Consider the following 56,480-nt stretch of genomic DNA (forward strand, 5'->3'; position numbering starts at 1 on the left):
GGTGCACATGACGCGATTTCCAAAATGCGCGCAGGCCGTACCCGCGCCGTCATCAATACCCATGAACAACCGACCGGCCCGTTTGCCAAGAATCCTGACTGGCAATTCCCGCTGGAGTCAGTTGAACACCTGATTTCTGAATCAGTCGGTGGCAATGTTGATTTCATCAATGCCACCAAACTGGCAACCGCCTTGATGGGCGACTCCATTGCCACCAATCTGTTCATGCTCGGTTTTGCTTATCAGAAAGGTGCAATACCCGTATCTGAAACAGCCTTGCTGCGCGCTATTGAACTGAATGGCGTGGCGATTGAGGCCAACAAGAAAGCCTTCCTCTGGGGCCGCCGTGCTGCTGTGGATTTTGCCCGCGTGGAAAAAATCGCCATCCCTGGCCAGCCTGTCGTCATCCAAATGCCGCAAAGCCTGGAGGCCCTCGTCAAGCGCCGTATTGCAGTACTGACCGATTACCAGAACGCCGGCTATGCCCAGCAATATGCTGACTTGGTCGATAAAGTCCGCAAGGCTGAATCTGTATTGAATGCTGGTAACAAATTCAGCATGGCAGTCGCCAAGTATGCGTTCAAACTCATGGCCTACAAGGATGAGTATGAAGTCGCACGTTTGTATACCAATGGCGATTTCACAGCAAAACTGAAGCAACAGTTTGAGGGCGACTTCAGCCTGAAATTCAATCTGGCTCCCCCTATCTTCTCAAAGAAAGACGGACAGGGTCATCTGGTCAAGGCCCAATATGGCTCCTGGGTCTGGCAGGCATTCAAGCTGCTGGCCAAACTCAAGGGCTTGCGTGGTACGGCACTGGATATTTTTGGCCGCACAGAAGAACGCAAGGCAGAGCGCGCACTCATTGTTGAATACACTGCCTTGATGGAAAAGCTGGCTGCTGGTTTGAATACAGACAACCTGGAACAGGCCGTCGCCTTGGCTAGCCTGCCTGAAAAGATACGCGGTTATGGCCATGTCAAAGAAAAGGCCATGCAGGCGTATCATGCAGAGAAAGCAGTTTTACTGAAGCCTCAAAATACAACAGTGATCAAGGAAGTGTCGCGCGTAGCGTAATTTCCTGATGGCAATCTGCAATCTGGCAAGTCGGGCGGGAAGCCTGGCTTGCCAGCCTGGCGTCTGTAGTCTTGTGTTGATAATTGTATGAATGGTTGACATTTTATTAAAGCTCAATGTTTATGAAGCTTTCCAGAGATTTTATCGCCATAAGCCACGCCCAGCCTGAGGTTGCCGTTTTACATTTTCATGTTGACGTTTACGTTAACGTCATATAACTTAGCCTAACCCAAACATAGTGAGAATTTGCTAAATAGCAATAGTCATTGTGATAAAACAAGACCGATGAGGAAGACATGACTGACCTGTCCGTTGCCCAGAACCTGACTGAATACAAACCTGCCAACAAAGTGCGCTTTGTTACCGCCGCTTCCCTGTTCGATGGCCATGATGCCTCGATCAATATCATGCGCCGCATTTTGATGGCGAATGGTGCAGAAGTGATCCATCTTGGCCATAACCGCTCGGTAGAAGAAATCGTCACTGCTGCTTTGCAGGAAGATGCCCAGGGTATTGCCATTTCCAGCTATCAGGGTGGCCATGTCGAATACTTCAAATACATGATAGACCTGCTCAAGCAACGCGGCGGTGCGCATATCAAGGTATTTGGCGGTGGCGGTGGTGTCATCGTGCCGGAAGAAATAGCCGACCTGCATGCCTATGGCGTGACCCGTATTTTCAGCCCTGAAGATGGCCAGCGCATGGGTCTGGTGGGCATGATTTTGTCGATGATACAGGCTTGCGACAGCGACCTGTCCGGCTATGCGCCAACGACGTTGGCAGTATTGCAGCAAGGCGATATCGCCGACAAGCACCGCCCGCTGGCACAATTGATTACCGCGCTGGAAAACGACAAGGTCGCGCCAGAATTGCGCACGCAATTGATGGATGCGGCCAAAGCCAGCAAGACACCAACCCTGGGTATCACGGGTACTGGTGGTGCCGGTAAATCTTCACTGACAGATGAGCTGATACGCCGCATACGCCTGGACCAGGATGATCACCTGAACATCGCCCTGATTTCCATAGACCCGTCGCGCCGCAAATCTGGCGGTGCCTTGCTGGGTGACCGCATACGCATGAATGCCATCAACCCCTGGAAGGGCAAGCTCAAGGTTTTCATGCGTTCGCTGGCAACCCGTGAAGCAGGTTCAGAAATTTCACAAGCCTTGCCAGATGTGATTGCGGCCTGCAAGGTCGCCGGTTTTGACCTGGTCATTGTCGAGACTTCTGGCATAGGCCAGGGTGATGCCGCGATTGTGCCGCATGTTGATGTCTCCATGTATGTGATGACACCAGAATTTGGTGCTGCATCGCAACTGGAAAAAATCGACATGCTGGACTTTGCCGATTTTGTCGCCATCAACAAATTCGACCGCAAAGGTGCACAGGATGCCCTGCGCGATGTCGCCAAACAATACCAGCGCAACCGCGAACTGTGGACGCAAAAGCCGGATGAAATGCCCGTCTACGGTACGCAAGCTTCGCGCTTCAATGACGATGGTGTGACTGCCCTGTACCAGGGTATTTTGCCAGCGCTGGTGCAACGTGGTTTGCTGGCCAAGCCCAGCAAACTGGCAGCGATCGGCGTCAAATATTCCAGTGCTAAAAACGTGATTGTGCCACCGGCCCGCAGCCGTTACCTGGCTGAGATTGCAGACACGGTACGTGCCTATCACAAGAATACTGGCAAGCAGGTCTTGATTGCCCGTGAGCGCCAGCAACTGCAAGAAAGCAAGCGCATGCTGTCGGCAGTCGGCAAGTCGGCTGATTTTGATGACTTGATTACCGAGCGTGAAAATCGCCTGGATGCTGAATCCAAAAAGCTCATTACCATGTGGCCAGATATGCAGGCTGCGTATGCGGGCGATGAATATGTCGTCAAGATCCGCGACAAAGAGATACGCACCCGCCTGGTACAGCAATCCCTGTCTGGCACCAAGATACGCAAGGTGGCTTTGCCACGCTTTGTTGATCACGGTGAAATCCTGCGCTGGCTGATGCTTGAAAACGTGCCTGGTTCTTTCCCCTTCACCGCCGGTGTGTTCGCCTTCAAACGCGAGGGTGAAGACCCTACCCGCATGTTCGCCGGTGAAGGCGATCCTTTCCGCACCAACCGTCGCTTCAAGCTGGTATCGCAAGGCATGGATGCCAAACGTCTGTCGACTGCTTTTGACTCTGTGACACTGTACGGCGCAGATCCGGCAATACGTCCTGATATCTACGGCAAGGTCGGCAATTCCGGCGTGTCAGTCGCGACGCTGGAAGACATGAAAGTCTTGTATGATGGCTTTGATCTGTGTGATCCGGCCACATCGGTATCCATGACCATCAATGGCCCGGCACCGACCATATTGGCTTTCTTCATGAACACTGCGATTGATCAGCAGATGGAAAAATTCCGCGTCGATAACAAACGCGAACCGACTGCCGATGAATCCGCCAAGATACGCGCCTGGGTATTGCAGAACGTGCGCGGCACCGTGCAGGCAGATATCCTGAAGGAAGACCAGGGCCAGAACACCTGCATCTTCTCGACAGAATTCTCGCTGAAGGTCATGGGCGATATACAGGAATATTTTGTCCATCATCAGGTACGTAATTTCTATTCTGTCTCAATCTCTGGTTACCATATTGCCGAAGCAGGTGCGAACCCAATTTCACAACTTGCGTTCACGTTGTCGAATGGCTTCACCTTTGTTGAAGCCTATCTGGCACGCGGCATGCACATTGATGATTTTGCGGCCAACCTGTCCTTCTTCTTTAGCAACGGCATGGACCCTGAATACACAGTACTGGGCCGCGTGGCCCGCCGTATCTGGGCAGTGGCCATGCGTGACAAATATGGTGCGAATGACCGCAGTCAGAAACTGAAATACCATATCCAGACCAGTGGTCGTTCCCTGCATGCGCAAGAGATCGATTTCAACGACATCCGCACCACACTGCAAGCCCTGATTGCGATCTACGACAACTGCAACAGCCTGCACACCAATGCCTATGACGAGGCCATCACCACGCCTACTGATGAATCAGTGCGCCGTGCTTTAGCAATCCAGCTCATCATCAACCGTGAATGGGGCCTGGCGAAAAACGAGAACCCTATCCAGGGCAGCTTCATCATCGAAGAACTGACCGACATGGTAGAAGAAGCCGTCATGCAAGAGTTCGAGCGCATCGCTGAACGCGGTGGTGTCCTCGGTGCCATGGAAACCGGCTACCAGCGCGGCAAGATCCAAGAAGAATCCATGCATTATGAACACCTGAAACATGACGGCACTTTGCCCATCATCGGTGTAAATACTTTCCGTAATCCAAAAGCCAATGACACGCCGCAAAAGATAGAACTGGCGCGTTCTACCGAAGAAGAAAAGCAATCGCAATTGCAACGCCTGGCGGATTTCCATGGTCGTCATGCGGATGTGGCACCGAAGGCACTGGCGGCTTTGCAGCAGGCGGCGATCAATAATGAGAATGTGTTTGCCAAACTGATGGAGGCGGCACGTGTCTGTTCGCTGGGGCAGATTACTACTGCGTTGTTCGAAGTTGGGGGGCAGTACAGACGCAATATGTAGCTGAGCCACGCGGATAAAGTGTCACGCTGATAAATCCAATTAGCGGGCGCATAGCTGCGTTGCAAATGCTCGCAATACCGACGTATTGCTGTGCTTTGCGCCTTGCTCTGCATCCCGCGAATTGAATTTTTCAGCGTGCCACGGGTACGGCTTGCTTGTGGGCGACGCTGCGCGCGCCTGAATAAATCTTGAGGCCAAATTATCTCTTGATGTCTCATGGAGTTCAGAGAAATTTCATTCGTTTAAAATGCGAAATTTTGAGGATCAATCTATGGACTTCGAATCAGTTTTCAAAACGTGGTTGGGATTATCTCTAGCAGAAGCGACTTCGCTCGAAATCAAAGCATACTCATTTAATTTGTTTGAAAATGCTAAAAATCAGAATTCAAAATTTGGCATTGAATTGATTGGTGCTGGTAGTTTTGATTCTGCTGACACCGACTGGGCTTGCGATGAAGTGTGGCAGCCAGAAACAAGGGCAATTGATATACCTTTTTCTTTTTCAGGTCCAGAATGGGAAACCTGTTTATCCAGGATTGAAATTCTTATCAGCGCTTATCTCACGGACGAGATGGAAGCTAAAGTCTTGTTGGATAGTCGAGCTGTAGGTGTTGGTTTTGTAGATGGTGACCTATCGCTTTTGTGGCAGTCTCAATAATTCTTACTCGCGAGCGCTAAATGCTATCAGCGACAAACAATACGTGTGATTCATCAAAGCCCGGAACTTTCCGGGCTTCTTTGTTTTTTGTTCAGCGCTATTTATTGCTAGAATACCTATCTACATTTAATCTGGTCGTGGCTGCGGTCTGCGGCTTTCAGGAGTATTTCATGCGTACCATTCTCGTTTTAGCTTGTATCTCTGTTCTCGCTGCCTGCAACAAACCACCAGAACCCAAGGTGGAGCCCAGTGCTTCGGCTAATTTTCTTTCCGAGCAGAAAGCACAGCTGGATAAGGCGAAAGAGGCGGCGCAGTTGATGCAGCAGAAGGCGGATGAACAAAGAGCGATTGTTGAGGTCCAAACTGGTGGGGTTGCTGCCAAGCCTGCCAAGAGTGACGCTGGTAAGTAGTGGCTCTTGGTCGGGCCCGGGTAGCAGAATATTCTTTCCAATAGGAGCCATTCATGTTGATTTCTTGTCGTCGTCTCGCCTTAGTTGTATCTCTTAGCCTGCCCTTGCTTGCTTACGCGCAATTACCTGTGCAGGCAAATCCTGATCATGAGGCCATGCTTGCCAGTGCAGATGCACGTCTGGCTGCCAACAAACGTCTGGTGTATGACTTTTGGCGTGAAGTATTTGAAGGTGGTCACATGGAGTTGGCAGATAAATACCTGGCGGAATCCTATATGCAGCACAATCCCAATGTAGCGACCGGGCGCGCGGCTTTTGTTGAGGTCTTCAGTAAATTCGTCAAGCCAAAGGAAATACAGGCCAGAGTCAAGGCGCCATTGGTGGCGATTACTGCCGAAGGTGATAAAGTGATTTTAAGCTTTGTCAGTACCGTGCCAGATGCCAAAGATGCCAGTAAGAAATACACAACAACCTGGTTTGATATGTTCCGCATAGAAAATGGAAAGATTGCAGAACACTGGGACCCGGCTTTAAAAGACAGTCATTGAGAGGATTGCACCTGGATGTTGCATAAGAATTTGATTTCCGAGGCGGCTTCATTGCCGATCGCCTGGCGTTCCACGATACTGGGCAAGGCTGGCGGTGCGCAAGTCAAGGTCTTGCGCATGGATGAATGCGACTATCCTGATGAAACCCATGATTTCACTGAAGCTCTGCTGGTGCTGGACGGGCAAATGAATCTGGATATCCACGGTGAGATTGTCGCCGTCAAGGCGGGCGAGTTGTATCTGGTGCCTGCGCATACACCGCATGCTGTTGCGGCTGGCAGCAGGGGGACTTTGATCATCATTGATCAATAAAGCAGCGATGCAGAATTAAGTGTTGGCTGTAGCTTGTAAATCCTCTTGAATCTATATTTATAATGGAGACGGCATCATGCAAAAAATCACACCTACCCTCTGGTTTGATCATCAGGCCGAAGAAGCAGTACATTTTTACGTCGACATCTTCAAGGATGCAAAAGTCCTGGATGTAGTCCGATATGGCGAAGGTGCCCCCCTGCCCAAGGACACGGTGTTGACGATCAAGTTCAGCATGGCCGGGCAAGAATTCGTCGCCCTGAATGGCGGGCCTGCGTATAGTTTTACTCCTGCCATTTCCTTCGTTATCGATTGTGAAACGCAGGAGGAGGTGGATTATTACTGGGATAAATTATTGGCGGGCGGTGGTCAGGAAAGCCAGTGTGCCTGGCTCACTGACAAATATGGCCTGTCCTGGCAAGTCGTACCGCAAGCATTGATCCGTTATCTCGGTGATGCCGACCCGGCCAAGGCGCAGAGAGTGATGATGGCTATGTTTCAGATGAAAAAAATTATTATTGCTGATCTGGACAAGGCCTATACAGGTTCGTGATTTTGTAACTTGTGTAAATATTTTTGCCAGCTGTAAACGTCCTGCTCTATTTATGTAAAAGTATCAGTCATGTCAGTTTCAGTGAATTTTTACTGATGCTGTTTTTCTGAATTTTATACAACCATCATGCATACAAAGGTACATCAAATTGAAATTCTTAACATCATCGATAGCGGCGCTTTTTCTCTGCGCCATTGCGGGGTTTAGCATGGCGCAAACTGCTGTTGTTAACCCTTACGGTAAATTCCTCGAAGGCGAGGATGTAGAAATCGAAGTGGCGCATTTTGCTGCAAAAAATGCCAATGGCCTATATGATGTCTTGCTGAAGATGCGTGGCGCGGCGGCTTTCAATGCAGGTATAGATGGCAAGACCATCAAATACAATGCGGTACCTGGTGGCTCAGGAGTTGATTACCAATTCAACGGAAAAACCCGCATGACCATGCGCCAGAATAACGGCACTTCTCAATATCAGGTGTTCCTCGATGGCAGGGGGATTTTCATTGGCGAAGTCAGAACGCGCTCCCAGGAAGTGCGGCCTCTGCATTTGCTGACGGCGTCGAATGAAGGTGGAAAATAAGTTGTTGAAAAAAGCCTGTCTCTAAGACAGGCTTTTTTTATCTCTATTTATTTACCCATTTGCTATACCTCTCTGAAGTTCAACATGCGGTCAAATTAATGGCTAAAATACTCGCATGAATGCGGTAGAAAACGCTCATAGCCAGTTGAATTTTTTCAGAGGTATTATGCAAACTAGGAAGCTTTTATTGAAGTTGTTTGAATACAAGGGATGGGCGAATGCTGATTTGTATACCTTGATGCATAGCCTGAAGTCAGACCTACATGCGCGTGAATTGCATGATGCCATACGCATACTCAATCATATCTATGTCGTGGATCAAATTTTTGTTGCTAACCTGCAGGGGAAACGACATGGTTACACATCCCTGAATACCAAAGAAACGCCCGCACTGAGAGACTTGCAGTTAGGGGTGCAAGTTGTGGATGAATGGTATGTTGCTTATGTCGCTGCACAAACAGAGATTGGCTTTGCTGAGGATATAGACTTCACTTTCGTCGATGGCAAACCAGGCCGTATGTCACGTGGCGAAATGCTCTTGCATGTGGCTACTCATGGTAACTACCATCGTGGAGCCGTTGGCCGTATCCTGTTCCAGGCAGGCATACAGCCACCAAAAGATACCTTGACGGTATTCATGGGTCAGCAAGCGGCATACCTACCTTGATCATCATACGAAAAGCATGTGCTCAGGATGCCAGTGTACTGCAAACCATTTACCGCAGATGCGTTATCGAAGCAGGATGGCGACAACCTACAGCAGGGGTGAGCGAAGATTTTGCTGATGTGACGAAAGGCGAAACCATCTGGATCGCTGTTGATGCACAAGATCAGGCATTGGCTGTTCTGGCGGTGCAGGAAGGCGATGCCTATATCCATCATTTGTATGTGGATCCGCAAGCTCAGGGGCAAGGACTGGGCAGGGCGCTCTTACAGCACCTTCAAAGTCGCTTGGCATTTCCCTGGCGCTTGAAATGTGTGGCGCAAAATCACGACGCCCTGAAATTTTATGCCCGCATGGGATGGCATGAAATTGAGCAGGGCCTGGGTGAGGATGGCCTGTATTACTTGCTGGAACATGCCGGGCCGCTGTTACCTACTATTTCCATTGAATAAAGCGCCGTATGAAGAATAAGACAATACTTGTAGCCTGCTTGCTGGCAGTGTCTGGCTCTGCCTGCGCCGATGTTGATGTCAATATTAAATATCTACATTCACAGGCATTGGAGCTGAGTTATCAATTGCCACCCGCGTGTACACAACTGGTCTTTAAGAAGCATGGTAGTGATGCAGCAAAAATACGTAGCACCTGGCAATCACTTGATGCTTGCGCCAAGGCGGATGGTGAACATGCGAGTAGCCAGCAGGCGGTGTGTACACAATTGCGTTTTCAGGTGCCTGTGAGCGTAAATAAAGTACGGGGTTATCCTGCGGCCTTTCCTGTAGGAGATGCGATTTACGTCCATACCAGCAATTTCGCTGTGGATGCCACTTGCGGCAAGGTGAACTACAGTTTTAGTGCGCCGGGCATTGCCATGAATGCTCAGGTGTATGCAGACAATGCGAAGGCGGCTGATGGAAAAGGTGGTGATATGGCTGCCTTGTTATTGCCAAAACCATTGAAGCTGGAGGGTAATTTCATCGGCTATTTTGATACCGCAATGGGGGAAACCAATATCCGCAATATACGCAAGACAGGTGATGAAAGCATCGCATTCTTGCGCGAGGTTTTGCCTAAAGCAAAATTCGAGATGCCCATAGTTGCCATCTCCAGAGTATCAGGCCCTGGTCGGGCCAGGCCAGATGGCGATGCCGCTGACGTCATGCGTTTGGGCTTTGTCAATTGGCCATTGCAGCCGGATGCTGAGGCAGAACGCACGATGACATTGTTTGTGACGCATGAGTTTAGTCATCGCTTTCAGATGCGCGATGCAACTGATGCCTATGCAGATGCTCGTTTGATCCACGAAGGTGGTGCCGAATTCTTGCGTTGGTTGATGGGGGTACGCAAAGGGTGGCTGACAAATGCGCAGGCAGCGGAAGACTTGAACATGGCCCTGGGCGAGTGTTTGCTCCATGTACGCCACGCAAGTTGGGGTAATCTGACCGCAGACCAAAAACGTGGCGGGCTACTTGATTATCGTTGTGGCTTGGCAACCTATATCTATGGATTGGCCGCCCGTCAGGGTAAGGCAGGGCCTTTTGAGCGTTTTGATGGGTTTTATGAAAAACTCAGACTGGTAAGAACGCAAGAGTCGCTGCCAGACTTTGCCCATGCATTGGAATGTGGCGACGAAGTCGGATGCAAGAGTCAATGGCTGTCACGTCTGCTTGGCAAGGAAGAAGGCATGTTAGCTGTCTGGGAAGACTTTTTCCGGCAGACAGGATTTGCTCATCCAGTTGTTGCCAACCAGCAGCAAAAAAATGCCATGCTCAATCAAGCCATACAGGCGTTGATGATCGAGGATTGCGGGAGTTCCAGCGTGTTTCCACAAGCTGACAAAATCAGCATCGACGACGTTAAAGGCTGCAAAATGCTACGTGGTGGCATGAGCATCACCAAGGCAGAACACTTGCCTCTGTTTAATCATCCTGACACTCTTTCTGCCACCATTGCAGCTTGCAAGCAGCGTTCTCAAGTCAGCTTGACCATGGAGTCTGGTCTGCAACTGGATATGCCCTGTAAAACCGCATATCAGCCAGTTGAGCTGTTTTATTCAGTTGACATGGAGAAACTGTTGGCTCACCTGAACCGCTGAGTGTATCAATTTCTACCTAGCCAGATTTGGCGCTTGTAGTCTCTGCCGGTTTGATGAATACTGGAAACTTAATAGGGAGTCTATTTCCTCCATCTTCAACTCAATCAGGGCTGCCCATGCCAGGCAAAATTGAAGTGTCCAGAGTTGCCCTATACCGCGCTATGGTAGAACAGGCTCTGGATGCCTTGCTGGTATTGGAAGATGGCATTTTCATTGATTGCAATCCCAGTGCCGAAAAAATGTTTGGCTTATCAAGAGAGCAATTACTTGCCAGTGCGCCTGTACATTTGTCTGCTCCCTTTCAATTCGATGGCCAGGATTCCCTGACTGCCGCAAACAGTTATATAGAGCTGACCAAGGCTGGTCAGCCCCAGCGTTTTGAATGGGCTTCACGCAGGGCAGATGGCAGCCTGTTCATATCCGAAGTTGCTCTGAGTTTGCTGGAAGATGGTGGCCGTCTATGCATCATTGCTGTGGTACGTGATATTTCCGAGCGCAAGCAGGTAGAGCTTGCCGCACGCAAAAAAAATGAGAAGCTGCGTGTTTTGCTGGAAAATTTTCCCGGCGGCGTTTCATTGATCGATGAAAATCTGCGCGTAGTTGCCTGGAACAGCGAACTGTTGCGCATGCTGGATTTGCCGCCAGCTCTGTTTCAGGGCCTGCCACCGCTGGCCCGCGCGGTGTTTGAAGCGAATATCAAACGCGGTGAATATGGTGAATTCAGCAGCGCCAGTGAGGAAGAAAAACTGGCTAAACTCATGGCTATCATACAAAGTGATACTCCCTATACTTACGAACGCCTGCGTTCTGATGGCAGCATCATAGAAGTGCGTGGCGTGCCGGTAGAGGGCGGTGGTTTTGTCACTACCTGTATGGATGTGACCGCCAAACGCCGCATAGAAATAGAGTTTCGCAAGCAATCCCTGTTTTTGAAAGCCGTGCTGGCGCATATGCCTCAGGGATTAAGTGTGTTCGATGATCAATTGAAACTGTATCTGTGGAATCAGGGTTTTCTCGATGTGCTTGGTTATCAAGCTGATACGATTTACCAGGGCGTGCCATTTGAAGATTTATTACGCATCATGGCAGAGCGCGGGGAGTATGGTGAAGGTGATATCGAAGAGCTCATCAGCACGCGCTTGAAGCTGGCCAGGCAGTTTCAGGCACACGAATTTGAACGCACCCGTCCCAATGCCCATACCCATCTGGTGCAGGGCAAGCCAATTCATGAAAATGGCAAGCTGCAAGGTTTTGTCACTACCTATACCGATATCACTGAACTTAAAAAAGTACAGACGGCCTTTTCAAAAGCCAATGCTTTGCTGGAGCAGAGTATCGTCGAGCGAACCACAGAACTGCGTCATACCCAGGATGACTTGATGCGCAGTGAAAAACTGGCTGCCCTGGGCTCACTGGTGGCGGGTGTTGCACATGAACTCAATACACCTATCGGTAACAGCTTGTTGACGGCCGGCACCCTGCATGCCAAGACCCAGGAGTTCGCCCAGAAGGTCGTTGACGGTAATATCCGCCGCTCAGACCTGACTGCCTATCTGCAGGCAGCACAACATGCCAGTGAATTGATAGAGCATGGTTTGAACAATGCCGCCGACCTGGTAGCCAGTTTCAAGCAAGTGGCAGTAGATCAGGCCAGTTCCAAGCGTCGCCGCTTCCACCTTGGCAAGGTTTGTCATGACGTGATCGCCACCATGATGGCCAAGATACGTCAGGCAGGTTTGCAGATCAGTCTTGATATTCCTGTCCAGATAGAACTGGATAGTTTTCCGGGACCATTGGACCAGGTAATCTGCAATCTGGTCGACAATGCCATCCTGCATGCCTTTGAGGGTCAGTCTGACGGACAAATCTGCATCCGCGCCATCATGCAAGGGCAAGACAAGGTAGAACTGCGCTTTGACGATAATGGCGTGGGCATACCCAGCGAAAACCTGGTCCGGGTATTCGACCCCTTCTTTACGACCAAACTGGGACAAGGCGGTACCGGGCTGGGCATGAATATCGTCTATAACATAGTCACCAGTTTGCTGGGTGGTGATATCCGCATAGAAAGCGAAGAGGGTGCCGGCACCAGCTTCATCATACAAATCCCCCTTGTTGCTACTGTCGTTGATACCGAGTGATATGCTCGGGTATTCATGACCTGAGAGGGTGGTCGGCTATACTGTATGTCTTTTCGCATCAAGAAAGCCCCACATGTCTCAATTCCCCGCCTGCCCAGTCTGCTCCTTGGAAAACACTTATCCGGATGGCGACAATTATATATGTGCCGATTGCGCACATGAATGGCCCATGCAGGCAGCCACAGCGGCTGATGATAGCGATGAGCGCATCGTCAGAGATTCGAACGGCAATGTGCTGGCTGATGGAGATGCCGTCGTCATCATCAAGGACTTGAAAGTCAAGGGTTCATCCACCACGCTGAAGATGGGCACCAAAGTAAAAAGCATACGTCTGGTTGGTGGCGATCATGAGGTAGACTGTAAAATGGATGCAGGCAATTTCATGTTGAAAGCCTGTTACCTGAAAAAAGTCTGATAGGGAGTAATGCATGCGGCACATCCTGGTCTACGGTGATTCCATGTCCTGGGGCCTGATCCCGACAACACGCAAACGTCTGAACTTTGAAGAACGCTGGCCAGGCGTGCTGGAGATTGGCCTGAATAGTGCCGATCAGCATGTACGAGTGGTCGAGGATTGCCTGAATGGCCGCCGCACAGTCTGGGAAGACCCCTTCAAGCCTGGGCGCAATGGATCACAGGGCCTGGCGCAACGCATAGAAACCCTGACCCCGCTGTCACTGGTGATAGTCATGCTGGGTATCAATGATTTCCAGTCCATGCATCAGAACGATGCATGGTTATCGTCCCAAGGGCTGGCCGTGATTATCAACACCATACGCCAGGCACCGATAGAACCGGGCATGCAGGTCCCGCCCATACTCATCGTTGCACCGCCACTACCTGGCATACCCAGAGGGGCGATCGCACCCAAATTTGCCGGCTGCGAAGGAAAATGTATCGGCCTTGCAGATGCTTATAAAGAAGTCGCTGCCGCTGCTGGTTGTCACTTCTTTGATGCTGGCAGCGTCGTCACTTCCAGCGAATATGATGGCGTGCATCTGGATGCAGACCAGCATTTGATACTGGGTTGGGAACTGGTCGGTGTGGTATCTGCGGTCTTGAAATAAGCCAGCTTCAAGCTGGCTTATTTCAGATACATTTCAGACTAAATTCATTACGTTGGCCTAGACTCAGGCAAACTGAATTTGTCCGTCTGCAATACCTATCAATGCAATTGCAGCGGCGATATCTGTCGCAGTGACTGCAGAAGCAATCGCAATACCATTCGTGATGGAAGCCTCTGGTGTCAGATAATTCAGGCCCCATTCGACGGCAAACTGATTGGCGACCTTGATTTTATTGTCGAGTAAATTGACGACCCAACCCCAGGTTGCATCATTCTTGAAGGCACGTGCACCTGCCAGTACGGCTCCGACCATGGAGCCACGGCTGTGTATGCCAGTCTCCAGTTCATTGAGCCAGTATTTCATGCCCGCAGCATCTGCACCATCGGTCCTGCCCATGGCATTTTTGTAAATGATATTGATGAAATCAGTATTGCTGAGGCTGGCGCTGTAACCGGTTTGTGCCGGGAATTGCGCTGCAGCGACAAAAAACGCATCACCGATCTGTTTGAATGTCATGCCTGCCTTGAACTGATTAATCCAGTAATCCAGCCCATCAGCATCCGGTACGCGATTGAAATACGCAACATACAACTCTTCCAGCGACTGCAATTCTGTCGTCTTGATGCTGCGGGCATTGTCATACACCGTAGTGTTGACGATATAGTCAGAAAACTGGATTTTTTCTACATTATGGGTAGCCCAGTAAGCCGCATTCTGATTCCCCAGCAACATGGTATTGCTACCGATTTCATTGACGAAATAGCTGCCACCACCTTTGCCCAGCTTGGCACTGATCACCAGGGTATCAATACCGCTACCGCCATCAATATAGTCATAGCGCACAGTTTCAGGAGCACTCAGGCCGATCAGATTATTGCTCGCATCAAATTGGTAAATACTATTGTTGGCATTCAGGCTGCTGCTGGCACCACTGACATTGATAATGGTTTTGTCCAGCGTCGTATTTTCGACTTGCTGCGTGGTGCTCAGGTTTTTGCGTATGTAACCCGTATTATCAACAGTCGTCAGGCTCAGGCTGGCACCGGATTTGTAGGCACCCGAAGCATAGGCGTCAAAATAGACTTTATCGTTACTATTAACCGTATTGCCATTAATTTTCCAGGTAAAGGACAGCAAGCTGCTGTCAGGTGTCTCTGGCTGGTATATGCCAGGGATGCTGGAATACAGGTTAAGATAATCTCCTATGGCCGCATAATATTTCAGGGCAAAGGCTTCTTTTTCAGGTGCACTGAATGCCACGCCCAAATGATTCATCTTGGAATCCTGGGTTGCCCTCCAGATGCCAGTGTTACGGTAATAACCACCTTCATAGGTGCCGACGACGCCAAGATCGCCATCCTTGTAACCCAGCCAGGCTGACCAGGGTATGCGGCTAAGCGAATCGGTGACATGGGCGCTATTCTGAAAGCCCTGATCAGCAATCGGGTAATTGCTGGAGATAGCGGTATCCACATATTCATCCTGCAAGTTAGCAAAGCTGTGGCCAATTTCATGCAGCACCACTTCGGCGGAGGAAATGTTCCCGGCAGAGGCCCAGGCGATAGAGCCACCAGCACCACCGTACAGCGAGGTATTGACCAGCACGATGACCAGCTCTTGCGCATTACTCGCGACTGCACTGTTGACGACAGTACCTACTTTGGAAAAATCGCCATATAGCAAACGGCCGTCACTGCCGTGCTGGGTAGCATCGAAATAGGTATTGACGCTGATACTCTTGTTCGGCTGGTCTGTACCTGATTGCGCAGAGGCGACAAAAACGGCATTGGCATTAAACAGTTTCTTATACGGTGAAAATGGCGCATTCAGTTTGGCATTGGCATCGCCCAGCATATTATCGAGAAATTTTTGCGCATCGGCCAGGAATTTGGCGCGTTCGTCAGCCGTATAACCCTCAGCGACAAAGACAATATCAACGCGATTTTTGCTGTTGCCAGTATTTAATATGGTGGTGACGTCTGCCATGGTGGATGAGCCTTGTAGATAGTAACTAATTTGTCAGCAACACTGACTTCGCGGTTGCCAAGTTAAAAATAAGCCTCGTAAATATATTAAGGAAACGGGCAAACGCTATCGTACAACAATGTCTATGAAAAAAGACATGAATTTCATGTAGGGAAATGCAACAAGTGTTGCAAAATTGAACTGCGGTACTGGCGACTCATTTCCTGGCAATCATCTTTTGATGAGAGTAGGTATCCTGCACTTAGTAGACATCACGTCGGTACAGCCCCAATTCTGCCATGCTTTCCAGTTTATCCAGACCCAGCAGATTACTCAAGGTCTGGTGTACATCTTCTGCCATGCCCTGCAGGCTGCCACAGATGAGTATGGCTGCGCCTTGTTCGACCCATGCCCGTATGTCAGCCCCTTGCTCTTGCAGAGCATGTTGCACATAGCGGCGTTCAGCCTGGTCACGCGAGAAACACAAATGCAATTTGCTGATTGCTCCGTGAGTTTGCCATGCCAGAATTTCTTCTCGGTGGAAAAAATCATGAGCCGCATTTCTTTCGCCAAAAAACAACCAGTTGCGTAAATGTCCACTTGACGCGCGCGTTTTGAGATGCGCGCGCAAGCCTGCCAGCCCTGTGCCATTACCTATCAATATCAGCGGGCAGTCGTGCGCAGGGGTGTGAAAATTGCGGTTTTCGCGTATCCGCAGATTGATGGACTGCCCAATTTCTGCATAGGCTGTCAGCCAGCCCGAGCCTATGCCCAGGCTGCCATCGGGCCTGTGCATCTGCCGTACCAGCAATTCCAGCTTGCCATCAGCAGGTAAGGATGAAATGGAATATTCGCGATGTGGCAGGGCCGGGCGCCCCACCATATTATTTACTGGATTTGTCGCAGGTGGATAATCAGGCCCAATTTCAGCGATATCGCCAGCTTGCCATGCATAGTCAGCGACGCTTGCATTTTTGGGCGGAATACAGGCGATGCGATAGACTGGCCCACCCAGACTGCCGGGATTGAGCAATTCTCTTTCTGTCAAGATCCATTCCTGGTAACCAGGTTTGCTCCAGTCTGCCATTTCGGTATGGCCGCTCAGCAATCCCAGATAATGCTGCCAATGACGAAGTGCACCTTCATCACCATTGTCAACTTCTATCATGTCAAACAGGCTATGTGCATGTTGGTGTTTAAGCCAATGATCCAGTCTGTGGGCAAAGGCGCAAAATTGCTGATAGTGCCGGTCACCCAGGGCCAGTACGGCGAAATGCAAATGTGATAAATCGATTTTCTGGCTCATCAGCAAGCGAGTAAAAGCTGCTGCGTTGTCGGGCGCATCGCCCTCTCCGGTGGTACTGACAATAAATAATATGCGGCTGGTCTTGCTCAGGGTTTCTGGCTTGATGGTGGCCATACTGTTGATGGCGACTGTCATCCCGGCATCTTGCAAATGTTGTGCTGTTTTGACTGCGATCTGCTCTGCAAAACCTGTCTGGCTGGCATAGGCTACCAGTATGCTTTGCGCATTGGCATGATCCAGTTCAGAACTAAAACCTTGATGCTGGGTGGCTATCTCATCCTGATGTCTGCGCAGGGTTTGCAGGCAAAAACTCAGGTAGCTGATGACGACCAAGGCAGTGCTGAATTGTCTTTGGGCAGGTAAGGGAAGAAAAAAGCTGGCTACGCACAAGAGTGTTAAAGTCAGGCAGATACGGTTCATCCAGCTTAAAGAAGGCAGGCGCATGATGCTTAATCCAGCATGGCCATGAGGGTCTGGCTCATTTTTTCTTCGAACCCGGATGCCGTTCTTTGCAGAAACAAAGCGGCGATCTGATGTTGATTGGCAAAGTCCAGGCCCGCAGGACAACCCAACACTGTCAATGCAGTTGCCAAGGCATCGGCTACCATACATTCGGGGTGCAAGACCGTCACCGAGGCGAGGTCATTGTCTACCGGATAACCAGTGCGCGGGTCCAGGGTGTGCGCATAGCGGCGGCCACCCTGTTCAAAAAACTGGCGGTAATCACCAGAAGTCGCAATTGACAAGCCGTGCAGGGCAACCAGATACTCCTTGTCCAGTTTTTCATCATTGTCAACCGGGCATTCTATGTTGACCCACCATGGTGACGGGTCTCTTTTCATGCCCAACCCGCGCAACTCACCACCCAGCTCTATCAGATAACTGGTGATTTTTTGCGTATCAAGGTAACGGGCAACCTGGTCCACGGCAAAACCCTTGGCAATCGAGGATAAATCAAGCGCGACATTGTCCGTCTGGCGCAGGCGCTGCTCCATGTGATCCAGCTCCAGTGACTTCCAGTTGCCAGCTTGCAGGGTCTTGCTGATTTCGGCTTCTGTTGGCTTGTTTTCGCGCTTGCCTGCAGGGCCAAAGCCCCACAGGTCAACCAGTTTGCCAGCCGTGATATCGTAAGCTCCGCCTGTCTGTTGTGACAGGTACAAACTGTAATCGACCAGCTTGAAAAATTCTGCTGGCAAAGATTGCCAGCTATGTGCCGGTGCACGATTGAACTCGCATAAATGTGAGGATGGGTCCCAGGTGCTCATCTGAATGACAACCTGGTCCAGTTCTGCCTCAATGCCAGCCTGCAATTCTTGTGCGTCGTGGACTGGCAGGCAAAGTAACTGCACAGTCCAGCTGGTACCCATACTTTTACCACTCAGCGTATGGCTGATGGCATGGGCAGGTGGAAATTGTGGTTCCGCCACATCCAGCGGTATAAAAACACGACGCATATTGCTCAGTATTGAAAACTATTACGGCGAACTATTACTGCGGCAAGACTTCCAGAGTTGCGACATAGGTGGCAACTCTGGACTTGGCTGGAGCTTTGACTTGCTTGTCATCCTTGAGTTCGGCTTCCAGCCAGTACATGCCTGCATTTCCCCAGGTCACGCTGAACTTGCCTTCGCTATCGGTCTCGAAAGTTTTTTCATCGAGTTTTTGACGATAGCGCAAGCCGCCAGCAATCAGGGTAACACTGACTTTAGCTGCTGGTTTGCCATCGAGGGTCAGACGAAACTGCGCCGTTTCACCGGCCACCAGGTCATTCGGATGTGTGGCACCGCTCATCTCCAGGCCACTGCCTGAGATTTCCATGGATTTGCCGCCGGGCTTGCCATTGGTGACAAAAGTTTCTATGCGGCCGCTACGTTGTGTGACTTGCAGTTCTGGCGCATTGGCAGGCACTTCCTTGGCGAATGCTTCTGCTGTACCGCGCCAGCGCTTGACCTTGCCATCTTCTTTATAGCTGGCAAACAGACCTTCATTCAGAATGCCTATCCTGTAGCTGCCAGTCTGGCTGAGTTTGACATCAAAGGTACTGCGGTATTTGCCGGTACTGGCGTTTTCTGGTTTCAGTGCAGAGCCATCGGGTGCGGTGATAAACAGATTGTCCAGCTTGAGTGCATTGTGGTCAAAAACAAAGACATCGGTAGCAGCGGCTGCATCTACCGTCACCCACGGGGCATTGCCAGCTACCACTGTCGAAGACGGCACCAGAAAGGCGCGGTGAGCCTGGGCAGAGTATGCTGCGCAAGCCAGAGCGGAGAAGAGGGCGATTTTTTTTAAAGTTTTCATGATTATCCTTGAGCCAGATTTATTTGATGATCACAGCAATAGTTCCCAGCTCATGACTGCCCTGGGCTTTGAGGTTTTGCTCGCCTTTGGCTTGCCACTGGAATGGCACTTTGACGACTTCACGGCCACCACCTTCACGAGCGGCTTCAACGATGAGCTGATATTCACCAGCTGGCAATTTGGCCAGTACACCTTTGTCACCGGCAAAGCTCAAAGTTTGCTCGCCTGTAGTGCGGGTGGCACCGCTGACACCTTCCACCGGCATCTGCAATTCACGACCACTACGACGCCACCATTGACGCATGTCCTTCAACCATTTTGTGCCTTCATTGTCCTTTTTCTTCAAGTCATACCAGACGGCCAGGTTGCCAGCAAATGTCTGGTCTGGCTTTTCCAGCCAGATCGCCACATAGGGTTTGTGATATTCAGCCACATTCAGGCGCGGTACTTCGACCTTCAGGGTCAAATCAGCCGCGACAGCATTCATGGCCGGGACACCCAGCAAACTGGTGATGGCAAACGGGAGCAATTTACGCATGGATAAACAACCTTTTAATGAATAAAGAGTGAACGGTTTAAATATGTAGTGAACTAGTGGATAAACATCAGGGCAAGTATGAGTGGCATGACGAGACCAAACACCACCACTGGCCAGGTACTCGGACGTTTGCTCGCATGCATCTTCAACAGGAACAGGCCAGTCACACAAAAAATCAGACAGGCAACTGCAAAGACGTCAATAAACCAGCTCCAGGCAGTGCCAGTATTGCGGCCTTTATGCAAGTCATTGAAATAAGCGATCCAGCCACGACTGGTCAGCTCATATTCAATCTCGCCATTGTCCAAAGCGATACGCAGCCAGGCATCACCGCCTGGACGGGGCATGCCTACATACACTTCTTCCGGCGACCATTCTGGTGCCTGGCCATTGAGCTTGATACCCAAATCCTGGGCCAGCCAGTCATTGACTTCACCAGGTATGGCGGCATCATCGGTATTTTTCAGCGCATTCAATTGCGACAACAAGGCCAACGGCAGCCTGCCCTCTTTCTTGCTCACCACTGGATGCGCTTCTATTTGTGCAGAATGATTCAGGGTGATGCCAGTGGCAGCAAACAGGATCATGGCAATCAGACAGAGTGCTGAACTGATCCAATGCCATTGATGCAAATGGCGCAACCAGAAAGCCCTGCTTTGTTGTTGCGATAAATTGTCAGTACCGGATTGCATGAATTTATTCTTGCTCATTCTAAATGATAATTATTCTCAATTGTACATGGAGTGGGGCAAAAAAAGGAGGTGGAATTGTACATTTATGTTTCTGTATTACGGTGAAATAGACAATTTGGCAAGTTTTTTGCACAGTGAAGCAAAGCTGCGCGTGATAAACTTTCAGGGATATCCACTTCCATTTATTCCCTATGAACGTTGTTATTCTTGCTGCCGGCATGGGCAAACGCATGCACTCTTCCCTGCCCAAGGTCTTGCATGCTCTGGCAGGCAAGCCCTTGCTGAATCATGTGATCGCCACTGCGCGCCAACTTCAGGCCAGTAATATTTGCGTCATTTATGGCCATGGCGGCGAGCAAGTGCCAACTACCGTCGCTGCGGAAGACTTGCGCTTTGCACTGCAGGAACCGCAACTGGGTACTGGCCACGCCGTTGCCCAGGCTTTGCCTGTGCTGGATGTCACTCAATCCACTCTGGTCTTATACGGTGACGTGCCATTGACGACACCAGCCAGTTTGGCGCGCCTGATAGCGGTGGCTGGCAAGGACAAGCTGGGCATCTTGACTGTGGATATGGCTGACCCTACTGGTCTGGGCCGCATCGTCAGGGAAGAGGGCGTCATCAAGCGTATCGTCGAACAAAAAGATGCCAACGAGACTGAGCGCCAGATCACAGAAACCAATACCGGCATCATGGCTATACCGACTGCACATCTGCAAAAATGGCTGGCCAATTTATCCAACAAGAATGCTCAGGGTGAATATTATCTGACTGACATTGTGGCCCAGGCAGTGGCAGATGGTGTGGAAGTCGTTTCCGCTCAACCAGACGCCGTCTGGGAAACCCTGGGTGTCAACAGCAAGGTGCAACTGGCCGAGCTGGAATGCATTTATCAAAAAAATATCGCCTACCAATTACTCGAACAAGGCGTGGGCCTGTATGACCCATCACGCATTGATGTGCGTGGCAACCTGCAATGCGGGCGCGATGTCATCATTGATGTAGGTTGCGTCTTTATCGGTGATGTGCAACTCGATGATGGCGTGACGGTAGGCCCGAACTGCGTCATCAAGGATGCCCGCATAGGCGCAGGCAGCACGATCAAGGCCTTTTGCCACATAGAAGATGCCGTCGTCGGTGCTCAATCACAGATAGGTCCGTATGCCAGATTACGCCCAGGTACAGAGCTGGCAGAAGACGTGCACATCGGCAATTTTGTCGAAGTCAAAAACAGCCAGATCGCCGCGCACAGCAAGGCCAATCACCTGGCTTACATCGGTGACGCCACTATCGGCAGCCGCGTCAACATTGGTGCAGGTACGATTACCTGTAATTATGATGGCGTGAACAAATCCCGCACCATCATCGAGGACGATGCTTTCATCGGCAGCGATACACAACTGGTAGCTCCAGTCAGGGTAGGCAAGGGTGCGACACTGGGCGCGGGCACCACACTGACCAAGGATGCACCGGAAGGCAAGCTGACCGTATCACGTGCCAAGCAAATCACGATCGATGGCTGGCAGCGTCCAGTCAAAATCAAGAAGTAAAAATGAATGGTGTAGCGGCCAGTCATGTCAGTCATATCGGCTGACCGCTACACAGCAATACACATCAACAGATCAGGACAATGATTGCAATAACTGCGCAGCTTTTTGTGCTTGCGGCGCGTTGTTTTTCAATATTTCATTCAGATATTTTTTCGCTTCATCGGCACGATTTTTCTCTGCTGCCAAAGTCGCGGCGCGCATCCATACTGTACCGCGGAAACCTACATCGGTCTGCGCAAATTGCCGGGCATCGATAACATCTTTAAGCAATTGCTCACCCTTCTCATGACGGTTCATGAATTTTGGCACCGCCAGATAAGTGCTGGCCGCCACGAAGCGCACCTCCAAAGCGACCGGTATGCTGCCATGCATGGCCTGGCTATTGCTGGCCAGTTGCAATGCCTGCTCTACCATCGCAGTGCCATCTTCCAGTGCCGTGGTTTTTTCACCTTTGGCGAATTTGTCCAGTGAAGACTTGGCAGTGGCCGCACCAGCATAGGACATCAGCAAGGGGTTACCTGGTTCCTGTTTCAGCAGATTGTTGAAGGTGCTGGCCGCTTGCTGGTTGGCGATTTTGCTGGCATCTATTTCTGCTTGTGCCAGTGAATTGATGTAATTCTGATTCAACCAGGCGCTGACTGCATTGGCGGCATATTGTTCCTGGTTGATGTTAGGCGTGCTCACCAGTTGTTTCACGGCAGTCTTGAATTCAGTTTCAGAAAAGGCCATGGCATTGCTGGCAGACAGGGTAGCGATACCTGCGGCCAGCAACATGTTTTTGATGGTGGTAGTTGTAATAAAGTTTTTCATGATGGACTCCATTTTGTAAGTAATCGGTGTGTTGTTGGGGACAGCAATGACAGATTAAGACCTGGCTACGCAAGCCACTACCCGTATGAGATCAGCAGCAGGAATCTGGTGTAAAGCGCAAAGAAATTGGCGTGAAAGGAAAAAATAGACTGCTCAGATATGTCATTCCTGGTCTTGCAGCAGAGAGGCAATTTCACAACACCAGGATGATGGTTCGGCCCGCAAAACGGGCTTAGAAAGGCAACTGAAAGCTTGTACTCCTTAGCATGTGAAGCGACCACATGACACGCATGTTGTCTGCAAAACAAAAAATTCTATAGGAGAACACCGATGAAGAAGTTACTCGGCGCGGCCACGTTGGCATGCATGGCAACAGCAGCGCATGCGCAAACCAGTGTCACAGTTTATGGCCTGATTGATGCCAACATCACCTACAACAATAATGCCGGTGCCAACAAAGGCAGCCAGTTCAAGCTCAATAGCGGTGGTATGAATACTTCGCGTTTTGGTTTGCGCGGCAGTGAAGATCTCGGTGGCGGCTTGAAAGCCATCATGCAGCTCGAAGGCGGGGTCGTGCTCGACACCGGTGCTTCTGATGGCGATATGTTTGGCCGTCAGGCCAATGTGGGTTTGCAAGGTGATTTTGGCCGTATCATCGCTGGCCGCTCTTACAGCACTACCTATGATTTCATCTTGCCATTTGATCCCATGGGTTATGCACCGCAATATTCCTGGGCTACCTCTGCAGGTGCTACAGGTAGCCGTAAAGACGGCATGCTGACTGGTGTCTCCAATCTCTTGAAATATCAATATGATGGCAAGGGTTACAAGCTGGGTGCGACCTATGGCTTTGGTGAAGTTGCAGGCAATACTTCAGGTAATGCCAAGTACATTGTGGCAGCCAGTGCATTTGACGGTCCATGGGCCGCGGTCATTACCTACGAGCAAAACAATAGCGCACCGATAGCCAATGGTTCTTACGACCAGGCCAAGGTATTGCATCTGGGTGGGTCGTATGCTTTTGGCCCTGCCAAAGTGTTTGCCGGTTATCGCAACTTCAAGAAAACCCTTGCTACCGGTGCAGCAGACCAGCGTAGTGACACATTGTGGCTGGGGGCGAATTATGCAGTGGCACCTTCCTGGACTCTGACAGGCGTCTACTACTATCAGGACATCAAGAATGTCGCCTCAGGTGCAGATGCTGATCCAGGCATGCTTGTATTGCGCGCCAAATATGCGATGTCGAAACGTACTGACATCTATATCGCCACAGGCTATGCCAAGGCCAGCAATAACAAGCTGACTGGCGTATCGCGTGATGATGCAGGTTTTGCGTCGAACCAGACTTCAGCAACTGTTGGTATCCAACATCGCTTCTGATGGTCTGATGCTGCAAGAAACAAAAAAGCCCTGAACTGCCAGACATCTCAGGGCTTTTTTTGTTTTGATGCTGCTGCTTCAGTGCGGCCTGACTTCCTTCTTCAAGGCCGCCATCGCCATCTTCTCGACCAGGCCAGGGGCGATCAATTTCAACCAGCGTCCCAGCTTGCCCTTGAAGCTCATGACCACTTCGCGATCACCACGCTCATAGCCGCGTATGATCAGGGAGGCGCATTCTTCCACCGACATGGCATCGTCTTCTTTCAAGCCGCTCTTGCCAGCGGCTTCACCAGCGGCGTTATAACCGTGGTAACGTATTCTGGTAGCGACCACGCCGGGATAGGCCAGCGTGACCTTGATGCCAGCCTCTTTCACTTCAGAACGCAAACATTCAAAAAAGCCGCCCATGGCGAACTTGCTGGCGCTATAGGCAGTACGGCCAGGCACCCCGATCAGGCCAGCCAGTGAAGAAACGGCGACGATGCTGCCACGGGATTTTTTCAAGTGGGGCAGGGCAGCATGGGTGCACCATACACTGCCCCAGAAATTAATACGCATCAGCTCTTGATACCAGCCCAGGTTATCCACTTCTTCCAGCAGTGCCTGGGCAGATTTGCCGGCGTTATTGATGAGTACATCGATACTGCCAAATTGTTCTACGGCTGCTTCGATCAGATGACGGCAATTGGCTTCCATGCCCACATCGGTTTTCACGACCAGTGAGACTGCACCAAAGGTCTTGCATTCGACAGCGACTTGCTTGAGCGCGTCTTCATTGCGTGCCGCCAGTACCAGTGCCAGGCTGGAGCCGTATTTTTTGGCCAGTTGACGCGCAATTTCTGCTCCTATTCCATCTGAACTGCCGGTAATGACAACAACCTTATGCTTTGCCTTCATAGTTTATAGCTTTCATCCATGCGATCGAGTTTGCGTATCAGGGAAGGCCAGACAAAGGCACCACCCAGACCACCAGTCTGTACGCGCATGGCTTCTGACACACCTTTGACGATGAGGGGATTCACATGTACCAGTTCACCACCAGCCTGCGCAGCCAGTTGTATCTGGCAAGTCGCTTCAAAGGTGTACATGGACAGGAAGGCATCCGCGATCGACTTACCCGCTGTCAATAAACCATGATTGCGTAACATCAGGAAGTTAGCCTGTCCCATGTCAGCTTGCAAGCGCGGCTTTTCATCTTCCCTGAAGGCAACGCCTTCATAATCATGATATGCCAGCGATGCCAGCACAAATGTCGATTGCTGAGACAGCGGCAACACACCACATTTTTGTGCGCTGACAGCCACCCCGGCACGTGTATGCGTATGCAAAACACATTGCACATCCTCGCGTGCAGCATGCACTGCACTGTGGATGACAAAGCCCGCCGGGTTCACCGGGAACGGCGAGTCAATCACTTTATTGCATTGCTGGTCCACCTTCACCAGAGAGGATGCCGTGATTTCATCAAACATCAGCCCATACGGATTGATCAGGAAGTGATGTTCAGGTCCAGGGATACGTGCGCTGATATGAGTGAACACCAGATCACTCCAGCCATAAGCGGCAACCAGGCGATAACAGGCGGCCAGATCGACGCGTAATTGCCATTCTTCTGCGCTGACCTGATCCTTGACTGAGGGTATATGCATATTGTCTCCGTTGTTGTTTTTTTGTGACTTGGGCTTACACAAAACCGCCCCAAAGCGTTGCAGCTCCCGCATTTAGCAAGCCCTGGTACTAAAGTACTGTCTTCGTCGCTACGGTGTAGTTGGGATTTCAGACAACATGTTGTCTGCCAACCTAACGAACCGCTCCTGCAAGAGCGGTTTCCCACAGCGATAGCCTTGTTGGGACAATTTTGTGTAAGCCCTATTGATTATTATTTATCGTTAATGGAGCTGATGGCTGCCTTATAGATGGTATTGCGTGGCTGGCTGAACAGCTTGGTCAGCATGGGTTCAAATTCCACCAGCGGGAAAGTTTCTGCATGCGCATCAAAAGAAGGGTTGTCATACAAGGCACAAAATTCTGCCGTGCGCTCAAAATGCGGGTGAGCACGGAATTGCTCGCGCATATCCCTGTCCATGCCTATGTGATGGAAAAAGTAATAGCCCTGGAAGATCCCATGGTGTTGCACCATCCACAGGTTTTCTTCGCTAATAAAAGGTTTCAGGATGGCGGCGGCGATATCAGGATGGTTAAAAGATCCCAGGGTATCCCCAATGTCGTGCAATAGCGCGCAACAGACATATTCATCATCCCGACCATCCCGCAAGGCGCGCGTGGCGGTTTGCAGCGAATGGGTAAAGCGGTCTATTGGGAAACCGCCATAGTCCCCTTCCAGTAAACGCAGATGTTGTATCACCCTGTCGGGCAAGCCCTGGGCAAAACGGCGGAACTCACCGCCGATCAACTGCCAGTCTTCCTGGGTACTGTCCTCCATACGGACAAAATGGGCGCGGTGTTGCATTTGTATACTCCCTGAAGTTAATACACTGACATACCTTAAACGCAGTTTTAAACCTGAACTGTCAAATCCTTTACAATTCGCTTCATTCGTTTTTGCTGGACACGTTTCTTTTATGGCATCACAAGCAAATGTAATGAACAACCTGCTGGCCGACCCCTGGTTCGCCAGCTTGCCAATGGCTGACCGTAAGTTCATGTTAGCCTCATGTGAACATTTGCGCTTGCGTCCAGGTGAAATGTTGTTCCGCCAGGGCGATCAACCCAGCGGTTTCTATGCCTTGCTCAGCGGTAGCCTCAAGATGTCTACACTCAGTGCAGAGGGGCGCGAAGCCATACTCATTTTCCTGGAGGCAGCCACCTGGTTTGGTGAAATTTCTCTCATCGATGACCTGCCACGTACCCACGACGCAACAGCTCTGACTGAGGTAGAGTTGCTGGTGCTGGCCCCGCAAGTTTTTCGCAGTCTTATGCAGCGCAATTCCTTTGCCAATGCAATTACCCGCATGCTGGCAAAACGCATACGCCTGCTCTACGGCATAGTCGAAGACGCAGGACTGCGTTCGGTACGTGCCAGAGTGGCACGTCGCCTGTTGTTGCTGGCTGAAGTGGCGAATCGCCAACAAGATGGCCATGCCGTGGTGCCAGTTACCCAGGAAGCGCTGGCCATGATGCTGGGTATGACGCGCCAGACCTTGTCGAAAGAATTAAGATTTTTCAAGCAAGATGGTTTGATACGCCTGGCTTATGGCAAGATAGAAATCCTGTCGGAAAGCAAGCTATCCGCTTTATGTGACAAAGAGTGACTTTCTTGAGCGCAATCTTGCTTGTGGTAAAGCCGCTTTCTAGTCTATCGTAGAGCTTCATTCTCAAGGTGATCTTGATGAGTCTGCTGACAAAGTGCAGGTTTGTGCCTGCCATGCTGGTTTTGCCCCTGAGTCTTTTTTCTTCGCATACTCAGGCAGCCTGTTCACGGGTGATCAATGCACCTGTCACATCGCTGGGCTTTAGCGTCATCGTCAATGGCGATAGTGTCACGGGCATTTACCCCGATATATTTCGCAGCCTGTCTTCCAAAGAAACTTGCCAGTTTCAATTTTCAGCTGTGCCGCGTGCGCGCCTGGAAGTGATGTTTGAGAACGGCCAGGCTGATGTCCTGTTTCCTGCCATACGCACCGCCAAACGGGATGAGCATGGCTACTTCATTCCCCTGATTCATACCCGTGCCACCCTGATTTCCCTGCAATCTGCGCGCCCCGTCATACGCAGCCAGCAAGAATTGCTGGAGCAAAAAACGCTGAAAGTGGTCGTCGTGCGCGGCTTTGATTATGGCGAGGCCTATCAATCCATCATCACAGAACTGCAGAAGCAGGGCAGATTGATCGTCGAGGCGGATACTGTTTCAGCCGCCAGGATATTAAAAGCCAGCATTGCCGACTATACCATCATGGCACCATATATCTTTGCCGGCGCAGTACAAGGAGATGCCAGGGTAGAAGACATGGCCGACAAACTCAGGTTCGACCCCCTGCCTGAATTACCCTGGAGTGACAGCGGCATCTACCTGTCAAAGAAAAGCCTGAGCCAGGAAGACCGTAATGTCCTGCAAGAAATGATGGAAAAGGCAATCCGTTCAGGCATGGTCTGGAAAGGCTTTTCACGTTACTACAAACCCGAAGTGCTGAAAGAAGGAAATCGCCCGCGTTAGTCAGGCAGCCCGTGTTTGCAATGACTGCTTTTAAAGTGATGATTTAATTGGGCAAATATTAATGAAATTTCAGACGCATACAGCAGTATTAAGAATAATATTGTTTGCTGGTCTGGCAGCTTTTTCAGCGCTGACCTTTGCAGGCTGTTCACGTGTCATCAATGTGCCAGTCGCCCCGACAGGGCGCAGTGTCATCGTCAACGGCGAGCAAATCGATGGCATCTATCCTGACATCTTGCGTAGTCTGATGGAAAAAGACAACTGTAAATTTGCCTTGTCCGCCGTACCCAGGGCCAGGATGGAACTCATGTTTGAAACCGGTCGGGCAGATTTGCTGATACCCGCCAGTCGTACCCCCAGGCGAGATGAGCTCGGCATTTTCGTTCCCATGATTTATAACCGGGCCACCTTGATTTCGATAGAAAGCAATCGTCCCACCATCACTTCCCTGCAAGATTTGCTTGACAAGAAAGATTTAAAAGTTGCCCTGGTGCGCGGCTACGACTATGGCACGGCATATCAAGACCTCATCAAGGAACTCACCAAACAGGGGCGCTTGTATCTGGATGTCGACCCTGTATCTGTCGCCCGTTTGCTCAAGGCCGGTATCTCTGATGTCACCATCATGGCACCCTCCATCCTGGCTGGTGCCATCATGGAAGACGGGCGCGTGCAGGATATGCTCGACAAGCTGCGTTTCGAGTCTATCCCTGAATTGCCCTGGGGCGATAGTGGTGCCTATATTTCCAAAAAATCACTGAATATGGAAGACTCTGCAGCACTCAAGGACATGCTGGAACAAGTCGCCAAATCCGGCGTGGTCTGGAAGAGCTTTCAGCGGTATTATCCAGCACATGTACTCAAGGAAGGCATACGTCCACGCTGAGCGGGCTAGCCAAAAACCTACAGCGCAATTGCAGTTTCAAACTTGCTGCGCAAGATAGAAAAAAAACTACGCACATTGCGCACATTCGCATGGGTAGCAAACAGCCTGTGCGCCAGCGCATGATAAGCCGCCATGTCTGTCACCTGTATCACCAGCACAAAATCCGGCCCCTGCGATACACGATAACATTGCTGCACCGCCCCTTCCTGCGCCACCAGTTGCTCAAACTCCACCAGCTTCTCAGTCGCCTGATGATCCAGCGTGATTTCCACAATTGCCGTCAGGCTCGCCCCCAGCTTGCTGGCATCCAGCAACGCCACCTGGCGGCTGATGATGCCCTCATCCGTCAGCCGCTTGACGCGCCGCAGGCAGGTCGGTGCAGACGCATGCACCCGCAAGGCCAGCTCATGGTTGGTCAGCGAGGCATCTTTTTGCAATTGCTGCAAAATGCGTTTATCCAGATCATCCAGCTCATTGATAGTCAGCATGTGATTAATAATTCCAAATTATCTTACATATTGAAATAATAGTTCAAATAGAAAATCGATGTTCCATAAATTTCAATAATAGATTAATTTTGAAAGAAAATATCAAGCCATCTGCTTTAGCATGAACGCATATTCATTCTTTATCAGAGGTCATTATGTGCGGTATCGTCGGCGCAGTTGCTCAACGCAATATCACCCCCGTCTTGCTAGAAGGCTTAAAGCGGCTTGAATACCGTGGCTATGACTCATGCGGCGTCGCACTGCATGTAGATGGTCACCTGCAACGCTCACGCAGCACATCCCGCGTGGCAGACCTGCAGGCACAGATAGACCAGTCCGGCCTCGCTGGTTTTACCGGCATCGCCCACACGCGTTGGGCCACCCACGGTGCTCCGTCATCATCCAATGCCCACCCGCATTTCTCGCGCGAGCGCATCGCCCTCGTACACAATGGCATCATCGAGAACCATGAAGAATTGCGCGCAGAACTGACGCAAGCTGGTTATGTCTTTGAAAGCCAGACCGACACCGAAGTCATCGCCCACCTGATAGACCACCTCTACCGCGGTGACCTGTTCGAGACCGTGCAAATCGCCATCAAGCGTTTGACAGGTGCATTTGCCATCGCCGTATTTTGCCGCGACGAACCACACCGCGTCGTCGGTGCACGCCAGGGTTCCCCATTGATCGTCGGCGTTGGCCAGGGCGAAAACTTCCTCGCATCTGATGCCATGGCAATCGCAGGCACCACAGACCAGATCATCTATCTCGAAGAAGGCGACGTGGTAGACCTGCAATTGCAAAAAGTATGGATAGTCGATAGCGAAGGCAAGTCCGTACAGCGCGAAGTGAAAACCGTACACGCCCACAGCGGCGCAGCAGAGCTGGGCCCTTACCGCCACTACATGCAAAAAGAAATCTTCGAGCAACCCCGTGCGATTGCCGACACGCTCGAAGGCGTCATCAGCATCATGCCCGAACTGTTTGGCGACGGTGCCTACAAAGTCTTCAAGCAGATAGACTCTGTCCTGATACTCGCCTGTGGCACCAGCTATTACGCAGGCCTGACTGCCAAATACTGGATAGAATCAATCGCCAAAATCCCCGTCAATGTAGAAATCGCCAGCGAATACCGCTACCGCGAAAGCGTGCCCAACCCCAATGCTCTCGTCGTCACCATCTCGCAAAGTGGCGAGACCGCAGACACCCTGGCTGCATTAAAACATGCACGCAGCCTGGGCATGCTGCACACACTCACCGTCTGCAATGTCGCCACCAGCGCCATGGTGCGTGAATGTGCATTGTCATACATCACCCATGCCGGTGTAGAAGTCGGCGTCGCCTCCACCAAGGCTTTCACCACGCAACTGGCAGCACTCTTCCTGCTGGCACTGTCTCTCGCCCAAAGCAAAGGCCGCCTCAGTGAAACTGAAGAAGCAGAGCACATACGCGCCCTGCGCCACCTGCCCGTCGCCATCAGCGCCGTGCTGGCACTGGAACCACAAATCATCTCCTGGGCAGAAGAATTCGCCCGCAAAGAAAACGCACTCTTCCTCGGTCGCGGCCTGCATTACCCCATCGCCCTCGAAGGCGCATTAAAACTCAAAGAGATTTCCTACATCCACGCCGAAGCCTATCCAGCAGGTGAACTCAAACACGGCCCCCTGGCCCTGGTCACCAAAGAAATGCCCGTCGTCACCGTCGCCCCCAACGACACCCTGATAGAAAAACTCAAGTCCAACATGCAGGAAGTCCGCGCCCGCGGCGGTGAACTCTACGTCTTCGCCGACGCCGACTCCCGCATCACCTCCAGCGAAGGCGTACACGTGATACGCCTGCCAGAACATTACGGCCAGCTGTCACCCATACTGCACGTAGTGCCACTGCAATTACTGGCCTACCACACCGCACTGGCAAGAGGGACGGATGTAGATAAGCCACGCAACCTGGCCAAAAGCGTGACTGTTGAATAGGACAGGACATTGAGTTACATTGCCATGATCACCAGACCCCCAATTTTTGGAGAAGCAGATCATGGCAAAGTACCTCATTTCATTCCCCAGCGCTGCAATGAAAGTATCCGACAGCGAGATGGAGACGGTCGGACGAGACGCCCATGCCGTGATACGCGAGACCAAGCAAGCAGGCGTCTACGTTTTCGCCGGCGGCATTGATGAAACAGCGCCGCCCGTGCTGGTATCAGCCAATGGCACAGTCGCCGAGGGCGGCTACCCCTGGGCACCTCCACTCAATGGCGGCTTCACTGTACTTGAGCTTCCTACAAGAGAGGAAGCTATTGCCTGGGCCGCACGTCTCGCGAAAGCCTGTCGCTGTGATCAGGAGCTTAGAGTATTTGGGTTTGATCCGGAGTCGTGAGGTTGGAGTGGCGTTATATACTTTGCTAGCGGCTTTTTATGCATGAGAAGCGTTTCGCGATGTAGACCTGACCAACTTTATGCGATGCAATCATCTGGTCGACAGAGCGACATGGTTACCTTCTCAGAGTTGCGCGCTTGGGAATATAAGAGCCGTGCTCGTTATAACGTCGAGTTGCAACGTTCGGATCAAATCCTGCTTCAAGCATATCTGGCTCAAGGTAAAGAAGTACTAGTGCTGTATCGCCCAGACTACTTATGCATTGCTCACGCACTTCATATTTTTCTGCATCACTGTTTTCAAACCAAGTTTCGGCAGGCTGCTTGCTGAGACCGGAACATTGCTTTCCACTATTAAGAAGATCATATGTAAAAGTGTCTTCATCTAATTTTTCTTTTAGAAACCAGCGATTTGGGATGTCCGCTGACGGCAAACTCCAACGCTTGCCATCTTTGTTGTAACAGGCAACTATGACAGGAACAATGTTGATGCCCACTAGTCGCAGTGCTGTTGCCATAATGCTTGTCTCAAATGCACCAGCTACTTGAGTAAGTTGTTGAAAGGTAGGATGCTTGAACTGTGCAATCTCAGGCTTAAAGATGAAAGTTGGTAATAACAAGTGTGCAGCGAAGGTGTCAGCTTCCTTCTCATGCGCGCGGTTAGATGAAAGATTCGCGCTAGGATCATCAACCCTGCACTGAAAGGAGCGGCCTCTGTGAAGATGCCAATGACCTAGTTCATGCGCAACTGAAAAACGTTCGCGCCCTCTGACTCCTGATGGATTGATAGTCGCGATTGCACGATCACAATAACCAACGAGCATCGCTTCACAGCCAGTCATTGTTTCATAGACCACTTTTACATTCGAATCGAAGGCAATAGCTTCTACGTCTATATCTTTTGGCGATGTGATACCGAGATCTATTATCAATGCTTCGGCACGTGCGCCAACAGAGATCATATTTTTTCTCCGTTTGAATCTATTTCAAGCGACTTTAATTGATTGTATAGTTTGATTGCTTCATCGTCAGACATTTCTCCGAGACTCCGGGCAGCCAATGTGTACTTGCCATCATTCGTCGCCTGAACAATGAATCGACGCGCCTGCTCTGGTGTTACCGTCGTAGATGCGACAACAGGAACTGAACTCAAGGCTGAAACTCCTGATTTAGCGGCGGCAAGGCGAGCACGTCCTGCCTGTGCCTTTGCGGCTTCGAGAAGGCGCAACCCGTCTGCCTGTATGCGATTAGGTTCAATGCCTTCCAATACTTGGTTGTCCGGCATCGAAATCAATTCATCGACTAAGGTATCGATGAAATTTTCGAAATCATTTGTTGGATTGGCTATCATTTTTTACTCCTGTCAGGGTCAAGTACGGCGAGTCTGCGAAGCAACCGTTGTCGAACCGCATCATACTTCTTATCATCCCATCCCAATTCCTCGCGCGCTTCCGCACCACGAATGCCATCTGCCCATTCAACAACTAACAGTTCCAAATCCTCATCACCTCCTAAAGCCGCATAGAGGGCAGCTATTTGCTGTTTGTCTGAGGTCTCTACTTCCGGTGTCAGTGTCGTCATACCCTGGACAGTGGGTAACTTATCGTCCAAATCTAATTCAACTTGATCTACAACCACATTTACATCAATTGGGCTCAACTCGTTGCGTTTGTGTATGTTGCTTGTAATGCTGTGCATTACAGTCTTGAGTACAACCAATGGATGAATGTCGCGTGGCCAGATTCGAGCACCGCTAAGCAGCTTAAACATTGCCTCCTGCAATAGATCATCAGCAGACCAGTCAGTCAAATTGAGGCAGAAGACGACCGCAATGCTCTTGGCCCGATGCCAATCAGCTGCTTGAAAATCACTAAGGACAGTTTCTACTTCAGACCTAGTCAAGTGGTCTTCGGATTCTTGAATAGCAGACATAAAATGGGGACTCCCTTCCTAATACTCTCTAGCAACTCATGGTGGATGCTCCCGCAGTAAAAATTTTTCTCTAGGCAAGCGTCCACAGCGCTATCTTGGAGAGTACTTATAGGTAAGGGCGGGTAATTTTACTGGTCCTCACTTAAAAATAAAGGATCAGTAATATGAAGATTAGCAGAAAAACACGCAATATCACCAAATACCTCAATCATCTAAAGCCATTAGAGCTTTACATGCTTGGTTTGCCCCTTGACGCTGGGCTTGAGGATATCTTTAAGGAAATGGAGTTCGAAGTCCCACTAGTCCCAGGTCTACGATTGCTACTTCCAGCAACAAAAGGCCCAGCCTGTCGCCGAAACGCTGAGGGCTTTGACATTGTCCACCGTGACCAACCAATGGAGGTGGCGCACCGGCAAATAGAGTGGCATTGGACTCAGTTCGTTGGTCGATATGATAGCGAAGAGCGTTCAAAGATAGTTGATGTTCCTTATAGACGTTACCCGCGTACTCATGTAGCACCATATAGTGTTGATGTGGAAATTAAGGTTCGTGATGATGGTCAACCATTTATCGTAGCTGGCCCATTCGTTAACGATATTAGCCAAGTCACAACTGCCACCAATACTGCCAACATGCTGCGCGAAGTATTGGGAGGTTTTGAGGTTCTGAGCAAGGATCTCAGCAATTGGGTAAGTGCTCCTGTTAAGCGTCTCCACTGGCAACTTCTGCCTCCTGGAAATAATCCTTGGGAGTCAGCTAAACCAGTGCTTGAAAAAATGGTCGAGCGTGCTCCTGCAGGTAATCAAAATGTGTTGCGTGCTCGATTGTCCGCTGTCGGAGAAAAGAGGCCCGATTTCGTTGCAATTGGTGTGGGTGGATTTGGCGGTTACACGGTATTCGGTTTTGTGAAGCAGGCGCTGTGCGTTCTTGAATGTCCGCAAGTCAACAATGCTACATACGTGCTTCCAATGGAGTCATGGGAAATTGTGTCGCAGATGACTAAAGCGCAAATCCTTGATTCGAAGTCTCACAAGGAGCGGATTATGCATACGCGTACTTGGTTCAGCGCTTTGAACAAAGTTCTTGATGTTGACGACATGGCAGCATGAGCGAAAAGAGGGGGAGCGGGTGATTCGCAAGGTGTCCTCGCTCTCTTTTAATGTTGACTGAACACAACGTACAGGGTGAACTATACAGTCCAGCAGTCTTCCGTTTGCTGGCAGAGCTGACTCAGCCTGTTTGTTCGATTTCCCACTCGTTGAAGAAGGCAGTCACTTGACCACGACGATACAAATCCTAAGCATTTAGATCTCGATGATTTTTTAAGGAGTCTAATTGCTTATAATTTAGATAAGTTTATGACATGCTGAACCCGCGTCAGGAACTGTGTATATCCGCTAGCAAAGCGGGTCAGATATCTGTTCAAATCAGCAAGTTTCCCAACAAGCCTTCCTGCCCACCCCAGAAAAGACGGATAATACCGCCTACACGTTTTTGAACACTATTTTGGAACTCCCCCATGGAAATTAAGGTTAACTTTCTCGATAAGCTTCGTCTTGAAGCCAAGTTCGATGATTTTACGGTGGTGGCTGATCAGCCTATCCGTTATAAGGGGGATGGTTCTGCGCCTGGTCCTTTTGATTACTTTCTGGCTTCGTCGGCCTTGTGTGCGGCTTATTTTGTGAAGTTGTATTGCAATACCCGCAATATCCCTACTGAGAATATCCGGCTGTCGCAGAATAATATTGTTGATCCTGAAAACCGTTATGCGCAGATTTTCAAGATACAGGTGGAGTTGCCTGCCGATATTTCTGCCAAAGACCGTGAAGGTATCTTGCGTTCCATCGACCGTTGCACGGTCAAGAAAGTGGTGCAGGCGGGGCCGGAGTTTGTGATTGAAGAGGTCGAGAACCTCGATGCTGATGCGCAGGCTTTGCTGACCTTGAACCCTTCTGCGGATGCTGCCACCTCTACATCTACCTACATCCTGGGCAAGGATTTGCCGCTGGAGCAAACCATTGCCAATATGTCTGGCTTGCTGGCGGGGCTGGGCATCAAGATTGAGATTGCTTCGTGGCGCAATATTATTCCTAATGTGTGGTCGCTGCATATACGCGATGCGCATTCGCCCATGTGTTTTACCAATGGCAAGGGTGCGACCAAAGAGAGTGCGCTGGCATCGGCCCTGGGTGAGTATATCGAGCGCCTGAGTTGCAACCATTTTTATGCGGGATCGTTCTGGGGTGAAGACATCGCCAATGCGGCCTTTGTGCATTACCCGGAAGAACGCTGGTTCAAGCCTGGCAAAAAAGATGCGCTGCCTAAAGATATTCTGGATGGGTATAGTCTGGACATTTACAACCCCGATGGTGAGCTGCGTGGTTCGCATCTGGTGGATACCAATTCCGGCAATGCAGAGCGCGGCATCTGTTCGCTGCCTTATGTGCGTCAGTCAGATGGCGAGGTCGTGTACTTCCCATCCAACCTGATTGAAAACCTGTTTGCCAGTAATGGCATGAGTGCCGGTAATACGCTGGCCGAAGCGCAGGTGCAATGTCTGTCCGAGATTTTTGAACGTGCCGTCAAACGTGAAATTCTGGAAGGTGAAATGGCTTTGCCGGATGTGCCGCAAGAAGTGCTGGCGAAATATCCTGGCATCCTGGCTGGCATACAGGGGTTGGAAGAGCAGGGCTTCCCGGTGCTGGTGAAGGATGCGTCGCTGGGTGGTCAATATCCTGTCATGTGCGTGACACTGATGAACCCGCGCACGGGTGGTGTGTTTGCCTCATTCGGTGCGCACCCTAGCCTGGAAGTGGCGCTGGAACGCAGCCTGACAGAGTTGCTGCAAGGCCGCAGTTTTGAAGGCTTGAATGATTTGCCCCAGCCTACCTTTGTCAGCAATGCGGTGACTGAGCCAAATAATTTTGTTGAACATTTCATTGATTCCAGCGGCGTGGTGTCGTGGCGCTTCTTTAGTGCCAAGGCTGATTACGAATTTGTGGAATGGGACTTTTCTGGTCAGGGCGAAAATTCAAATGCGGATGAAGCCGCGACCTTGTTCGGCATACTCAAGGAGATGGGCAAAGAAGCCTACATGGCCGTGTATGACCACCTGGGTGCTACGGCCTGCCGTATCCTGGTGCCGGGTTATTCTGAAGTGTATCCGGTGGAAGACCTGATCTGGGATAACACCAACAAGGCCCTATTGTTCCGCGAAGATGTCCTGAATCTGCATACGCTGAATGATGAGCAACTGGAAGACTTGCTGGAACGTCTGGAGAATAATGAGCTGGACGAATACAGCGACATCGCCACTTTGATAGGTATAGAGTTTGACGAAAACACGATCTGGGGCCAGCTCACGGTTGTGGAATTGAAGTTGCTGATCAATCTCGCCTTGCAGGACTTTGAAGAAGCGAAAGAGCTGGTCGAAACCTTCCTGCAATACAACGACAATACGGTTGATCGCGGTTTGTTTTATCAGGCTTTGAATGTGGTGCTGGAAGTGACGCTGGATGATGAGTTGGAACTGAATGATTATGTCGTCAACTTCCGCCGCATGTTTGGCAATGAACGTATGGACGCAGTACTGGGATCAGTCGATGGCAGTGTGCGCTTCTATGGCCTGACACCAACCAGCATGAAACTGGAAGGGCTGGAAAGACACCAGCGTCTGATAGACAGCTACAAGAAATTGCATGTGGCACGCAGCAAGGCTGCTGCATCGAACTAAGCTGCTCATGTATGACTGGTCTGAAATGATGTGTTCATTGCAGACCAGGCTGGTGCATATCCACTCGCATTTCCAACGTCGAGCTTCAGGCTAAAGCCCTTTCCCCGGCGCGCAGCGTCAAGACCTGTACGCCAGTTTTTGTGACGGCTACAGTATGCTCAAACTGGGCTGATAATTTCCCGTCTATGGTGACGACAGTCCAGCCATCGTCTTCGGTCTCTACATCATGGCGGCCCTGGTTGATCATGGGTTCTATGGTGAACACCATGCCTTCCTTTAATATCAGGCCTGTACGTGGCCGTCCCCAGTGCAGCACTTCGGGCGGCTCGTGCATTTCGCGGCCTATGCCATGTCCGCAATATTCCCTGACGACCGAGTAACCATTTTTCCTGGCATGGCTTTCAATGGCATGGCCTATGTCACCCAGCCTGGCACCAGGTCGCACGGCTTTGATGCCTTTCCACAGGGCTTCATAGGTCACTTGCACCAGACGTTTGGCGGATGCTGTTACTTCGCCGACCAGATAAGTTTTGCTGGAGTCAGCGATAAAGCCGTTCTTCTCCAGGGTGATATCAAAATTGACGATATCACCGTCCTGCAGAATTTCTGTCGCAGATGGCACGCCATGGCACACCACGCTATTGCGTGATGAGTTCAATGCATAGGCATAGCCGTACTGGCCCTTGCTTGCCGGGCGGGCCTTGAGTTCATTGACGATGAAGCTGTCGACCAGGTCATTTACCTGCATGGTCGACATGCCGATCAGATTCAATTGATCCAGATGGGTAAACACGCTTGCCAGCAGCTTGCCTGATTCTGCCATCAGGGCGATTTCTTCTGGTCGCTTGGTCATGTTAACGCTCCCCTGAAAGCCAGCGGTTCCACACCTGCAGCTTTCAGTTCGTGTACCACAACCTCATTGAAAGACATGGTCGGGTTCATTTCGCACAGCATGCCTATCTTGATCCAGAAAGCAGCTTGCGCATTGATGGAGCGGCAAGCCACAGAGCTGGCTTTGCGCATCTGGTCGTGCAGATCATCGTCGATGTTGACTATGCCCATATGGCACCTTTATATATGAAACGTATATGAATTGTATATTCATCTCATGTGCTTGTGCAAGTGGCTTTCAAAGTGGCTTTTAAGCGGGATTATCTGGAGGACAGGTTTGCGCTGGTCAAAACTATTTGTTGCATATGTAGTCTTTTTAATATCTTTACCAAATTTCTGTCAGCTCCTGCAACAATCAAAGAAAAGGAAAAGTGCATGGGCCCGACCAAAATCATGATCATCGGCCATGCAGAAAAACTTGGCACATTTGGTGCGAACACTTTGAGCGGCGTGAATTTATTGGGAGGCAGTGATAGTCAGTCACTGGTGACTCTGGGTTGGGAAAGGGCAGACGGAGGAAAAGTTACTTTGCCATTTCCTCGCTTAGTCAATCATAAGCACATGATATCTACGCCGTTTATGCCTCTGGCACGTATTTCATCGACAATTTCTGACTGGTAGTTGGGGTTGGATATCAGCAGCAAATCGCCCGGTTTTGCGGCTGCAAAAAACGCTTCCTTGCTTTGAATTTGTACGTGTGAGCCGGGTAGAAATTTTCCGCATTTCTGGGGATTGACATCAACGGCAAAGCCAGTTTGCGCGATGAGTTTCCCCTGGTTCATGCAGTGCACGAGGAACATGCATCCCTTCGTCGCAGCGCCCCAGATGTAGAGTTTGCTGTCTGCTGCGAGTCGTTCTTCTATGGCGCTTATCTTTTCTTTGAGCTGCGGGAAAAGATGTTCAAAATCCAGATCTTTCCATTCGCCATTTTCATACAGATAGGCAAATTGTGCTGATACTGCATTGATGTCAGCAATGGCATACTGGTATTGTCCGTTGAAGCATAAGCCTGTTTTTCTGACGGCTTGATCAAATAATGCCAGCAAGGCATCTTTTGAAAAGTAGTTAACATGCTCGTAGGTGATGTCGAAGAATGCCTGGTTGTCCAGGATCCAGTCATAGCTGGGCACTTCTATGTAAATGGCGGCATTGCCAAATACCTGTTTAAGCATCATCAAAAATGCATGCGGTGCCTTGATGTGTTCCAGCACGTGGCGCAACACCACGATATCTGCCTGGATGTTGTCATCTGCTGACAGATATCTCTTTTGTATGCGGGGATTGCTCCCTTCATAGGTGGCGTCATAACCAGATGCGACGAAGTGCCCATCAACCTGGGCAAGCTCAACAAAGTCCCCCTTGCCGCAACCAACTTCTACCAGGACGCTGGACGGCGGAAATTCTGCCTTCAAGATGTCCAGCACATTTCTCATGTGCGCCTGAAACAAGCCAGAGTGTGCCTGACTGTTTTGATAGTTGTCGTCGTAGGTAGCGAGCCTGGTGTCAAATGCGGCGTTCTCAACAAAGCCCAGGGCTTCGTTCAGGCTCAGCCGCATTTCCCCAAACTTTTCTTCGCTCTCAATCGAGGAAAGAGGGCTGTTTGGGACGGTAGGTAGGAGTAGCTTGCCCATGCATTAAACGCGCTTGAGAAAGCCATCCGGCGCGACGGTGATCAACAATTGATTTTCAATTTCTTTATCAATGATGAAATTCAGTTGTCCGTCATCCCGGCCCGTGGCATTGCTTGCATCGAGTTGCTTCAAGTATTCCCACACGGCGGTTTTGGGATTGTTGGATTTGCCCCATGGCCTGACAGGGCCGCTACCGGCAGGCAAGTCTTCAATAATGGTATCAAAGACGACGCAATAACTGCCTTTGCTGACCAGTGGCGCATACAGCTTGAGTTCTTCCAGTACGTGATCATGGGTGTGATTACTGTCCAGGCAAACCAGGATTTTTTTATAACCTGCGGCAAACTTGTGCACGGATTCCACAATGTCGGCTGCGATGCTGGAGCCTTGTATCATCGATATCCTTTTGGACATGGGGTGTTCAAGGATGGCCTGGCGATTGTGCTCGCGTATATCGATATCGATGCCCAGAACCTTGGCATCAGGATTGCCGCCGCATAGTGCGATCAGTTCAAGTATGCTGGCGCTAAAGATCAGTGAGCCGCCACGCGCGATGCCGGTTTCGATGACCAGGTCGGGCTGTATATTCCACAGCAATTGCTGCAGGCCTATCATGTCTTGCGGATGCTGGATAATGGGACGACCCAGCCATTCGAAATGGTAGGAATATTTATGTTCCGCAGCGGTGGAAATCCACTGATTGGTCAATTCTTTTAATTCAGTGTTGGCACCCTGCTGTGCGACTTCTGCCCGGCACTCCGCTTTGAAATTTTCATGTTCAGTCATTTTATTTCCTTGTTATTGATACCCCAGAATGCCATAGGCTCATAGTCAGGGTAGGGGTAGTAGCCCAGGTTGAGGTGTATGGAGGCACACCGTTCTTTGATTCTTTCTTCGACCAGCCGCCTGATGGAAATGGCCTCGCCGCTGCAGACATTAAAGACACCATCTTCGCGAGATTTAAATATGTCCAATAGTTGTTGTGCTACTGCTTCCACTGGCAAATAGTCGCGCAACTGCTCGCCGCCACTCATATTGAAAACGCTGTCGCCGTTGGCAATGGCGGCATCAAGTTGTGCCAGTATAGACTTGGGATTTTGGCCCTGGCCATACATATAGAACAGCCGCGCCCATTGCAGCCTGAAGCTGGATTCTGCCTGCAAATGGCCCAGGAATTGGCGCAGGCTGTCTTTGGCCAGCGCATAGGGGTTGGCAGGCATGGGCATGGCGGTGGCAGCAATGGGGCCATATTGAAAGCCATATTCAAAGCAAGTGCCTGTCACCAGCACATTTGCCACGCCAGCCTTGACCAGTTGTTTAATAAAAGCGTAATTCCTGGGAAGATTTTCTTCCAGATGGAACAGCGATTTATAGTTGGGCAAGCCTTGCCAGGCCAGGTGGATCAGGCTGGCGCCTGCCTCAGGTTGAAAGTCCAGGGTGCTTTGATGAAAATCCAGGCTGATGAATTTGACTTTGTCATACCAGGAAAAGCTGCGGGCCTTTTGCTCGTCCCTGGCTATTGCCACCACCTCGTAATTTTCTTCCAGTAGCAGGGGGATTAAATGCTGTCCAATAAAGCCAGTCGCACCACTCACGATAAGCTGGCGACAGTCGGTCTTGCTTTCACGCCTTTCGTTGAGTGTCATGTTGTGCTTTTGTAATTTGTTTAACGATGGCTAAGTATTTTACTTTGTCGTGGCTGCTCTGTATATGTGGCGGCAATCTGGGCCAATTCTTCAGCATTGAGCAGCTATAGTGTTTTTTTGAGCCTGCCTGGGAGTGGGAGTGAAAAACCTCTGTAAAATCACAAAAATTTTACTGGAATTTTGCAATGGAAAATCACTCTGCCGCGCTACTGCAGGCACGTCATCTCAGTTTTTCTTATCCTGGGCAGGTCTTGTTCAGTGACTGGTCTGGCGATATTGTTTCAGGTATTAATCTGGTGCTTGGTGGCGACGGTCGCGGCAAGACCAGTTTGCTTCAATTGCTGGCAGGTGATTTGCAGGCGCAAAGTGGGCAGTTGCAGATACAGGGCATCTGCTTGCATGAACAGCCAGTGCTGTATCGTCGTCAAGTGTTTTGGGTAGACCCGCGCACAGATGTTTTTGATCAGATCAGCGTTGAAGACTATTTTGTCAGCGTGCGTGGCAACTATCCTCAATTTGATGAAGCCATGCTGGAAAGCGCCATCGAAGGCTTGGCACTGACGCCGCATCTGCACAAGAATTTTTATATGCTATCAACTGGTAGCAAACGCAAAGTCTGGTTGGCAGCCGCCTTTGCTGCAGGTGCAAGCATCAATTTACTGGATGATCCCTTTGCCGCGCTGGACAAGACATCGATAGACTTTATCGTCAATACTCTCAAGCAACTGGCGCAAGATTCCTCCCGCGCCTGGGTGCTTGCCATGTACGTCACGCCACAAGGCTTGCCCTTGTCTGGCCTGATTGAGCTTGGTGACTGATCTGTTGGTCGGTGCCACAATATAGTGCTATTCGTTTTGTTTCCATTCAGCCATGACACTGGTTTGAATATTTTCTATGGTTTTGTCTTTTTGCATTTTCTGTAAAACTGTTGTCAGTGCAGGGACTAAAGCCTCGTGCTTTTTATTTAAGTAATGGAAAACAGGGAAGGTGGCCAGTGGTGGTGAGAGCACGGTGATGTCGCCCTGCTTTAATTCACTCAGGGCAGCCAGGCCCGATATACGGTTTGCCACGACGATGTCAGAACGCCCCAGCAGCATTTTTTGAAATGCCTGGCGCACCGTGGGCGCTGGCACCAGTTTCATACCTACGGTGTTTTGCTCAATAATTTTAATACCTTTGACAAAGCCTATCGAGTACGGGCGCAAGCTTTCCCAGCCTGCAACGACAAAATTGGTACCATAGGTAAAAATCACGATTTCATAGGTCAGCAAGGGTACTGGCACAATGATGAGATTGGGGTAGTCCCTTTCCATGCCCAGTTTTCTGTACAGCTCAGCATCCATTTCACCATTGTTGGCGCTACGCAAAGAGCGCTCACCAGGCAAATAATGCAGGTTGAAATTCATCCCCAGTTTGCGATAGGCTGCTTCCATTACTTTTTCTGCAATGCTGGTGGCCGGATCTTTTTCTATTAGGGTAGAAATTTGCAAGGCCATGCTTTGCCGTGCGAAGGCAGGCAGGCAAACGAGGCATGGCAAGCTGGCAAGTTTCAAGAGCGTACGTCTTTGCATGATGGTCCCCTATTTTCTGCTGACGGGAGTTCAACAAATTAAGAATAGACCTGATTTGCATAAACAGCACTCATGTTTTAAAAAAAAACTGATCAACTTGATTACAAGTCAGGAAGCATGCTTAGACACTTCCGCTGGCAAATCGATGAATGAGTGTTTTCGCAAAGGCAAGTAGCGGCAATGCAGAGTGCCTGCTTGCCAATTTTCCGCCAGCCGGAATCATCACTCACGTGCTAGGGAAGACTCCCGTTCGATTGCCGCCTGTCCTTGACGATGGAGAACTGTTTGCTTTGAATTTCCAGATAAAGCCGTCGGTTTTCATCAGCGAGTTCTTTATGCATGAAGGCTTCACTAATATGGTGCTTTAGCTGCACATCATCCCATGGTTTGGTCATGAATTGATAGATAGCCCCTTCATTGACGGCATTGATCACAGAGCTCAGGTCCGCACTGCCAGATAACATGATGCGCACTGACTCTGGATATTTATTCTTGACGAAATGTACAAATTCTACGCCAGACATCCCTGACATGTTTTGGTCAGAAACGATCACATCAACCTGGTGTTGGGCAAGCAACTCTATGCCGACCTGACCGCTGACGGCAGTGAGGATATGATAATTGTCGTTTCTGAGCAAATACTTGAAAGCCGAGAGGATATTGACGTCGTCATCTACCAGGAGCACGGTACGGGCATGATTTGAGAAATATAATAGACGATGAGGTAGTTGTTTTTTCTTCCGCAAAAGGTGTTCGACCTCTTCCTTGGGTAAGCCTCTGGAAAACAAGAAACCCTGAATCTCGTCGCACTGATTGTGGCGCAAGAACTTGCACTGTGCTTCCGTTTCTACGCCTTCGGCAATTACATGCATGCCCAGGCTGTGTGCCATGGAAATGATTGCCTTGACGATGGCAGCATCATCTGATTTTTCGATGTCCCGCACAAATGACTGATCTATTTTGAGCACGTCGATAGGGAAACGTTTCAGGTAGGACAGGCTGGAGTACCCTGTGCCAAAGTCATCTATTGAAAGTTGTACGCCAAGTGCCTTGAGACCTCGCAATATGTCGATAGAGCGTTCGACGTCAGTCATGACCAGGCTCTCGGTCAATTCGATTTCCAGATATTGGGGATCAAGCCCGGTCTGCGTCAATACCTCACTCACGAAATGCAACAGATCTGCCTGGCCGAACTGGCGTACCGATAAGTTGACGGCAATGCGGAACTTGCCTATTCCCTGATCATGCCAGGCTTTGCACTGTGCGCATGCTGTTCGTATGACCCAGGCCCCGATAGGTATTATCAACCCCGTTTCTTCTGCGAGCCCAATAAAATGGCCAGGAGAGACCATGCCTATGTCAGGCTGGTTCCAGCGCACCAGCGCCTCCAGCCCCACGATGTGACCGGTGCGCAAATCAACTTGAGGCTGGTAGTGCAAGACGAACTCTTCGCGTTCGAGTGCCAACCGGAGCCTGCTTTGCATGGTCAGTTTCTCATTCAGCCTGGTACTCAGATCCGAAGTGTAGAATTGATAAATATTACGACCTAATTGCTTGGCACTGCTCAGTGCTGCATTGGCATTCATCAATAAAGTGTCTGGGTCATTGCCATCCTGCGGATACTGGCTTACCCCGACACTGCATGTGACTTCAAGCTCTTGCTGTGCCAGGACCATAGGCCTGGACACTGCTGCCAATATTCGCTGCAAGATCTCGATAAGATGTGGGTAGAAAGTGATGCTGCCTTGTTCCTTGCTACGATTATCATCATGCGGGTATGTCTCATTTTGCTCAGTCAATACCAAAGCAAACTCATCTCCGCCCAGTCTGGCGACTGTGTCGCCACCGCGCACGCAGGCACTGAGCCGGTCTGCGATTATTCTTAGTAATTCATTCCCAACTGAGGGGCCGAGGCTATCATTGATTACTTTAAAGTGATCCAGTCCAAGAGTCACAATGACCAGTTGATGTTGATGCCGCTGTGCATTGGCGAGTGCATGCTTGAGCCGGTCATGTAAAAGATTTCGGTTTACCAGGCCAGTCAGTTCATCATAATTTGTCAGGTACATCAGTTGCGATTCAGCACTCTGCCGGCTTTTTAATTCCTCAGCGAGCAACTGGTTTTGCGCCAGCATTTCTTGCGATGCGATGTCCAGAGAGCGCTCAGTCATCGCCCTGTCGATGTCGGCCTGATGGTAGGTCACATCAATGGCCTCGATCAGTTTTTTCAGCTCGTCAGGCAGCCTGGACGCATCGCCAAAGAATCGATTGATCTGACGCCTGAGCAAACTATGCATAACTTAAATCTCGAGGAGCGTGGTGATGGTCATGGTTTGATTATGCAGTTCGCAAGGGCCACCAGACATATGCGGCGATATCTCTCCATAGGAATAGAAGCCGGTTAGCAAGGTTTCTGCGCCCAGCATTTCACCAACGGCTTCGACTTCCTCTTCTATTCTTTGCTTGAGCACCAGCTTGCGTCCAACACAACTGATCAACAAGGCAAGTTCGGCAGGACGGTCTTCCATGGTGCTACGGGAAATGCTCGCTGCGCCACTCGCGCCATCGATCAGGCGTTCAAAATTGGCTTTCATTAAACGGGCGTAGGCACCTTCAGGCATATCACCCGCAAAGGTCATGCTTTGCTCTGCTTCGTCGACTGCGAGTATGGTGCGCACGACGCCACCGTTGCCGTTGGATTCATTCCCCTGTTGCCAGGCATTACGCAAAGAGAGGGGGAATAACAAGGCTGTCGATGGCAGGCCTGCTGCATGCTCGCCAAGATAGTTCTTATATAATTCGAGAGCGGGTTTGCCGTCGAGGTCGTACAGCACATTCCCTTTTGAACGTGTAATTTTTCTATCGGGACCAAACGTATCCCAACCACCCACTGAGCCATAGCCGATCTTGAGTCGCTGCCCATACAAACCAACTGCCACGATCTGTCCCTCTGCAGGAATATCGTTGGCACATACCAGAGTCTTTTGGAAATTTGCCCCATCTGCGGAAAGCCCGCCTGTCACCTCAACATGTGATGGCAAATCTGCTTTGAGGCCGCGCACCAATTCCGTGCCATTCACTTTCAGACCATCTGAAAAAATCAATACATGCTGCAGGTCTGTTACTGGCAAGGCTTCGATCAATGATTGACCTGCTGCGAAACTGTGTGCAGCTTCATGAATTTCCACCTTTGAAAAATGCAAGTGGGTGTGTTCGAAATCTATGATCGTGACGACGACAGTGTCATCGCTCACCGTTGTGCCGTGAATCTCTCCTGCAGTCGAACAACCAGCAATGATCGCGTCTGGAAATGCCTTGCGTAGTGGCAGAAAGTAAGCAGAATCAGATAGCAGGGCAGTGCTGCCAAAGAATAAAATCAACTGGCCTGTACCAGTGCGAAGATGGGGAGGGAAATGAGGAATTTGCCCATCAGGAAAAACACATTGTGACACTTGCATGGCTTTCTCCTATTTGCCCCGTTAAATGGTCAACAAATGATCAACGGGATTTACCCAACATCATCCCTGCTGCACTGCAGCGTCTGGTATCTAAAAAAGACTGCCTTCGTCCCAACGCTTTGCTGTGAGTATGCATGCTCAGTTCTGCCTGATTAATTCTATTCCACATATTGTTAAATTGAAAGATTAAGTACGATTTACATTTTAGTCTGTCGGTTTCAGGTGCCTTTTTGTGAATCAAATCAGGTGTGATGCTGCCCTGGTGTTGCAGGCGAGCCATCTTGATTTTTCACAAATATCCAGGGAGGATCTGCATGATTGATGGTATTTCTGCAATATAATCGTTTTTTCTATCATTTGTAGAGCGTCCCAGGCCCAGGACTGGGCACTAGGCGTTTACCGGATAAGTAAAGTCGAAATGCTTCCTTGTGATTTATTGGCTGCATTTTTATGATCAATGTTGGTTAACTAAACTGAAGGATTGTAATGAAGCTGGAAACTATTGCCGTACATGGTGGCTATACGCCCGACCCGACCACGCGCGCTGTTGCAGTGCCTATTTACCAGACTGTCGCCTATGCCTTTGATAATACCCAACATGGCGCTGACCTGTTTGATCTCAAGGTACAAGGCAACATCTATAGTCGCATTATGAATCCGACAAATGATGTACTGGAAAAACGCGTGGCAGAGTTGGAGGGTGGCATCGCTGGCCTGGCACTTGCATCCGGCCAGGCTGCGATTACCTATGCGATACAAACCATTGCTGAGGCGGGTGACAATATTGTTTCTGCGTCGACCTTGTATGGCGGCACTTACAACCTGTTCGCTCACACACTGCCGCAGTTTGGCATAGAGACGCGCTTCGCTGATTACCGCGATCCCGAATCCTTTGCCAAGCTGATTGATGGTAAAACCAAGGCTGTGTTTGTCGAGTCTATCGGTAATCCGCTCGGCAATATCACTGATATCGAAGCGATTGCCAAGGTCGCCCACAGACATGGTGTGCCGCTGATTGTTGATAACACCGTGCCTTCACCTTATCTCTTGCGCCCCATAGAATTCGGTGCCGACATTGTGGTCCATTCATTGACTAAATACCTGGGTGGTCATGGCAATTCCATAGGCGGCATCATCGTTGATTCTGGCAAGTTCCCCTGGGCCGAACATAAAGAACGATTCAAACGTCTGAATGAGCCTGATGTCTCTTATCATGGCGTGGTGTACACCGAAGCACTGGGTGCCGCCGCCTACATAGGCCGTGCCCGTGTTGTGCCACTGCGCAATACCGGTGCGGCGTTGTCCCCCTTCAATGCCTTCCTGATCTTGCAGGGTATAGAAACCCTGGCTTTGCGCATGGACAGAATCACAGATAACACCATCAAGATTGCTCATTACCTGGACAAGCATCCCAAAGTGAAATGGGTTAACTACGCTGGTCTTCCTGAGCACAAGGATCACGCGCTGGCGCAAAAATACCTGGGCGGCAAGCCTTCCGGCATTTTGACCTTTGGGCTGGAAGGTGGGCGCGATGCAGGTGGGCGTTTCCAGGATGCATTGCAGTTATTCACCCGTCTGGTGAATATCGGTGATGCCAAATCGCTGGCATGCCATCCAGCCAGCACTACTCACCGTCAATTGAATCCTGAGGAACTGGCAAAGGCGGGCGTCACTGAAGATACCGTGCGTTTGTCGATAGGCATAGAGCATATTGACGACTTGATCGCAGACCTCGAACAGGCACTCGCGGCTGCCTGATCGCTCTGGCTCAGCATTCCTTGCTGAGCTTGTATCCCCAATGCGGGTGGCACGCAATCACTTGTGTCCACCTGCGATCATTCAAAATGAACCGAGTCTGGCATAGGCTATGGGAGTACCGCCTATGCAGATATCTATCCTGGATGCTCACGTGGTTTTGATTATTTTTTGTGTCTCCACGCCGATTCTCTCCACGCACATCATTGCATATGCGAATTCCAGATAATTAACTTCAATTTAATTCGTTTTCTGCCTTAGGTAATTTCTGTACATTCAATCTCTGTGACGATAAACATCAATACAGAGAATTTGTATGACAGCTTCCCCATCAAATCAAACCGTAACTGACCATTCCCTGCTTGCTGCGGCTCGCCAGCGAGCCAAAGATGCAGGCTTGCCTTTTGCCGGTAGTGTTTTTCCCATCGATGCCTGGGCGTTGCTGCAGCAAGGCTTGGCCGTGATTGTCGATGTGCGCACGAACGAAGAGCGCAAGTTCGTCGGTCATTTGCCAGAAAGCCTGCATGTTGCCTGGGCGACAGGCACGGCCCTTACACGCAATCCCCGCTTTGTCAAAGAACTCGAAGGCAAGCTTAAGGACAATCAGGCCGTGGTCTTGCTGCTTTGTCGCAGCGGTAAACGCTCGGCACTGGCTGCTGAGGCAGCCAGCAAGGCGGGATTGCCAAATGTCTTCAATATAGAGCAGGGTTTTGAAGGCGATCTGGATGAAGCACAACAGCGCGGGCATAGTGGTGGCTGGCGTTTCCACAAACTGCCCTGGGTGCAGGACTAAACCATAGACAGAATTTGCAAATCATAAGGCAGGCCATCATGGGACAAGCATTGCAACAGACTAAAGAGATACGCGCTTCTCTGTTCGGTATAGAGCAGGTCGTCAGCGAGCTGGCAGTTGTACGTCACGCATGGCGGCGTCGCCAGCAAAGATCAGCCGAACCTGGCGGTCGTGAATTGCCATCGCGTGATGCACTGGCAAAAATCCTCAATGATTTGCGCGGGGCTCTATTCCCCATGCGCCTGGGGCCGCCAGAACTGCGGCAAGAAAGTGAAGATTTCTATGTGGGCCATACGCTCGATACGGTTCTGCATTCGCTGCTGAGCCAGGTCAGACTGGAACTCAGTTATGCCTCGCGCTATCACGAAGAAGAAGGTCTGCATATTGATGACCGTGCGCTGACGATAGTGCGTGAATTTTCCCGTGCCTTGCCGGGCATACGTTCAATGCTGGACAGCGATGTGATTTCGGCCTATCAGGGTGACCCGGCAGCGCGCACCGTCGATGAAGTCTTGCTGTGCTACCCCGGTATACTGGCCATGATACATCACCGTATTGCCCATCAACTGTATCAGCTAGGTGTGCCGCTGCTGGCGCGCATCGTTGCCGAGATCGCCCATGGACAGACAGGTATAGACATACACCCCGGTGCCAGCATAGGCGCAGGCTTTTTCATTGATCATGGGACTGGTGTGGTGATCGGTGAAACTGCCGTCATCGGCCAGCGTGTGCGTATCTATCAGGCTGTCACGCTGGGGGCAAAACGCTTCCCCAGCGATGATGATGGCAAGCTGCAAAAGGGGCTGCCGCGCCACCCCATCGTTGAAGATGATGTGGTGATCTATGCCGGTGCCACGGTGCTGGGCCGCGTCACCATAGGTCGCGGTGCCATCGTTGGCGGCAATGTCTGGGTCACCAGCGATGTGGCGGCAGGCAGCCATGTGAGCCAGGCCAGTTTGCGGCACGAACAGCAAAATCCCGTTTCTTTGGTTTGAATAAGTGAGCTTCAAATGAACAGCCGTGAGCTACATAACACGGCTGCTTATCCCCGCACGCCTGTTCATTTTTTTATGCACTGACTTTTATGGAGTGAAGCAATGACTGATGTAAGTAGTGAAGCAACTGCAGGTAATTTCGCCCTGAGCGATAACGCCGCCAGACAGCTAGCGAATGCCACCAAGACCGTCCCACAGTTATCCACCATCTCGCCACGCTGGCTGGTACATCTGCTGCAATGGTTGCCTGTCGAGGCAGGTATATACCGCCTCAACAAAGTAAAGAATCCCAAGGATGTGCGCGTAGCATGTTCGCAGCGTGATGAATCTGAATTGCCGCAAACCTTTGTCGATTACGACGAACAGCCACGCGAATATTTCCTCAATGCCGTAGCCACTGTGCTGGACGTGCACACGCGTATCTCTGATCTCTACAGCAGCCCGCATGACCAGATCAAGGAGCAATTACGCCTGACGGTAGAAACCATCAAGGAACGCCAGGAAAGCGAACTCATCAATAATCCTGACTACGGTCTGCTGGCAAATGTGCATGACGATCAACGCATCTCTACCCTGACAGGTGCACCTACACCGGATGATCTCGATGATTTGCTGACCAAGGTCTGGAAAGAGCCAGGTTTCTTCCTTGCACACCCATTGGCGATTGCCGCTTTTGGCCGTGAATGCACACGCCGTGGCGTGCCGCCACCAACAGTCAGCCTGTTCGGTTCGCAATTTCTGACATGGCGCGGTGTACCACTGGTACCGTCTGACAAATTGCCTATCGAAGATGGCAAGACAAAAATCATCCTGTTGCGCGTGGGTGAAAAACGTCAGGGTGTAGTTGGCTTGTTCCAGCCTGGTCTGGCGGGTGAACAAAGCCCTGGTTTGTCCGTGCGCTTCATGGGCATCAGCCGCAATGCGATTGCCTCTTACCTCATCTCCCTGTACTGCTCGCTGGCGGTGCTGACAGATGATGCAGTGGCTGTTCTCGATGACGTAGAGATAGGTAAATATCATGACTATCCTGACACCTACAAATAATACTGGCGCGGCAAATTCGGGTTTGCCAGATGAAGCCGCACTGAACCGCATGGCATCAGAATTTTTTGCCCTCGTGCCAGGTGCGGCGCAAGCGGCTACGCAATTCTTGCCGAGCTTTAGCCAGGGCAATACACCCGAAGCGCCACCGTCGGCGCGCACACTTGTGCACGATAGCAGTTCGGCACAAAGCAAGCCTTCTGTCCCTGCCAGTGGCGTGCCACAAAATGCTGGTAGCAGCATTGCACCATCACGCCCGCAAGCGGGTGGTGCCAGTTCCAGCACGCCCTATTATTTTGTCGGGCAAGAGCATGGCTATCCCATTGCTGACAATAGTCTGGACAGCCTGGCGGCACAGGGAACAGGAAAGCAATCCGGGGCCAGTGCTTTCAACGTACCGGGGCAAGAGCAATTGCAACGCATACTGGGCGAGCTATATCCAGCTACGTCGGCCACGTCTGCACCTGCACAACAAGCCGGTGGCAGTGCTACACAGCCAGCTTATTATTTCCAGCAAGGCGAGCAAGACTATTGGGATCAGGCACCTCGAGCCGCTAATCCATCCTTGGCAGCACCTTTTGACATCAATGCCGTGCGCAGGGATTTTCCTATCCTGGCCGAACGTGTCGATGGCAAGCAACTGGTGTGGTTTGATAATGCTGCTACCACGCACAAGCCAAAGTCGGTGATAGACCGCATCAGTTATTTCTATGAGCATGAGAATTCAAATATACACAGAGCGGCACATGAACTGGCCGCACGTGCCAGCGATGCTTATGAATCGGCACGTAAAAAGCTAGCCAAGTTTCTTGGTGCTGCCAGCGAACAGGAAATCATCTTCGTTCGTGGTGCGACGGAAGGTATCAACCTGGTAGCGCAAACCTTTGGCAAGAAGTTCATCGGTGCGGGTGATGAGATCATCGTTTCCCATCTTGAACACCATGCCAATATCGTGCCCTGGCAACAACTGGCGGTGGAGAAGGGCGCTGTCATACGTGTGATTCCTGTGGACGACAGTGGCCAGGTCTTGCTCGACGAGTACCGCAAGCTCTTGAACAGCAAAACCCGTCTGGTGGCGGTAACGCAAGTGTCAAATGCCCTGGGTACAATCGCCCCTGTGCATGAAATCACAGCCCTGGCGCATGCTGTTGGTGCCCGCGTGTTGATAGACGGGGCGCAAGCCGTGTCACATCTGCGTGTGAATGTGCAGGCGCTGGATGCTGACTTCTATGTTTTCTCAGGGCACAAGGTATTCGGCCCGACTGGCATAGGCGTCGTGTATGGCAAGAAGGCCTTGCTGGAACAATTGCCGCCATGGCAGGGCGGTGGCAATATGATTGCGGATGTGACTTTCGAGCACACCCGTTATCAGCCAGCACCAGCACGCTTTGAAGCAGGTACTGGCAATATTGCCGATGCAGTTGGCCTGGGCGCTGCGATTGATTATGTCGAACGCATAGGTTTGGAAAATATCGCCCTTTACGAACATGCCTTGCTGGAATATGCAACGCATGGGCTGAAGAGCATACCAGGAGTGCGCCTGATTGGTACGGCACATGAAAAGGCCAGCGTTGCATCCTTTGTGCTGGCCCGTTATGAGACTGCAGAAGTCGGCAAGGCGCTTAATGATGAAGGGATAGCGGTACGATCCGGCCATCATTGTGCGCAACCCATTTTGCGTCGTTTCGGCGTAGAAGCAACGGTGCGGCCTTCGTTTGCTTTCTATAATACTTGCGAAGAGATAGACCGTTTTCTGGCTGTAGTACGCAGGCTTGCAAATAATCGTAAGTGAAGTGATAAAGTGAATTAAATTGTTTTAACGCATCACCTGCCCCTTAGCAATGAGGGGCAGGTTTCTTTATTTCTGCACCGCCTTCAAAACAAAATCACTGGTATCACGCAGCACGGCCTTGGATTTGGCTGGGCTATCCGTCATGCGCGATAACAGCAGCCCACCTATCAGTGAGGACAAGACGCCGTGTGCAGTGCCTGCATCGTCCTTTGCTCCTGATCTGCGCAATTGTTTGTTGATCAGTGCCAGCAATTCATCTACCCCTTGCGCCATCACTTCCTTACTGGCGGCCTCGTCGCGCGCAGCTTCTGCTCCCAGTGCGGCAATCGCACAGCCCTGGCCTGGATGGTCGCTATGTGCCCGGCTCAGATAGGCGTGTACCAGGCTGGCGATGGCTTCCTCATTGCTGGCTAGTTCAGCCTTGCGCGCCAATTCCATGCGAGTGGTTTCCAGGGCGGTGGCACAGGCTTCAGCGATCAATGCCTCCTTGGATTCAAAGTGCTTATAAAAACCGCCGTGTGTGAGGCCAGCTTCTTTCATCAGGTCTGCCACGCCTATGCCATTCATGCCATGCTCTCGATAGAGGCGCGCCGCAGTTTCTATGATGCGTACCCTGGTTTGCGCAGTTTGTTCGCGTGTAGTTCTCATTTTGACTATTCCTCATTGGAAAGCAGGACGTTTGCATTCCAATACATGTTGATCAGTGTTTGACACAAGCTTGTATTTTAGATGATAATCGACATCTTTAAGATTGCAATCATCATCTAATTTGGAGGGTAATATGAATAGACAAGACAAAGAAGCAATTAACCCCATCATGGACATGATCTTGCAGGCATTTACCAGACCGCAAAAACAGGCAGAAACCGAAGATGACAGAAAGGCGTTGGCACAGGCCAGACCAATCAGCATTCCTTATGCTGGTCAGGAACTGCTTGCCTGGAGTTGGGGACAAGGACCGCAAGTCCTGCTCCTGCATGGATGGGAGAGCCGTGCCAGTCACATGGCGAGTTTTGTCGCCCCCTTGCTGCAAGCTGGCTTTAGCGTGACTGCTCTGGATGCACCTGCACATGGCGCATCGCAAGGAGAAAGCACCAATGTGCTGGCCTATGGTAAGGCCGTGGTCGCAGTGGCTCAGCATTTGGGAGCACTCACAGCCACTATCGCCCATTCTGTAGGTTCAGCCGCCAGCCTGTATGCTTTTGCCCAAGGTGTGCAAGTTCAAGCTAGTGTTCATCTGTGTGGCCCGGCTTCATTGACACGCGTGCTTCAGCAAGCTGCCAGGCTTGGTGGGCTGGATGAAACTGAAAGGAGGGAGTTGGAACAGATGCTGGTGACAAGCATAGGTGCGCCACTGGAAACCATGGATCTGGACCAATTACAGCATGGTATGCGTCATCCTGCCCTGATCATGCATGACCCTGAAGACAAGGAAATGCCGTATGCCGAAAGCCAGGCGCTGGCCGCTGCATGGCCGCAAGCAAAGCTAATAGCAAGTGCGGGAACTGGCCACAGGCGCATCTTGCGTACGCCGGATGCCATTCATGCTGCAGTCAGTTTCATTGTTGAGAGCAGCGCGATAGTTCGCCAGTTGCATTGCTAATCAAGAGTAGCTGTGTTTCAATCACAAGCTGATCATCAGTTGCGTTGACATGCGAAATGAGAATGTCATTACCACTTGCCAAACTGGCTTTTCTTGACCAGCTAAGAGGCTTTGTTGCTGTTGGCCGCCATATGAGTATCACGCTGGCGGCGGAAGAACTATGTCTGAGCCAGTCGGCAGTTAGCCGCCAGGTCCAGGCATTGGAACAGCAACTAGGTATCAGCTTGCTGGTGCGTGGCTATCGCAGCATTGCTTTCACTGCAGAAGGTGAACGCCTGTTCCGCAGTGCCGACGCCGCCTTGCAGCAGTTGCAGGATGTCGCGGGTGACATAGTGGCGCAGTCGTTAGCCCGGCCTGTAGGGCCAGTAACGATCAGCGCCAGCATAGGTCTGACTGGCTTGTGGCTCTTACCCAGATTGAATGCCTTTCAAAAATTGCACCCGTCTGTCGATGTGCGCATTTCAGCCAATAACAAAATAATCGATCCGAGCAAAGACAGCATCGACCTGGCAATACGCTATACCAACGCCAAATCCGTACCTGCGGATGCCATACGCCTGTTTGGTGAAACGATAGTTCCGGTGGCTCATCCTTCGCTGGGCTTGAAGTTCAAGAAGAACGGCAAGCTTGCATTGCAATGGCCGTTGCTGGAATTTGAAGAAGCGAAAAAAGACTGGCTATCGTGGCACGATTGGTTAAGCAAAGAAGAATTGCAGGCAGCCAGGGCGCGAGGTATCCTGCATTTCAATCAGTACGATCAATTGATACAGGCAGCAGTCGCTGGACAGGGCATAGCGCTGGGGCGGCTGGAATTGATACAGGACTTCATTGCCGACGGCAGGCTGATGACATTAGCACCCGGCAAGAGTCAGGGCGCACATGGCTTTGCATACTGGCTGCTAGTAGCGGATGCTGGGCCCAGCGTGGACGCATTGCAAGTCAAGGACTGGTTGCTTAGCGAAGCGAGTAAAACAAAAACTCAGGCATCTGGATAAAGCAGCAATTCATGGCAGTAAGCCAGCGCATCGTCGAGTCTGTCATTCCCCCAGAACATGTGCTCTCCAACAAAGAAAGTCGGCGCGCCAAATATACCCTTGCTCATGGCCAGTTCGGTTTGCCTTCGCAGCTTCAGTTTGTTTTCTTCGCTTAAGGCTTGCTCAATTATGTCGGCAGCAGCCAATCCCATGTCATTTAACACCGCAGTCACAACTTCTTTGTTATCGATATCGCGGTCATAGGAAAAATTCATTTGCATCATACGGCGGCAATATTCTGCCATCCAGCTTTGTTCTGCAGCCAACACGGCTACTCGTAAAGGCAAGATAGCAGAGCGCGGGAAATTGCCTGGTTTTTTCCAGGGCAGGCCATACTTGCGGCATTGCCTTTCCATATCCAGCCAGACATAATCACCCTTGGCTTTTTGCAAAACAAAGGGTGAAGTGTTCCAGCCAAAAGCCTGGAATATCGGGCCAAGCAAGAATGGCTGCCAGCGTATCC

The 56,480-nt window shown here is 50.7% G+C and carries 55 protein-coding genes (2 of these 55 running past the window's edge); 31 read left to right on the forward strand and 24 right to left on the reverse strand.

All coding sequences use genetic code 11. The annotated features are described in order from the left end of the window. The 14 genes from H8L47_RS12475 to H8L47_RS12540 all read left to right on the forward strand — a co-directional run. A protein-coding gene (locus H8L47_RS12475) for an indolepyruvate ferredoxin oxidoreductase family protein (RefSeq protein WP_230413708.1) crosses the window boundary here: on the forward strand, window positions 1-1,077 show its final stretch. Its footprint begins 2,553 nt before the window's first position; 1,077 of the gene's 3,630 nt are visible here — the last part of the coding sequence; its start codon lies beyond the left edge, outside the window; its stop codon occupies window positions 1,075-1,077. 296 nt (window positions 1,078-1,373) lie between these two features. Continuing rightward, on the forward strand, window positions 1,374-4,652 hold the full coding sequence (gene icmF / locus H8L47_RS12480) for a fused isobutyryl-CoA mutase/GTPase IcmF (RefSeq protein WP_186953921.1): 3,279 nt from the start codon (window positions 1,374-1,376) through the stop codon (window positions 4,650-4,652). 271 nt (window positions 4,653-4,923) lie between these two features. Then, on the forward strand, window positions 4,924-5,310 hold the full coding sequence (locus H8L47_RS12485; protein ID WP_186953922.1) for a hypothetical protein: 387 nt from the start codon (window positions 4,924-4,926) through the stop codon (window positions 5,308-5,310). A gap of 170 nt (window positions 5,311-5,480) precedes the next feature. After that, window positions 5,481-5,720: a hypothetical protein gene (locus tag H8L47_RS12490; RefSeq protein ID WP_186953923.1), complete on the forward strand. Its 240-nt coding sequence runs from the start codon at window positions 5,481-5,483 to the stop codon at window positions 5,718-5,720. A gap of 53 nt (window positions 5,721-5,773) precedes the next feature. Further along, window positions 5,774-6,268, forward strand: coding sequence for a nuclear transport factor 2 family protein (locus H8L47_RS12495; RefSeq protein WP_186953924.1), 495 nt, complete (start codon window positions 5,774-5,776; stop codon window positions 6,266-6,268). Between the two features lie 15 nt (window positions 6,269-6,283). Further along, the gene (locus H8L47_RS12500; protein ID WP_186953925.1) at window positions 6,284-6,580 is read left to right on the forward strand and encodes a cupin domain-containing protein; all 297 of its coding nucleotides are present in this window, start codon (window positions 6,284-6,286) and stop codon (window positions 6,578-6,580) included. A gap of 76 nt (window positions 6,581-6,656) precedes the next feature. Then, window positions 6,657-7,133 (forward strand): VOC family protein, encoded by a 477-nt coding sequence (locus H8L47_RS12505; RefSeq protein WP_186953926.1) that lies wholly within the window; start codon window positions 6,657-6,659, stop codon window positions 7,131-7,133. A gap of 148 nt (window positions 7,134-7,281) precedes the next feature. After that, window positions 7,282-7,713, forward strand: coding sequence for a hypothetical protein (locus H8L47_RS12510; protein ID WP_186953927.1), 432 nt, complete (start codon window positions 7,282-7,284; stop codon window positions 7,711-7,713). 166 nt (window positions 7,714-7,879) lie between these two features. Then, complete coding sequence (locus H8L47_RS12515; RefSeq protein WP_186953928.1) at window positions 7,880-8,380, forward strand: DinB family protein; 501 nt, start codon at window positions 7,880-7,882, stop codon at window positions 8,378-8,380. Beyond that, window positions 8,377-8,829 carry a GNAT family N-acetyltransferase gene (locus tag H8L47_RS12520; protein ID WP_186953929.1) on the forward strand — a complete coding sequence of 151 codons (453 nt, stop codon included), beginning with the start codon at window positions 8,377-8,379 and terminating at the stop codon, window positions 8,827-8,829. Before H8L47_RS12515 ends, H8L47_RS12520 begins: the two co-directional genes overlap by 4 nt. Window positions 8,830-8,837: 8 nt before the next feature. Continuing rightward, entirely contained in the window at window positions 8,838-10,472 is a 1,635-nt protein-coding gene (locus H8L47_RS12525) for a hypothetical protein (RefSeq protein WP_186953930.1), read from the forward strand. Between the two features lie 116 nt (window positions 10,473-10,588). Beyond that, window positions 10,589-12,613 (forward strand): PAS domain-containing sensor histidine kinase, encoded by a 2,025-nt coding sequence (locus H8L47_RS12530; RefSeq protein WP_186953931.1) that lies wholly within the window; start codon window positions 10,589-10,591, stop codon window positions 12,611-12,613. Between the two features lie 73 nt (window positions 12,614-12,686). Continuing rightward, complete coding sequence (locus H8L47_RS12535) at window positions 12,687-13,028, forward strand: zinc ribbon domain-containing protein YjdM (RefSeq protein ID WP_186953932.1); 342 nt, start codon at window positions 12,687-12,689, stop codon at window positions 13,026-13,028. A gap of 13 nt (window positions 13,029-13,041) precedes the next feature. Further along, window positions 13,042-13,680 (forward strand): SGNH/GDSL hydrolase family protein, encoded by a 639-nt coding sequence (locus H8L47_RS12540; protein ID WP_186953933.1) that lies wholly within the window; start codon window positions 13,042-13,044, stop codon window positions 13,678-13,680. A gap of 63 nt (window positions 13,681-13,743) precedes the next feature. On the opposite strand, the gene H8L47_RS12545 is transcribed toward H8L47_RS12540, so the two are convergent. The 6 genes from H8L47_RS12545 to H8L47_RS12570 form a co-directional block, all read right to left on the reverse strand. Continuing rightward, complete coding sequence (locus H8L47_RS12545) at window positions 13,744-15,666, reverse strand: M64 family metallopeptidase (RefSeq protein ID WP_186953934.1); 1,923 nt, start codon at window positions 15,664-15,666, stop codon at window positions 13,744-13,746. 241 nt (window positions 15,667-15,907) lie between these two features. Further along, entirely contained in the window at window positions 15,908-17,371 is a 1,464-nt protein-coding gene (locus H8L47_RS12550) for a sulfite reductase subunit alpha (RefSeq protein ID WP_186954063.1), read from the reverse strand. Window positions 17,372-17,400: 29 nt separating this feature from the next. After that, complete coding sequence (locus H8L47_RS12555; protein ID WP_186953935.1) at window positions 17,401-18,405, reverse strand: FAD:protein FMN transferase; 1,005 nt, start codon at window positions 18,403-18,405, stop codon at window positions 17,401-17,403. Between the two features lie 34 nt (window positions 18,406-18,439). Beyond that, a complete protein-coding gene (locus tag H8L47_RS12560) occupies window positions 18,440-19,249 on the reverse strand; it encodes a DUF4198 domain-containing protein (protein WP_186953936.1) in 810 nt (269 codons plus the stop codon). Between the two features lie 19 nt (window positions 19,250-19,268). After that, complete coding sequence (locus H8L47_RS12565) at window positions 19,269-19,787, reverse strand: DUF2271 domain-containing protein (protein ID WP_186953937.1); 519 nt, start codon at window positions 19,785-19,787, stop codon at window positions 19,269-19,271. A 53-nt stretch (window positions 19,788-19,840) separates the two neighbouring features. Next, window positions 19,841-20,497 (reverse strand): PepSY-associated TM helix domain-containing protein, encoded by a 657-nt coding sequence (locus tag H8L47_RS12570; RefSeq protein WP_230413709.1) that lies wholly within the window; start codon window positions 20,495-20,497, stop codon window positions 19,841-19,843. 173 nt (window positions 20,498-20,670) lie between these two features. On the opposite strand from H8L47_RS12570, the gene glmU reads away from it, so the two are divergent. Continuing rightward, entirely contained in the window at window positions 20,671-22,029 is a 1,359-nt protein-coding gene (gene glmU / locus H8L47_RS12575; protein ID WP_186953938.1) for a bifunctional UDP-N-acetylglucosamine diphosphorylase/glucosamine-1-phosphate N-acetyltransferase GlmU, read from the forward strand. A 72-nt stretch (window positions 22,030-22,101) separates the two neighbouring features. Here glmU and H8L47_RS12580 read toward each other — a convergent pair whose 3' ends face one another. Then, window positions 22,102-22,839: a hypothetical protein gene (locus H8L47_RS12580; RefSeq protein WP_186953939.1), complete on the reverse strand. Its 738-nt coding sequence runs from the start codon at window positions 22,837-22,839 to the stop codon at window positions 22,102-22,104. 330 nt (window positions 22,840-23,169) lie between these two features. Between H8L47_RS12580 and H8L47_RS12585 the strand changes: the two genes are divergently transcribed. Continuing rightward, window positions 23,170-24,219: a porin gene (locus H8L47_RS12585; RefSeq protein ID WP_186953940.1), complete on the forward strand. Its 1,050-nt coding sequence runs from the start codon at window positions 23,170-23,172 to the stop codon at window positions 24,217-24,219. 78 nt (window positions 24,220-24,297) lie between these two features. On the opposite strand, the gene H8L47_RS12590 is transcribed toward H8L47_RS12585, so the two are convergent. The 3 genes from H8L47_RS12590 to H8L47_RS12600 form a co-directional block, all read right to left on the reverse strand. Continuing rightward, window positions 24,298-25,116 (reverse strand): SDR family oxidoreductase, encoded by an 819-nt coding sequence (locus tag H8L47_RS12590; protein WP_186953941.1) that lies wholly within the window; start codon window positions 25,114-25,116, stop codon window positions 24,298-24,300. Then, on the reverse strand, window positions 25,113-25,868 hold the full coding sequence (locus H8L47_RS12595) for a class II aldolase/adducin family protein (RefSeq protein ID WP_186953942.1): 756 nt from the start codon (window positions 25,866-25,868) through the stop codon (window positions 25,113-25,115). The genes H8L47_RS12590 and H8L47_RS12595 overlap by 4 nt, the downstream gene beginning before the upstream one ends. 230 nt (window positions 25,869-26,098) lie before the next feature. Further along, window positions 26,099-26,689: an HD domain-containing protein gene (locus H8L47_RS12600; RefSeq protein ID WP_186953943.1), complete on the reverse strand. Its 591-nt coding sequence runs from the start codon at window positions 26,687-26,689 to the stop codon at window positions 26,099-26,101. Between the two features lie 133 nt (window positions 26,690-26,822). On the opposite strand from H8L47_RS12600, the gene H8L47_RS12605 reads away from it, so the two are divergent. The 3 genes from H8L47_RS12605 (at window position 26,823) to H8L47_RS12615 (ending at window position 29,279) form a co-directional block, all read left to right on the forward strand. Beyond that, a complete protein-coding gene (locus H8L47_RS12605) occupies window positions 26,823-27,491 on the forward strand; it encodes a Crp/Fnr family transcriptional regulator (protein WP_230413710.1) in 669 nt (222 codons plus the stop codon). Window positions 27,492-27,568: 77 nt separating this feature from the next. Continuing rightward, a complete protein-coding gene (locus H8L47_RS12610) occupies window positions 27,569-28,393 on the forward strand; it encodes a substrate-binding periplasmic protein (RefSeq protein WP_230413711.1) in 825 nt (274 codons plus the stop codon). Between the two features lie 61 nt (window positions 28,394-28,454). Then, entirely contained in the window at window positions 28,455-29,279 is an 825-nt protein-coding gene (locus tag H8L47_RS12615) for a substrate-binding periplasmic protein (protein WP_186953945.1), read from the forward strand. Window positions 29,280-29,296: 17 nt separating this feature from the next. On the opposite strand, the gene H8L47_RS12620 is transcribed toward H8L47_RS12615, so the two are convergent. Beyond that, the gene (locus H8L47_RS12620; protein WP_186953946.1) at window positions 29,297-29,767 is read right to left on the reverse strand and encodes an Lrp/AsnC family transcriptional regulator; all 471 of its coding nucleotides are present in this window, start codon (window positions 29,765-29,767) and stop codon (window positions 29,297-29,299) included. A gap of 155 nt (window positions 29,768-29,922) precedes the next feature. Here H8L47_RS12620 and glmS point away from each other — a divergent pair, with 155 nt between their 5' ends. Together glmS and H8L47_RS12630 are read left to right on the forward strand one after the other, a co-directional pair. Next, complete coding sequence (gene glmS, locus H8L47_RS12625) at window positions 29,923-31,740, forward strand: glutamine--fructose-6-phosphate transaminase (isomerizing) (RefSeq protein WP_186953947.1); 1,818 nt, start codon at window positions 29,923-29,925, stop codon at window positions 31,738-31,740. A gap of 61 nt (window positions 31,741-31,801) precedes the next feature. Further along, complete coding sequence (locus H8L47_RS12630; RefSeq protein ID WP_186953948.1) at window positions 31,802-32,143, forward strand: YciI family protein; 342 nt, start codon at window positions 31,802-31,804, stop codon at window positions 32,141-32,143. Window positions 32,144-32,258: 115 nt separating this feature from the next. Here the strand turns inward: H8L47_RS12630 and H8L47_RS12635 are convergent, their stop codons facing one another. Genes H8L47_RS12635 through H8L47_RS12645 form a run of 3 tightly spaced genes read right to left on the reverse strand, consistent with a single transcriptional unit; the run spans window position 32,259 to window position 34,074 of the window. Next, window positions 32,259-33,104: an ImmA/IrrE family metallo-endopeptidase gene (locus H8L47_RS12635; RefSeq protein ID WP_222616515.1), complete on the reverse strand. Its 846-nt coding sequence runs from the start codon at window positions 33,102-33,104 to the stop codon at window positions 32,259-32,261. Continuing rightward, window positions 33,101-33,493, reverse strand: coding sequence for a hypothetical protein (locus tag H8L47_RS12640; protein ID WP_186953949.1), 393 nt, complete (start codon window positions 33,491-33,493; stop codon window positions 33,101-33,103). Before H8L47_RS12640 ends, H8L47_RS12635 begins: the two co-directional genes overlap by 4 nt. Next, complete coding sequence (locus tag H8L47_RS12645; RefSeq protein ID WP_186953950.1) at window positions 33,490-34,074, reverse strand: RNA polymerase sigma factor; 585 nt, start codon at window positions 34,072-34,074, stop codon at window positions 33,490-33,492. The genes H8L47_RS12640 and H8L47_RS12645 overlap by 4 nt, the downstream gene beginning before the upstream one ends. 164 nt (window positions 34,075-34,238) lie before the next feature. Between H8L47_RS12645 and H8L47_RS12650 the strand changes: the two genes are divergently transcribed. Both H8L47_RS12650 and H8L47_RS12655 read left to right on the forward strand, forming a co-directional pair. Beyond that, window positions 34,239-35,183, forward strand: a complete 945-nt coding sequence (locus H8L47_RS12650) for a hypothetical protein (protein ID WP_186953951.1) — start codon at window positions 34,239-34,241, stop codon at window positions 35,181-35,183. Between the two features lie 410 nt (window positions 35,184-35,593). Further along, entirely contained in the window at window positions 35,594-37,807 is a 2,214-nt protein-coding gene (locus tag H8L47_RS12655; protein ID WP_186953952.1) for an OsmC domain/YcaO domain-containing protein, read from the forward strand. Between the two features lie 85 nt (window positions 37,808-37,892). On the opposite strand, the gene map is transcribed toward H8L47_RS12655, so the two are convergent. The 5 genes from map to H8L47_RS12680 all read right to left on the reverse strand — a co-directional run bounded on the left by map (window position 37,893) and on the right by H8L47_RS12680 (window position 41,975). Then, on the reverse strand, window positions 37,893-38,660 hold the full coding sequence (map, locus tag H8L47_RS12660) for a type I methionyl aminopeptidase (RefSeq protein ID WP_186953953.1): 768 nt from the start codon (window positions 38,658-38,660) through the stop codon (window positions 37,893-37,895). Then, a complete protein-coding gene (locus tag H8L47_RS12665; RefSeq protein WP_186953954.1) occupies window positions 38,657-38,869 on the reverse strand; it encodes a ParD-like family protein in 213 nt (70 codons plus the stop codon). Before H8L47_RS12665 ends, map begins: the two co-directional genes overlap by 4 nt. A gap of 380 nt (window positions 38,870-39,249) precedes the next feature. Then, window positions 39,250-40,254 carry a class I SAM-dependent methyltransferase gene (locus H8L47_RS12670; protein WP_230413712.1) on the reverse strand — a complete coding sequence of 335 codons (1,005 nt, stop codon included), beginning with the start codon at window positions 40,252-40,254 and terminating at the stop codon, window positions 39,250-39,252. A gap of 78 nt (window positions 40,255-40,332) precedes the next feature. Then, window positions 40,333-41,115, reverse strand: coding sequence for a cephalosporin hydroxylase family protein (locus tag H8L47_RS12675; protein ID WP_186953956.1), 783 nt, complete (start codon window positions 41,113-41,115; stop codon window positions 40,333-40,335). Further along, window positions 41,112-41,975 (reverse strand): NAD-dependent epimerase/dehydratase family protein, encoded by an 864-nt coding sequence (locus H8L47_RS12680; RefSeq protein ID WP_186953957.1) that lies wholly within the window; start codon window positions 41,973-41,975, stop codon window positions 41,112-41,114. Before H8L47_RS12680 ends, H8L47_RS12675 begins: the two co-directional genes overlap by 4 nt. Window positions 41,976-42,160: 185 nt before the next feature. Here H8L47_RS12680 and H8L47_RS12685 point away from each other — a divergent pair, with 185 nt between their 5' ends. Next, complete coding sequence (locus H8L47_RS12685) at window positions 42,161-42,793, forward strand: ABC transporter ATP-binding protein (protein ID WP_186953958.1); 633 nt, start codon at window positions 42,161-42,163, stop codon at window positions 42,791-42,793. A 27-nt stretch (window positions 42,794-42,820) separates the two neighbouring features. On the opposite strand, the gene H8L47_RS12690 is transcribed toward H8L47_RS12685, so the two are convergent. From H8L47_RS12690 to H8L47_RS12700, 3 genes are all read right to left on the reverse strand, one after another. Then, window positions 42,821-43,546 carry a substrate-binding periplasmic protein gene (locus H8L47_RS12690; RefSeq protein WP_186953959.1) on the reverse strand — a complete coding sequence of 242 codons (726 nt, stop codon included), beginning with the start codon at window positions 43,544-43,546 and terminating at the stop codon, window positions 42,821-42,823. A gap of 233 nt (window positions 43,547-43,779) precedes the next feature. Continuing rightward, window positions 43,780-45,843 (reverse strand): EAL domain-containing protein, encoded by a 2,064-nt coding sequence (locus H8L47_RS12695; protein ID WP_186953960.1) that lies wholly within the window; start codon window positions 45,841-45,843, stop codon window positions 43,780-43,782. A gap of 3 nt (window positions 45,844-45,846) precedes the next feature. After that, a complete protein-coding gene (locus H8L47_RS12700) occupies window positions 45,847-47,004 on the reverse strand; it encodes an FIST signal transduction protein (RefSeq protein WP_186953961.1) in 1,158 nt (385 codons plus the stop codon). A 486-nt stretch (window positions 47,005-47,490) separates the two neighbouring features. Between H8L47_RS12700 and H8L47_RS12705 the strand changes: the two genes are divergently transcribed. From H8L47_RS12705 to H8L47_RS12725, 5 genes are all read left to right on the forward strand, one after another. Beyond that, a complete protein-coding gene (locus tag H8L47_RS12705) occupies window positions 47,491-48,762 on the forward strand; it encodes an O-acetylhomoserine aminocarboxypropyltransferase/cysteine synthase family protein (RefSeq protein WP_186953962.1) in 1,272 nt (423 codons plus the stop codon). Window positions 48,763-49,075: 313 nt separating this feature from the next. Further along, on the forward strand, window positions 49,076-49,552 hold the full coding sequence (locus tag H8L47_RS12710; protein ID WP_186953963.1) for a rhodanese-like domain-containing protein: 477 nt from the start codon (window positions 49,076-49,078) through the stop codon (window positions 49,550-49,552). A 38-nt stretch (window positions 49,553-49,590) separates the two neighbouring features. Then, window positions 49,591-50,547, forward strand: a complete 957-nt coding sequence (gene epsC, locus H8L47_RS12715) for a serine O-acetyltransferase EpsC (protein WP_186953964.1) — start codon at window positions 49,591-49,593, stop codon at window positions 50,545-50,547. Between the two features lie 102 nt (window positions 50,548-50,649). Then, a complete protein-coding gene (locus H8L47_RS12720) occupies window positions 50,650-51,591 on the forward strand; it encodes a family 2A encapsulin nanocompartment shell protein (RefSeq protein ID WP_186953965.1) in 942 nt (313 codons plus the stop codon). Then, window positions 51,566-53,380 (forward strand): family 2A encapsulin nanocompartment cargo protein cysteine desulfurase, encoded by a 1,815-nt coding sequence (locus tag H8L47_RS12725; RefSeq protein WP_186953966.1) that lies wholly within the window; start codon window positions 51,566-51,568, stop codon window positions 53,378-53,380. Before H8L47_RS12720 ends, H8L47_RS12725 begins: the two co-directional genes overlap by 26 nt. A 66-nt stretch (window positions 53,381-53,446) precedes the next feature. Here the strand turns inward: H8L47_RS12725 and H8L47_RS12730 are convergent, their stop codons facing one another. Further along, entirely contained in the window at window positions 53,447-54,028 is a 582-nt protein-coding gene (locus tag H8L47_RS12730) for a TetR/AcrR family transcriptional regulator (protein ID WP_186953967.1), read from the reverse strand. A 133-nt stretch (window positions 54,029-54,161) separates the two neighbouring features. Between H8L47_RS12730 and H8L47_RS12735 the strand changes: the two genes are divergently transcribed. Beyond that, window positions 54,162-54,983 (forward strand): alpha/beta fold hydrolase, encoded by an 822-nt coding sequence (locus tag H8L47_RS12735; RefSeq protein ID WP_186953968.1) that lies wholly within the window; start codon window positions 54,162-54,164, stop codon window positions 54,981-54,983. Window positions 54,984-55,045: 62 nt separating this feature from the next. After that, complete coding sequence (locus tag H8L47_RS12740) at window positions 55,046-55,978, forward strand: LysR substrate-binding domain-containing protein (protein WP_186953969.1); 933 nt, start codon at window positions 55,046-55,048, stop codon at window positions 55,976-55,978. On the opposite strand, the gene H8L47_RS12745 is transcribed toward H8L47_RS12740, so the two are convergent. Next, on the reverse strand, window positions 55,963-56,480 hold the 3' portion of the coding sequence (locus tag H8L47_RS12745; protein WP_186953970.1) for a 2-hydroxychromene-2-carboxylate isomerase. The gene runs 118 nt beyond the window's last position; the window shows 518 of its 636 coding nt (coding positions 119-636); the start codon falls outside the window, past its right edge — the gene reads right to left on this strand; the stop codon is at window positions 55,963-55,965. The two genes, H8L47_RS12740 and H8L47_RS12745, sit on opposite strands and share 16 nt — an antisense overlap.

The sequence above is a fragment of the Undibacterium umbellatum genome (assembly GCF_014284125.1).
Taxonomy (GTDB): Bacteria; Pseudomonadota; Gammaproteobacteria; order Burkholderiales; family Burkholderiaceae_D; genus Undibacterium; species Undibacterium umbellatum.

What these genes read in the sequence shown, in the direction of transcription:
- icmF (WP_186953921.1), top strand. Translation starts at nt 1,374, where the DNA reads ATGACTGACCTGTCCGTTGCCCAGAACCTGACTGAATACAAACCTGCC.
- H8L47_RS12485 (WP_186953922.1), top strand. Translation starts at nt 4,924, where the DNA reads ATGGACTTCGAATCAGTTTTCAAAACGTGGTTGGGATTATCTCTAGCA.
- H8L47_RS12490 (WP_186953923.1), top strand. Translation starts at nt 5,481, where the DNA reads ATGCGTACCATTCTCGTTTTAGCTTGTATCTCTGTTCTCGCTGCCTGC.
- H8L47_RS12495 (WP_186953924.1), top strand. Translation starts at nt 5,774, where the DNA reads ATGTTGATTTCTTGTCGTCGTCTCGCCTTAGTTGTATCTCTTAGCCTG.
- H8L47_RS12500 (WP_186953925.1), top strand. Translation starts at nt 6,284, where the DNA reads ATGTTGCATAAGAATTTGATTTCCGAGGCGGCTTCATTGCCGATCGCC.
- H8L47_RS12505 (WP_186953926.1), top strand. Translation starts at nt 6,657, where the DNA reads ATGCAAAAAATCACACCTACCCTCTGGTTTGATCATCAGGCCGAAGAA.
- H8L47_RS12515 (WP_186953928.1), top strand. Translation starts at nt 7,880, where the DNA reads ATGCAAACTAGGAAGCTTTTATTGAAGTTGTTTGAATACAAGGGATGG.
- H8L47_RS12525 (WP_186953930.1), top strand. Translation starts at nt 8,838, where the DNA reads ATGAAGAATAAGACAATACTTGTAGCCTGCTTGCTGGCAGTGTCTGGC.
- H8L47_RS12530 (WP_186953931.1), top strand. Translation starts at nt 10,589, where the DNA reads ATGCCAGGCAAAATTGAAGTGTCCAGAGTTGCCCTATACCGCGCTATG.
- H8L47_RS12535 (WP_186953932.1), top strand. Translation starts at nt 12,687, where the DNA reads ATGTCTCAATTCCCCGCCTGCCCAGTCTGCTCCTTGGAAAACACTTAT.
- H8L47_RS12540 (WP_186953933.1), top strand. Translation starts at nt 13,042, where the DNA reads ATGCGGCACATCCTGGTCTACGGTGATTCCATGTCCTGGGGCCTGATC.
- H8L47_RS12545 (WP_186953934.1), bottom strand. Translation starts at nt 15,666, where the DNA reads ATGGCAGACGTCACCACCATATTAAATACTGGCAACAGCAAAAATCGC.
- H8L47_RS12550 (WP_186954063.1), bottom strand. Translation starts at nt 17,371, where the DNA reads ATGAACCGTATCTGCCTGACTTTAACACTCTTGTGCGTAGCCAGCTTT.
- H8L47_RS12555 (WP_186953935.1), bottom strand. Translation starts at nt 18,405, where the DNA reads ATGCGTCGTGTTTTTATACCGCTGGATGTGGCGGAACCACAATTTCCA.
- H8L47_RS12560 (WP_186953936.1), bottom strand. Translation starts at nt 19,249, where the DNA reads ATGAAAACTTTAAAAAAAATCGCCCTCTTCTCCGCTCTGGCTTGCGCA.
- H8L47_RS12565 (WP_186953937.1), bottom strand. Translation starts at nt 19,787, where the DNA reads ATGCGTAAATTGCTCCCGTTTGCCATCACCAGTTTGCTGGGTGTCCCG.
- H8L47_RS12570 (WP_230413709.1), bottom strand. Translation starts at nt 20,497, where the DNA reads ATGAGCAAGAATAAATTCATGCAATCCGGTACTGACAATTTATCGCAA.
- glmU (WP_186953938.1), top strand. Translation starts at nt 20,671, where the DNA reads ATGAACGTTGTTATTCTTGCTGCCGGCATGGGCAAACGCATGCACTCT.
- H8L47_RS12580 (WP_186953939.1), bottom strand. Translation starts at nt 22,839, where the DNA reads ATGAAAAACTTTATTACAACTACCACCATCAAAAACATGTTGCTGGCC.
- H8L47_RS12585 (WP_186953940.1), top strand. Translation starts at nt 23,170, where the DNA reads ATGAAGAAGTTACTCGGCGCGGCCACGTTGGCATGCATGGCAACAGCA.
- H8L47_RS12590 (WP_186953941.1), bottom strand. Translation starts at nt 25,116, where the DNA reads ATGAAGGCAAAGCATAAGGTTGTTGTCATTACCGGCAGTTCAGATGGA.
- H8L47_RS12595 (WP_186953942.1), bottom strand. Translation starts at nt 25,868, where the DNA reads ATGCATATACCCTCAGTCAAGGATCAGGTCAGCGCAGAAGAATGGCAA.
- H8L47_RS12600 (WP_186953943.1), bottom strand. Translation starts at nt 26,689, where the DNA reads ATGCAACACCGCGCCCATTTTGTCCGTATGGAGGACAGTACCCAGGAA.
- H8L47_RS12605 (WP_230413710.1), top strand. Translation starts at nt 26,823, where the DNA reads ATGAACAACCTGCTGGCCGACCCCTGGTTCGCCAGCTTGCCAATGGCT.
- H8L47_RS12610 (WP_230413711.1), top strand. Translation starts at nt 27,569, where the DNA reads ATGAGTCTGCTGACAAAGTGCAGGTTTGTGCCTGCCATGCTGGTTTTG.
- H8L47_RS12615 (WP_186953945.1), top strand. Translation starts at nt 28,455, where the DNA reads ATGAAATTTCAGACGCATACAGCAGTATTAAGAATAATATTGTTTGCT.
- H8L47_RS12620 (WP_186953946.1), bottom strand. Translation starts at nt 29,767, where the DNA reads ATGCTGACTATCAATGAGCTGGATGATCTGGATAAACGCATTTTGCAG.
- glmS (WP_186953947.1), top strand. Translation starts at nt 29,923, where the DNA reads ATGTGCGGTATCGTCGGCGCAGTTGCTCAACGCAATATCACCCCCGTC.
- H8L47_RS12630 (WP_186953948.1), top strand. Translation starts at nt 31,802, where the DNA reads ATGGCAAAGTACCTCATTTCATTCCCCAGCGCTGCAATGAAAGTATCC.
- H8L47_RS12635 (WP_222616515.1), bottom strand. Translation starts at nt 33,104, where the DNA reads ATGATCTCTGTTGGCGCACGTGCCGAAGCATTGATAATAGATCTCGGT.
- H8L47_RS12640 (WP_186953949.1), bottom strand. Translation starts at nt 33,493, where the DNA reads ATGATAGCCAATCCAACAAATGATTTCGAAAATTTCATCGATACCTTA.
- H8L47_RS12645 (WP_186953950.1), bottom strand. Translation starts at nt 34,074, where the DNA reads ATGTCTGCTATTCAAGAATCCGAAGACCACTTGACTAGGTCTGAAGTA.
- H8L47_RS12650 (WP_186953951.1), top strand. Translation starts at nt 34,239, where the DNA reads ATGAAGATTAGCAGAAAAACACGCAATATCACCAAATACCTCAATCAT.
- H8L47_RS12655 (WP_186953952.1), top strand. Translation starts at nt 35,594, where the DNA reads ATGGAAATTAAGGTTAACTTTCTCGATAAGCTTCGTCTTGAAGCCAAG.
- map (WP_186953953.1), bottom strand. Translation starts at nt 38,660, where the DNA reads ATGACCAAGCGACCAGAAGAAATCGCCCTGATGGCAGAATCAGGCAAG.
- H8L47_RS12665 (WP_186953954.1), bottom strand. Translation starts at nt 38,869, where the DNA reads ATGGGCATAGTCAACATCGACGATGATCTGCACGACCAGATGCGCAAA.
- H8L47_RS12670 (WP_230413712.1), bottom strand. Translation starts at nt 40,254, where the DNA reads ATGCGGCTGAGCCTGAACGAAGCCCTGGGCTTTGTTGAGAACGCCGCA.
- H8L47_RS12675 (WP_186953956.1), bottom strand. Translation starts at nt 41,115, where the DNA reads ATGACTGAACATGAAAATTTCAAAGCGGAGTGCCGGGCAGAAGTCGCA.
- H8L47_RS12680 (WP_186953957.1), bottom strand. Translation starts at nt 41,975, where the DNA reads ATGACACTCAACGAAAGGCGTGAAAGCAAGACCGACTGTCGCCAGCTT.
- H8L47_RS12685 (WP_186953958.1), top strand. Translation starts at nt 42,161, where the DNA reads ATGGAAAATCACTCTGCCGCGCTACTGCAGGCACGTCATCTCAGTTTT.
- H8L47_RS12690 (WP_186953959.1), bottom strand. Translation starts at nt 43,546, where the DNA reads ATGCAAAGACGTACGCTCTTGAAACTTGCCAGCTTGCCATGCCTCGTT.
- H8L47_RS12695 (WP_186953960.1), bottom strand. Translation starts at nt 45,843, where the DNA reads ATGCATAGTTTGCTCAGGCGTCAGATCAATCGATTCTTTGGCGATGCG.
- H8L47_RS12700 (WP_186953961.1), bottom strand. Translation starts at nt 47,004, where the DNA reads ATGCAAGTGTCACAATGTGTTTTTCCTGATGGGCAAATTCCTCATTTC.
- H8L47_RS12705 (WP_186953962.1), top strand. Translation starts at nt 47,491, where the DNA reads ATGAAGCTGGAAACTATTGCCGTACATGGTGGCTATACGCCCGACCCG.
- H8L47_RS12710 (WP_186953963.1), top strand. Translation starts at nt 49,076, where the DNA reads ATGACAGCTTCCCCATCAAATCAAACCGTAACTGACCATTCCCTGCTT.
- epsC (WP_186953964.1), top strand. Translation starts at nt 49,591, where the DNA reads ATGGGACAAGCATTGCAACAGACTAAAGAGATACGCGCTTCTCTGTTC.
- H8L47_RS12720 (WP_186953965.1), top strand. Translation starts at nt 50,650, where the DNA reads ATGACTGATGTAAGTAGTGAAGCAACTGCAGGTAATTTCGCCCTGAGC.
- H8L47_RS12725 (WP_186953966.1), top strand. Translation starts at nt 51,566, where the DNA reads ATGACTATCCTGACACCTACAAATAATACTGGCGCGGCAAATTCGGGT.
- H8L47_RS12730 (WP_186953967.1), bottom strand. Translation starts at nt 54,028, where the DNA reads ATGAGAACTACACGCGAACAAACTGCGCAAACCAGGGTACGCATCATA.
- H8L47_RS12735 (WP_186953968.1), top strand. Translation starts at nt 54,162, where the DNA reads ATGAATAGACAAGACAAAGAAGCAATTAACCCCATCATGGACATGATC.
- H8L47_RS12740 (WP_186953969.1), top strand. Translation starts at nt 55,046, where the DNA reads ATGTCATTACCACTTGCCAAACTGGCTTTTCTTGACCAGCTAAGAGGC.